The 57,671-nt window shown below is 70.9% G+C and carries 39 protein-coding genes, 1 tRNA gene and 1 pseudogene; 22 read left to right on the top strand and 19 right to left on the bottom strand.

What is annotated here, in order from left to right; all coding sequences use genetic code 11:
- Positions 1-73: 73 nt before the first annotated feature.
- The gene (locus tag FCH28_RS05650; RefSeq protein ID WP_187363763.1) at positions 74-367 is read right to left on the bottom strand and encodes a YiaA/YiaB family inner membrane protein; all 294 of its coding nucleotides are present in this window, start codon (positions 365-367) and stop codon (positions 74-76) included.
- 162 nt (positions 368-529) lie between these two features.
- Here FCH28_RS05650 and FCH28_RS05655 point away from each other — a divergent pair.
- A tRNA-Pro gene (locus FCH28_RS05655) sits at positions 530-603 on the top strand.
- A 254-nt stretch (positions 604-857) separates the two neighbouring features.
- Here FCH28_RS05655 and FCH28_RS05660 read toward each other — a convergent pair.
- Both FCH28_RS05660 and FCH28_RS05665 read right to left on the bottom strand, forming a co-directional pair.
- On the bottom strand, positions 858-1,817 hold the full coding sequence (locus tag FCH28_RS05660) for an endonuclease/exonuclease/phosphatase family protein (RefSeq protein WP_136739124.1): 960 nt from the start codon (positions 1,815-1,817) through the stop codon (positions 858-860).
- A 541-nt stretch (positions 1,818-2,358) separates the two neighbouring features.
- Complete coding sequence (locus FCH28_RS05665) at positions 2,359-3,615, bottom strand: vanadium-dependent haloperoxidase (RefSeq protein ID WP_136738588.1); 1,257 nt, start codon at positions 3,613-3,615, stop codon at positions 2,359-2,361.
- A gap of 588 nt (positions 3,616-4,203) precedes the next feature.
- On the opposite strand from FCH28_RS05665, the gene FCH28_RS37920 reads away from it, so the two are divergent.
- Both FCH28_RS37920 and FCH28_RS05670 read left to right on the top strand, forming a co-directional pair.
- Positions 4,204-4,374: a hypothetical protein gene (locus FCH28_RS37920; RefSeq protein ID WP_169314059.1), complete on the top strand. Its 171-nt coding sequence runs from the start codon at positions 4,204-4,206 to the stop codon at positions 4,372-4,374.
- Positions 4,371-6,731: an arylsulfatase gene (locus FCH28_RS05670; RefSeq protein WP_136738589.1), complete on the top strand. Its 2,361-nt coding sequence runs from the start codon at positions 4,371-4,373 to the stop codon at positions 6,729-6,731. The genes FCH28_RS37920 and FCH28_RS05670 overlap by 4 nt, the downstream gene beginning before the upstream one ends.
- A 421-nt stretch (positions 6,732-7,152) precedes the next feature.
- Here the strand turns inward: FCH28_RS05670 and FCH28_RS05680 are convergent, their stop codons facing one another.
- Positions 7,153-7,536 carry a MerR family transcriptional regulator gene (locus tag FCH28_RS05680; protein ID WP_136738590.1) on the bottom strand — a complete coding sequence of 128 codons (384 nt, stop codon included), beginning with the start codon at positions 7,534-7,536 and terminating at the stop codon, positions 7,153-7,155.
- A 45-nt stretch (positions 7,537-7,581) separates the two neighbouring features.
- Positions 7,582-8,616: an MDR family NADP-dependent oxidoreductase gene (locus FCH28_RS05685; RefSeq protein ID WP_136738591.1), complete on the bottom strand. Its 1,035-nt coding sequence runs from the start codon at positions 8,614-8,616 to the stop codon at positions 7,582-7,584.
- 651 nt (positions 8,617-9,267) lie between these two features.
- Between FCH28_RS05685 and FCH28_RS05690 the strand changes: the two genes are divergently transcribed.
- The 5 genes from FCH28_RS05690 to FCH28_RS40010 all read left to right on the top strand — a co-directional run bounded on the left by FCH28_RS05690 (position 9,268) and on the right by FCH28_RS40010 (position 14,956).
- Positions 9,268-9,783, top strand: coding sequence for a helix-turn-helix domain-containing protein (locus FCH28_RS05690; RefSeq protein ID WP_136738592.1), 516 nt, complete (start codon positions 9,268-9,270; stop codon positions 9,781-9,783).
- Positions 9,773-10,486, top strand: a complete 714-nt coding sequence (locus tag FCH28_RS05695; protein WP_246102439.1) for a hypothetical protein — start codon at positions 9,773-9,775, stop codon at positions 10,484-10,486. Before FCH28_RS05690 ends, FCH28_RS05695 begins: the two co-directional genes overlap by 11 nt.
- Positions 10,479-11,699 (top strand): MAB_1171c family putative transporter, encoded by a 1,221-nt coding sequence (locus tag FCH28_RS05700; protein WP_136738593.1) that lies wholly within the window; start codon positions 10,479-10,481, stop codon positions 11,697-11,699. The genes FCH28_RS05695 and FCH28_RS05700 overlap by 8 nt, the downstream gene beginning before the upstream one ends.
- Positions 11,700-12,017: 318 nt before the next feature.
- Positions 12,018-13,262 (top strand): cytochrome P450 family protein, encoded by a 1,245-nt coding sequence (locus FCH28_RS05705; protein ID WP_136738594.1) that lies wholly within the window; start codon positions 12,018-12,020, stop codon positions 13,260-13,262.
- A 218-nt stretch (positions 13,263-13,480) separates the two neighbouring features.
- The gene (locus FCH28_RS40010) at positions 13,481-14,956 is read left to right on the top strand and encodes a D-alanyl-D-alanine carboxypeptidase family protein (RefSeq protein WP_136738595.1); all 1,476 of its coding nucleotides are present in this window, start codon (positions 13,481-13,483) and stop codon (positions 14,954-14,956) included.
- A 185-nt stretch (positions 14,957-15,141) separates the two neighbouring features.
- On the opposite strand, the gene FCH28_RS05715 is transcribed toward FCH28_RS40010, so the two are convergent.
- From FCH28_RS05715 to FCH28_RS05745, 7 genes are all read right to left on the bottom strand, one after another.
- Positions 15,142-15,681, bottom strand: a complete 540-nt coding sequence (locus FCH28_RS05715; RefSeq protein WP_246102546.1) for a DUF309 domain-containing protein — start codon at positions 15,679-15,681, stop codon at positions 15,142-15,144.
- A gap of 273 nt (positions 15,682-15,954) precedes the next feature.
- Positions 15,955-16,545 carry an SMI1/KNR4 family protein gene (locus FCH28_RS05720; RefSeq protein ID WP_136738596.1) on the bottom strand — a complete coding sequence of 197 codons (591 nt, stop codon included), beginning with the start codon at positions 16,543-16,545 and terminating at the stop codon, positions 15,955-15,957.
- A gap of 60 nt (positions 16,546-16,605) precedes the next feature.
- Positions 16,606-17,685, bottom strand: coding sequence for a TolB-like translocation protein (locus FCH28_RS05725; RefSeq protein WP_136738597.1), 1,080 nt, complete (start codon positions 17,683-17,685; stop codon positions 16,606-16,608).
- Between the two features lie 95 nt (positions 17,686-17,780).
- Positions 17,781-19,139, bottom strand: a complete 1,359-nt coding sequence (locus FCH28_RS05730; RefSeq protein ID WP_136738598.1) for an MFS transporter — start codon at positions 19,137-19,139, stop codon at positions 17,781-17,783.
- A gap of 40 nt (positions 19,140-19,179) precedes the next feature.
- On the bottom strand, positions 19,180-20,172 hold the full coding sequence (locus FCH28_RS05735) for a metallophosphoesterase family protein (protein WP_136738599.1): 993 nt from the start codon (positions 20,170-20,172) through the stop codon (positions 19,180-19,182).
- A 134-nt stretch (positions 20,173-20,306) separates the two neighbouring features.
- On the bottom strand, positions 20,307-20,642 hold the full coding sequence (locus FCH28_RS05740) for a DUF427 domain-containing protein (protein WP_136738600.1): 336 nt from the start codon (positions 20,640-20,642) through the stop codon (positions 20,307-20,309).
- The gene (locus FCH28_RS05745; protein ID WP_136738601.1) at positions 20,639-24,325 is read right to left on the bottom strand and encodes an HD domain-containing protein; all 3,687 of its coding nucleotides are present in this window, start codon (positions 24,323-24,325) and stop codon (positions 20,639-20,641) included. Before FCH28_RS05745 ends, FCH28_RS05740 begins: the two co-directional genes overlap by 4 nt.
- A 467-nt stretch (positions 24,326-24,792) precedes the next feature.
- Here FCH28_RS05745 and FCH28_RS05750 point away from each other — a divergent pair, with 467 nt between their 5' ends.
- The 4 genes from FCH28_RS05750 to FCH28_RS05765 all read left to right on the top strand — a co-directional run bounded on the left by FCH28_RS05750 (position 24,793) and on the right by FCH28_RS05765 (position 30,892).
- On the top strand, positions 24,793-26,856 hold the full coding sequence (locus FCH28_RS05750; RefSeq protein WP_136738602.1) for a SpoIIE family protein phosphatase: 2,064 nt from the start codon (positions 24,793-24,795) through the stop codon (positions 26,854-26,856).
- A 78-nt stretch (positions 26,857-26,934) separates the two neighbouring features.
- Positions 26,935-28,335: a glutamine synthetase family protein gene (locus tag FCH28_RS05755; RefSeq protein WP_136738603.1), complete on the top strand. Its 1,401-nt coding sequence runs from the start codon at positions 26,935-26,937 to the stop codon at positions 28,333-28,335.
- The gene (locus FCH28_RS05760; protein WP_136738604.1) at positions 28,335-29,477 is read left to right on the top strand and encodes an amidohydrolase family protein; all 1,143 of its coding nucleotides are present in this window, start codon (positions 28,335-28,337) and stop codon (positions 29,475-29,477) included. Before FCH28_RS05755 ends, FCH28_RS05760 begins: the two co-directional genes overlap by 1 nt.
- A 116-nt stretch (positions 29,478-29,593) precedes the next feature.
- Positions 29,594-30,892, top strand: a complete 1,299-nt coding sequence (locus FCH28_RS05765) for an MFS transporter (RefSeq protein ID WP_136738605.1) — start codon at positions 29,594-29,596, stop codon at positions 30,890-30,892.
- An 89-nt stretch (positions 30,893-30,981) separates the two neighbouring features.
- Here the strand turns inward: FCH28_RS05765 and FCH28_RS05770 are convergent, their stop codons facing one another.
- Together FCH28_RS05770 and FCH28_RS05775 are read right to left on the bottom strand one after the other, a co-directional pair.
- On the bottom strand, positions 30,982-32,514 hold the full coding sequence (locus tag FCH28_RS05770) for a M81 family metallopeptidase (protein ID WP_136739126.1): 1,533 nt from the start codon (positions 32,512-32,514) through the stop codon (positions 30,982-30,984).
- 124 nt (positions 32,515-32,638) lie between these two features.
- Complete coding sequence (locus tag FCH28_RS05775) at positions 32,639-33,817, bottom strand: ROK family transcriptional regulator (RefSeq protein ID WP_136738606.1); 1,179 nt, start codon at positions 33,815-33,817, stop codon at positions 32,639-32,641.
- Positions 33,818-34,087: 270 nt separating this feature from the next.
- Here FCH28_RS05775 and FCH28_RS05780 point away from each other — a divergent pair, with 270 nt between their 5' ends.
- From FCH28_RS05780 to FCH28_RS05795, 4 genes are read left to right on the top strand one after another with little or no spacing between them, the layout of a single operon-like run.
- Positions 34,088-35,887, top strand: a complete 1,800-nt coding sequence (locus FCH28_RS05780; RefSeq protein WP_246102441.1) for a peptide ABC transporter substrate-binding protein — start codon at positions 34,088-34,090, stop codon at positions 35,885-35,887.
- Positions 35,884-36,834, top strand: a complete 951-nt coding sequence (locus FCH28_RS05785) for an ABC transporter permease (RefSeq protein WP_136738608.1) — start codon at positions 35,884-35,886, stop codon at positions 36,832-36,834. Before FCH28_RS05780 ends, FCH28_RS05785 begins: the two co-directional genes overlap by 4 nt.
- Positions 36,831-37,721 carry an ABC transporter permease gene (locus tag FCH28_RS05790; RefSeq protein WP_136738609.1) on the top strand — a complete coding sequence of 297 codons (891 nt, stop codon included), beginning with the start codon at positions 36,831-36,833 and terminating at the stop codon, positions 37,719-37,721. Before FCH28_RS05785 ends, FCH28_RS05790 begins: the two co-directional genes overlap by 4 nt.
- 54 nt (positions 37,722-37,775) lie before the next feature.
- A complete protein-coding gene (locus tag FCH28_RS05795) occupies positions 37,776-39,899 on the top strand; it encodes a dipeptide ABC transporter ATP-binding protein (protein WP_136738610.1) in 2,124 nt (707 codons plus the stop codon).
- Between the two features lie 78 nt (positions 39,900-39,977).
- On the opposite strand, the gene FCH28_RS05800 is transcribed toward FCH28_RS05795, so the two are convergent.
- On the bottom strand, positions 39,978-40,757 hold the full coding sequence (locus tag FCH28_RS05800; RefSeq protein WP_246102443.1) for a L,D-transpeptidase family protein: 780 nt from the start codon (positions 40,755-40,757) through the stop codon (positions 39,978-39,980).
- A gap of 1,039 nt (positions 40,758-41,796) precedes the next feature.
- Between FCH28_RS05800 and FCH28_RS05810 the strand changes: the two genes are divergently transcribed.
- The gene (locus FCH28_RS05810; protein WP_136738611.1) at positions 41,797-43,194 is read left to right on the top strand and encodes an NADP-dependent succinic semialdehyde dehydrogenase; all 1,398 of its coding nucleotides are present in this window, start codon (positions 41,797-41,799) and stop codon (positions 43,192-43,194) included.
- 302 nt (positions 43,195-43,496) lie between these two features.
- Here FCH28_RS05810 and FCH28_RS05815 read toward each other — a convergent pair whose 3' ends face one another.
- The gene (locus FCH28_RS05815) at positions 43,497-45,689 is read right to left on the bottom strand and encodes a SpoIIE family protein phosphatase (RefSeq protein WP_136738612.1); all 2,193 of its coding nucleotides are present in this window, start codon (positions 45,687-45,689) and stop codon (positions 43,497-43,499) included.
- A 736-nt stretch (positions 45,690-46,425) separates the two neighbouring features.
- Between FCH28_RS05815 and FCH28_RS05820 the strand changes: the two are divergent.
- Positions 46,426-47,988, top strand: a pseudogene (locus tag FCH28_RS05820) (glycoside hydrolase family 30 protein); the annotation flags it as partial.
- Positions 47,989-48,161: 173 nt separating this feature from the next.
- Complete coding sequence (locus tag FCH28_RS05825; protein ID WP_136738614.1) at positions 48,162-49,892, top strand: coagulation factor 5/8 type domain-containing protein; 1,731 nt, start codon at positions 48,162-48,164, stop codon at positions 49,890-49,892.
- An 89-nt stretch (positions 49,893-49,981) separates the two neighbouring features.
- Here the strand turns inward: FCH28_RS05825 and FCH28_RS05830 are convergent, their stop codons facing one another.
- Both FCH28_RS05830 and FCH28_RS05835 read right to left on the bottom strand, forming a co-directional pair.
- On the bottom strand, positions 49,982-51,202 hold the full coding sequence (locus FCH28_RS05830; RefSeq protein ID WP_136738615.1) for a metallophosphoesterase: 1,221 nt from the start codon (positions 51,200-51,202) through the stop codon (positions 49,982-49,984).
- 172 nt (positions 51,203-51,374) lie between these two features.
- On the bottom strand, positions 51,375-51,992 hold the full coding sequence (locus tag FCH28_RS05835; protein WP_136738616.1) for a DUF1990 domain-containing protein: 618 nt from the start codon (positions 51,990-51,992) through the stop codon (positions 51,375-51,377).
- Between the two features lie 65 nt (positions 51,993-52,057).
- Between FCH28_RS05835 and FCH28_RS05840 the strand changes: the two genes are divergently transcribed.
- On the top strand, positions 52,058-52,438 hold the full coding sequence (locus tag FCH28_RS05840) for a GNAT family N-acetyltransferase (protein ID WP_136738617.1): 381 nt from the start codon (positions 52,058-52,060) through the stop codon (positions 52,436-52,438).
- 110 nt (positions 52,439-52,548) lie between these two features.
- On the top strand, positions 52,549-53,916 hold the full coding sequence (locus tag FCH28_RS05845; RefSeq protein WP_169314098.1) for an ABC transporter substrate-binding protein: 1,368 nt from the start codon (positions 52,549-52,551) through the stop codon (positions 53,914-53,916).
- Between the two features lie 1,213 nt (positions 53,917-55,129).
- On the opposite strand, the gene FCH28_RS05855 is transcribed toward FCH28_RS05845, so the two are convergent.
- Positions 55,130-56,563, bottom strand: a complete 1,434-nt coding sequence (locus FCH28_RS05855) for a relaxase/mobilization nuclease domain-containing protein (RefSeq protein ID WP_136738619.1) — start codon at positions 56,561-56,563, stop codon at positions 55,130-55,132.
- Between the two features lie 372 nt (positions 56,564-56,935).
- Here FCH28_RS05855 and FCH28_RS05860 point away from each other — a divergent pair, with 372 nt between their 5' ends.
- Positions 56,936-57,562: a helix-turn-helix transcriptional regulator gene (locus FCH28_RS05860; protein ID WP_136738620.1), complete on the top strand. Its 627-nt coding sequence runs from the start codon at positions 56,936-56,938 to the stop codon at positions 57,560-57,562.
- Positions 57,563-57,671 lie beyond the last annotated feature (109 nt).

Raw genomic sequence — 57,671 nt, forward strand, 5'->3', positions numbered from 1 at the left:
CATGCTTGAGGTCAAGCGGAGGCTGGCAGGTCCCGCGCGGCGCGGACCCGCCGCTCCTCCCAGCCCCCGGAAATCAGAGCTGACCCGGCTTGAACACATCCTGTTCGATGAGGATCTTGTCGATCCGGGCCTTGTCCACCCGGTTCGTCACCTCCGCGACCTCCTGCCGGTCGCGTACGCACTTGGCCAGCGTGAACGCCGAAGACACCACGAAGACCAGCCCGAGCGAGAGAAACCCGCGCTCCCAGGGCCCCACCGGCAGCTTGATGATCCCGATCACCAGCGCCGCCAGCGACAGCCCGAACGAGATCGCGGCCTGCACGAAAAAGGCCGTGGTCGTCGGCCGCTGAATCGATGGAGTAGTCATGCGCGTAGCGTGGCGGCGCCATGACGCAGGCGCATGAGTACGAGTACTCATCTGCGCCGCCCGGCCGCCGCACCGCGCCGGAATATGGCAACGCCCACCCTCTGACATGCGGTATTGTTCTCGTGCGCGGTCAGCCGGGGAACTTCCCGCCGGAACGCGCACCGGGACGTGGCGCAGCTTGGTAGCGCACTTGACTGGGGGTCAAGGGGTCGCAGGTTCAAATCCTGTCGTCCCGACTGGGAGCTTGCTCCATAGTCGTAGGTCAGGGCCTTGTTTCACTTCGGTGAGACAGGGCCCTTGATCGTTTATGTGCTCTCGCCATCCAGGGCAGGGAAGGCGTGGCGCGCCTCGTAGAGACCCGCCCGACGAATCAGTTCGCCCATGGGCCCGCAACCGGCCCTCCTGGGCCCTCTGATGACGTCAGGGACCACGCCGAACGCCCGATGGTGGGGCTCACGAGCGATCACGCGCGATCGGATCCGTCGCGAGGTCAGAACTCGAGCTTGGCAAATACCGGCGCATGGTCGGAGGCCGGCTTGCCTTTCCGCTCCGCCGGATCCTCGTTGATGTCCGGCAAGGGCCCCAAGGCGCCGACAAACACCTTCTTGACGTGCTTCAGGAGCGAGTGGCTGACCAAAATGTGGTCGATCAACTCATGCTGGCCCTTGAAGACACGAGAAGACTGCTTCTTTTCATCGATCAGCGGTGCAAGGTTCCACAACCGCTGGGCGTCATCGTTTTTGTCCGGGCGATTGAACCCGCCGGTTCCGATCTGAGAGCCAGGCGGACCGTAAAGAATCTGCGTGGTGGCTGCAGTCGGCCCGTCATTGAAGTCTCCGAGAACAATGACGTTGTTCGTCCGGCCATTACCGTCAAGCAGTTGATCAGCCAGAGCGCGCAATGCAACTGCTTCGGCTCCCCGCCGGAACAGTGCGTATGCGGTGTAACGAGCCCGTTCCTTTTCGCCGTGGGGGAAATGGCGCTTCGGGGGAGGTGGCGGAAATGTCAACAGCTTGGACTTGAGGTGGCACACAGCGACCTTGACGGTAGGGCCATGAGCAGGCTTCACGCGCACCGCCAGGGCGCCACGGCTCATGGCATCGGCTGTCTCGCCGTCATCCTCAACCTGTACCGGGCCCAAAGGGGCCGGGAAGGCTGTCGGTTCTTCGATAGTGGTCAGCGGCAGACGGCTGATGAACCCGACGCGGATTCCGCGCTGGTCCGGGTGCTTGGACAACGCTTTGTGCCAATTCCCGTCCAGCAGGTCCAGAAGGTCATCCAGCGCATGTGGGTTACCAACCTCCTGGACACCGAGGAGGTCAGGAGCATGCCGGTCAATCGTGTCGGCAAGGCCCTTGAGCTTGGCTTTGTACTCGGCTTCGGTCTCGGGCCCACCCTCTTCGCCAGGCCGAAACAGGTTCTCCAGGTTCCACGTACCAATGACTGTCATGACTCTCCGGTTGATCGTCGACCAGCAGCTTCTGCCAGTCTTTTCGATCACGACGAAGTCGAAGGCCAAGAGAAGCCGGGCTCGCCAAGACAATCACTCGCGCGGCTGCCGATGCGGCTCCGCTTACCCCCGCAGAGGTTCTCCCGTATGGCCCTGCCACTCGTGTGTGGGCCGGTCACGGTTGTGTTGGCCGTCGGGGTGGCAGAAGACCGGGCCGGTGAATGGATCGGCAGTATCGCCGTGCGTACGCGGAGCCGCTCGTGGCCGGTGGCGGAGAGTGGTGGCCCCCTGGGTGAGATGGCGGCCCAGCTGCGGCTGGCCCGGGTCTTGCCTACGGGGGCCGACGCGACCGACTGGCCGACGCGACCGACTGGCCGTCGCGGGCGACAGCGCCGGTGCGAACGGCCGCCGCCGTGATCGCCCTGACGACCAGGTCCGGGGCTCCACGGCGGGCTGATCACACGCGGATGAGCGCCGACGGCCGGTGTGCCGGGGCGCTGCCCCGGCACGCGACGTGGGTGTCACTCGCGACGCCAGACCGTCACAGCCTGCCGAACAGCCGCCCGGAGTGGTCCAGTGCGTACCGGGCCACGTCGCCGCCGAGGACGACACCGGCCTCGTCGGCGGACCGGGTGTGGATGCCGGACCACACGCGGGCGTCGACGTTCTCGGACGTGAGCCGGCGCCAGCTCGTGTAGCTGCGGGTCACGCCGGGCGCCGTTGGGCTGGTCAGCTCGAAGGGGGCGGTCCGCGCGCCGACGAGCGCGGTCAACACCGTCTCGGCCGCCCCGGCGTACGTGGCGTGGCCGCTCGGGTAGTCCGGGTGCGCAGGTGTGATGTGGCGCGGCGTCCACGCGGGGTCGGGGTCGATGGTCCCGGTGCGCAGGGCGGTGACCGGGCGCCAGCGCAGATACGCGTACTTGCTGTCGGAGGTCGCGATCTGAGTGTCCACCAGGGCCGCATGGAACAGCGCCACGAGCCCGGCCCGCCGGTCGGTGGACTGGCCCGAGCGGGCCAGCGCGACGCGCAGCGGCTCGGTGTACAGGGTGAGCGAGGAGCCGAACCAGAAGTCGGCGGTCTCGGACTGCCGGGAGGTGCGGACCGTGCTGTCCGCCGCCCCGTATGCCCGTACCTCGGCCAGGTCGGCCCGGTAGCGGGCGGAGCCGACGGCGGGCGGCGGGCCCAGCCGGAACAGGTCGGCGCGCTCCAGCAGGAAGGGCTTGGCGAGCCGGTTGCCGTACTGGACGGCCGGGGCGTACGCCGGCGGCGTCGGCTGCCAGACGCCAGGCCCTGCGGGCGGCACCGTGAACGGCGCGTTCACCGAGGCCGGGTCGAGGCCGTCGTCCTGCCGGGCCGCCAGCACCTGCGCCGCCTGCCGGGTCCCGGCCGCCACGCCGCGCTCCTCGGCGTACCCGTCCGGGATCGCGTCCAGCGTCCGGTCCAGCGCGGCGTCCAGCGCCTCGGTCCGGGCGGGCGCCAGGGCGACCAGCGCGTCGTGCACGGCCGAGGCGAGCGCCGCGTCCTGGAACGCGCCGCGGTCCACGCCGGCCGGCGCCTGCCGGGTCGCCCTGGCGGCGGCGAGCCAACTGATCGCCCACGTACGGCTGTTGGTGATCTGGGTGGGGGCTCCTGCAGCGGCGACGGTCTCGGCCGTGGTGTCGTACCAGTCCAGGACGACCGAACTGCGGGCCGGTGCGGGCGAGGCGGCAACAGGGGCGGCGGGGGCCGCGGAGGCGACGGTCAGCAGGGCGGCCGCGGAGAGCGTCACCAAGGCCGGCCGGAGGCGGGGCGGGGTCACAGGGGTTCCCTCCAGGGGGATGGGGAGAAGGACGAGCGCACGCCGACATGGCAGCGCCGGCACGGCGGCTCCTACGCGGCCGCCGGAACGTCAGGGACGACAGAGGCCGCTGCTGACGCGGCGCGCATCGACGTTCACCTGCGGGGCGGGGTGCACGAGGCGGAGGGCGGCCGCAGCGGGCGAGGGAACCCGGCTCTCACACATCACCGCTCCCCTCACTGCTTGGCTCGACCAGTCGTGCGCATCTGTCGATCGATAGTCGTCATTGATCGCTCGTCCCGTCAACAGCCCTCTGTTTCGGGCCCATTGCAACCTCGTGTAGCCGGTCGGCCCGCTCGGCTCGGAACAGGAATGCCGGCGCCGGAGCCGAGCGTTGCGGCGTACCTGACTCTCGGAGTTGTTGCCGCAGCATGGCGAGCTCGTGGCGGTCGCGCGAGGTTCCGGACGAGGGCTTCCGCAGTGCCTAGTATCCCCGGCAGGGCCCTGACCTCGTGCGTCGTGCCGCGACCCGGCTGCCGCGACGATGCCGGCGCCGCCCCGTTCCTCGTGCCCCTTCGCCCTCCGCTCTCTGCAAGGACGCGTTCCGCCATGACCGTTTCCCGTGCCACCGGAGTCAGCGAGGCGCAGCCGCGCCTCGGTGAGCTGACCGTGGTTGACGTCCGCACTCCCGGTGATTTCGCGGTCACCCACATCTGCGGCCCGGCCGTGCTGCTCGGCCGGCTGCCGTTCAACCGCCGCGGCCCGGAGGTCTCCGCATGACCGCCCTCCCCAGGGACCCGGCCGCCGCCGGCCCGGCCCGCCGCGACCCGTACGAGGGCTTCGCCGGGCGCGTGGGCCGTACCTTCGCCGAGTCCGAACCGGCCTGGCCACCGCGGCGCACGCCCGGCGGCCAGGGCCGCCGCGCCCCGAACATCGTCGTCGTCCTCGTCGACGACATGGGCTACAGCGACATCGGTCCGTTCGGCTCGGAGATCGCCACCCCGGTGCTCGACGAGCTGGCCGGGCGCGGCCTGCGGCTCGCGAACTACCACACCATGCCGCTGTGCTCCCCGGCGCGGGCGGCACTGCTCACCGGTCTGAACCCGCACCGCGTCGGATACTCGACGGTCGCCAACTTCGACCCGGGCTTCCCCGGTTACGGCATGGAGATCGGCGACGACGTCCCCACCCTCGCCGAAGTGCTGCACGACGCGGGGTACGCCACCTACGCGGTCGGCAAGTGGCACCTGACCCGCGACTCGGCGTCCAACGCCGCCGACGACCGGCGCAACTGGCCGCTGCAGAAGGGCTTCGACCGCTACTACGGCGTCCTGGAGGGCCTGACCAGCCTGTTCCACCCGCACCAGCTGGTCCGCGACAACAGCCCCTTGGACATCGACGAACTGCCCGACGGCTACTACTACACCGACGACATCACCGACGAGGCGATCTCCATGGTGAAGTCGCTACGGGCGCACGACCCCGACAAGCCGTTCTTCCTGTACGTCGCGCACAACGCCGTGCACGGCCCCCTGCAGGCCAGGCCCGAGGACATCGAGCGGCAACGCGGCCGCTACGACGGCGGCTGGGACACGGTGCGGGCCGGCCGCTTCGCCCGCCAGATCGCCGACGGGCTGTTCCCCGCCGGCACCGCGCTCCCGGAGCGCAACTCCGAGGCGGGCTTCGACGTCGGCCCGTGGGGCGAGCTGACACCCGCCCAACAGGCCCGCTACGCCCGCTACATGGAGGTGTACGCGGCCATGGTCGAGAACATCGACCGCAACCTCGGCCGGCTCACCGACACACTGGCCGCGCTCGGCGAACTCGACGACACCATCGTGCTGTTCACCTCCGACAACGGCGGCACCGGCGAGGGCGGTGCCGAAGGCACCCGAAGCTACTTCAGCCGCTTCGTCCACCAGCCCGTCCCCGAGGACTGGGACGGGGACGTGGCACGGGACACCGAGCTCATCGGCGGACCGCGGAGCCTGGTGCACTACCCGCGCGGCTGGGGCATGGCCTCCAACACCCCGTTCCGGCTGTACAAGGGCCAGACCTACGCGGGCGGGGTGCGCGTCCCGTTCGTCCTCTCCTGGCCCGAGGGGCTGCCGCGGGCCGCGGAGGACGCCGGAGTGCGGCACCAGTACCAGTACGTCACCGACGTGACCCCGACCCTGCTGGACCTGGCGGGCGTACCGAGACCCGAGCGGTGGCGCTCGCGCCCCGCCCAGGAACCCGACGGGGCCAGCTTCGTGCCCGTGCTGCGCGACGGGCGGACGGAGAGCGCCCACCGGGAGCAGTACTGCGAGATGTCGGGCAACCGCAGCTTCTACCGCGACGGCTGGAAACTGGTGACCCTGCACCGGCCGGGCACCCCGTACGACGACGGCGAGTGGGCGCTGTACGACCTGCGCACCGATCCGACCGAGACCACCGACGTGGCCGCCGACCACCCGGAGGTGGTGAAGGAGCTGGCCGCGGCCTGGGAAGCGGCGGCCTGGCGCAACGGCGTCTTCCCACTGGGCGACGGCAGCGGCGCGCTGGCCCGGCGGCATCCCGCCGAGGAGCGCTTCCACCGCCCGCTCACGCTGCTGCCGGGCACCCCGGAGCTGGAACGCTACCGCTCCTCCCGCTTGATCTCCTTCCGCTCCTTCGACGTCACGGTCGAGCTCGACGAGCACGCCGCCGACGACCGGGGCGTGCTGGTGTCGCACGGCGACCAGGGCGGCGGCTACAGCCTGTACGTGGAGGACGGGCGGCTGCGCTTCGCCTACAACGAGTACGGGAGGCTGCACGAGGCCGACGCCGGGCCGCTGCCCGCGGGCCGGCGGACCGTCACCCTGTCCGCCACGGCGGTGGAGGGGCTGCGCTGGGAGTTCCGGCTGCTGGTCGACGGCACGGAGACCGGCCGGCTGGGCCGCGGCGTGCACCAGCTCATCGGGATGGCCCCGCTGCAGGGCATCAGCGTCGGCGTGGACCGCAGGTCGCCGGTCTCCTGGCCGGTGTACGAGCGCCACCGGAGCTTCCGCTACACCGGCGGCCTGCGGTCCGTGACGTACACGCCGGGCGCCCAGGCCCCGTACGCCCCCGAGGTGGTGGCCCGCGCGCTGGGCGAGGCCGCCGCCGCGTTCGAGTGAGGGAACGTCCATTACCGGATCCTGGACCGATTCACCCGTCGTCATCACCTCTCCTCGTCACCTGACCTCATCGCCCGTCCTCATCGCCCGTGCTCGGCGGGCCGTCGGGCCCGCCGGGACCTTCCGGGCCGCCCGCCTGGGCGAGCGGCTGCTGCCGCTGCGGCGGCACGAGCGGGCCAGGTGGCCACCGCCGTCGTGCCGCAGCGGCTGCTGATCATGCTGATGGGCGGTGTGGTGTCGGCCCTGGACCGCTCCCGGGGCCGGGGCGCTGACCGTCTGGAACGGCTCCCGGAGGCCATCGGCCCGGACGAGCTGCTGATCACCACGATCACGCATGCCCACGCACTCCCACGCCGACGGGGTGCGCTCCTACCGGCTGTCGCCGAGCAGTGGCAGCGCCGCCGAGCGTGCGCGCCGGGCGTCAACCGGCCACGGGGGACGCCCGCCGGGCGAGTTCCTCGCGCTGCCGGGTGAGCCGGGCGATCTCCTCGTCGAGGGCGGCGATGCGGCGGTCGACCACGGGAGCGAAGCCGTCGCCGGAGCTGCCGGAGCCGCCGGATCCGCAGGGCGGCGGCGGGTCCTGCGCGAGCAGCGGGAGCCGGTCGGCCCGGGTCCGCAGGTCCTCGATGGTCAGGCCGAGGGCGAGCAGCTCCCGGATCACCCGGACCAGGGCGACGTCCGCGGCGCCGTACTGCCGCTGTCCGGTCGGGGTCCGGGCGGGCGGGGGCAGCAGGCCGCGCTGTTCGTAGAAGCGCAGGGCCCGTGCCGTGGTCCCGGCCGCTGCCGCCGCGTCGCCGATTCGCACCGTCCGCCCCCCGTCCCTTGCCGCCGCCGTCGTCCGCTGCCGTGGCTACAACCGCACGACCACCGCCCCGAAATGGCGTCCGGCGATCAGTTCGGGCAACGCCCGCGCGGCCCGGTCGATTCCCTCGACCGTCGAATACGGGAAGCGGATCGCGCCGGAGCGCAGCCAGCCGCCGAACCGCTCGAGCCACTCGGCCCCCACGCCCGGGTGGTCGGTGCCGAGGTATCCGCCCAGCGAGACACCGCGGACCAGCAGCCGGAAGGTGTCGATCTCCACGGGCGCGGTGCCGCCGCCCCGGTCCGCGTCCAGCTGCCCGGCCAGCGCGCCGACGACGGCGACTCGCGCGCCCTGCCGGGCGGCTCCCAGTGCGGCGGCGAGCTGCTCGCCTCCCACGCTGTCGAGGACCACGTCCACTCCGTCGGGGGCGGCGGCGCGCAACTGCTCGGCGAAGGGCGGGTACTCCGGGCCACACAACAGGACGTGGTCGTAGCCGAGTTCGCGGACGAGCCGGTCGGCTTTGTGCGGCGAGCCGGTGCTGCCGATCACCCGGGCCGCGCCCAGCAGCCGGGCGATCTGCCCGGCCAGCGTGCCGACCGCGCCGGCGGCCCCGGTGACCAGGACGACGTCGCCGGTGCGGACGGGAGCCACCCGGGTCAGCGCGCCGTACGGGGCGGAGCCCTGGGCGAGGTGTGCGACCGGCGTCGGCAGGGCCGGGTCGACGGGGGTCACGTCGGCGGCGGGGAGCAGGGCGTGGTCCCGCCAGCCGGCCATGTGGACCACCCGGTCCCCGGGCCGGAACGGGCCGTCCCCGGGCGCGGCGAGGACCTCGCCCACGGCGGGGCCGAAGAGGGTGTCCCCGGACGCCAGGGCGGGCAGCGGCAGCCCCTCGGTCTCGCCGCCGATCAGGGTGCGCAGCCCAGGGAAGACCAGGAAGTGTTCATTCCGCACCAGCACACGGCCGGGTACCGGATCGGTCAGGGGTCTCCGGACGACGGCGAAATGCCGGGGTTCGGGAAGGCCGTCGGGGCGAGCGGCGAGACGGACCTCGCGCGCAGTGCGGGGCAGGGCTGCGGTCGCCATGGGCGGCCTCCTACGGATAGTCATCTACCGGATAGTCATCTACGAAAAGTCATCGCGTCGGGACGGCGGGGACGCTAACCCCTGACCCGCGGGTCAGGGTCAAGCCGCGGCGTGATCCGGAAGAGACGGACACGCCCTGGCCGCGCTCCGGCAGCGCCGGGGCGGGCCCGGCTCGCCTGACGCGTATGAATGCGCCCCAGGCGCGATTTCCGGTCACTGTTGTCCTTGGCCGGATTGGCCTCGCCAACCGTTTCGACTGGCGGGCGGCCGTGGTGGCAATGGCGCGTTTGCCATGCGTCGGCGGCTGTTGCGGCCGCTCTGCCGGGGTCTCGCGGCTCAGCGAGCGCCGCTCAACTCCCGGTTAAGTCGGTCGGCCTTCACTGTCCGTATGTGGACTGGTGCGGCGTGTTCCCTGCATGGAAGTATGGTGGTTGCGGCTCGGGTGACCTTAACTGCTCGTTGGGGACGGTCGATTGAGCGGCTATGCGGTAGCGGAACGCGTGGGGGGCGTGGCGCGGTGGTGTATTCCCCCGGCAGCGAATGCCGAGGTTCCACGGCGGTCGCGGGGAATAGCGGTGCTGCCGCGCTGGTTTGCATGGTCGGGATCAGGCGCAGGCCCTTGCGGTCTGTGGGAGTTCAAGGGGCGGTGGCATGACAGCGGGGGACGACGGTCGGTCCAAGGGGGCGGGCAGTGTGCTCGCGGAGCGGCTGAATCATCTCTTCGCCAACATGCATCCGCCGGGGGCTCCGTACACCAACGCCTTTGTGGCCGACGAGATCAGCGGTGGGGCGGCGGAGTACGGCGGGGCCAAGGTCACCGAGCAGTATCTGTCGATGCTGCGCAACGGCCGGCGCACCAACCCGAGTCCGGAGCTGCTGCGCGCGCTGGCCAAGTTCTTTGGCGTACCGGTCGGTTATCTGCTGGGCGACCTCTCGCAGCCGCAGGCCGCGCGGGTGGAGGAAGAGGTCCGCTTTCTCGCCGCCATGCGCGATCAGCGGGTGCGCGCCATCGCGCTGCGCTCCGTCGGGCTGCCGCCGGAGGTGCAGGACAGCCTGACGACGATCATCTCCCAGTTCCGGCAGCAGATGAATCTGCCGGCGGATCCGCCAGGCCAGGGCAGTCACGGCGATCACCGCGGTCAGGGCGGTGATCGGCATGGCCAGTGACCTCTTACCGACAGCGGAACGCGACCGGATCTTCTACACCTGGCGGCCGGGCGGAGCCGAGGACGGGACGAGCATGCGAGTGGGGCAGATACGCAGGCGGTGCAAGCGGCTCATCAAGGAGCTGGCGCTGCCCGCCGCAATAGATCTGCGGGAGTTGTGCGACATCGTTGCCACGCGTGTGGGCCGGCCTGTCCACATGGTGCCGATGAGCCTGGGCGGTGTGGTCTCGGGCATGACCGCCGCCACCGACGACGGCTACTGGGTCTTCTTCGAGCTCAAGACCTCGCCCTGGCATCAGGCGCATATCGTGCTGCACGAGCTGAGCCACCTGCTGCTGGGACACGGTCAGGATCCGGCCATCACCGAGGACGCGCTGCGGATGTGGACCCCGTCGGTCGACGTCGCCACCGCGATGCGTCGGATGGGCCTGACCATGGGCTTCGCCCGGCACCACGGCTACGACAACCTCGCCGAGCGGGAAACCGAGGTGCTGGGCACGCTGCTGATGGAGCGGGTGGTGCCATCGGCAGGGGAACGCGAACTGCCGCTGGAGGGCCAGGCGGCCGAACTGGCGGCGGCCCTCGGGCCCGCGCTGCAGCACATCCGGCGCCAGCAGGAGGGCCCGGACGCCGACGCCGACGGGATGGGCAGGACCGGCGGGGTCGACGGACCGGCCGGCGTAGGCGGGGGGCCGCGTGTTTGACCTCATCTACCTGTGCTTCGCGGCCGCCGCCTGGACGCTCGTCGGATACAAGGCCGTCGCCTGGTTCCGCGACCGCGGCAATGCGGACCTCGGGCTCGCCTGCGTGATGACCGGCGGTGTGGCGACTGTTTTCCTCTTCTCGGCGCCCAGCCTCTACCGCGCCTTCGACCGGCTGGTCGGCGTGGCCAACCTGGCCATGGTTTTCCTCTACTCCTCGGTCGTGGTGTTCGCCGCCGGCGCGCTGGTGCTGCTGCTGCGGTGGACGGCAGGCGAGGGCGATGCCGCGCGGGCCCGCGCCCGGGGCAAGGCCCGCACCGCGGTCGGAAGCGTGGCCGCGCTGTGGGCGGTGGCGATAACCGGCTTCGCCGTCGGCCGCCCGGACGCCGTCGAGCACCCCCGCGACTTCAGCACCGCCTATACGGACTCTCCCGGAGTCATGCTGTTCCTGGTGCTGTATTTGGCCATCTTCGGATCGAGCCTCGCCGGCCTCGGCACGCTCTGCCCCCGCTACGCGGCACGACTCGGCCGGTCATGGCTGGCGCGCGGGCTCCGGGTGCTGGCGGCGGGCTGCTGGCTCGGCCTGGTCTACTGCGCCTGCAAGGTGATCGGCTTCGTCCTGTCCTGGGCGGGCCACGAAGCGCTCTGGCTCTCCAACGGCGTTGCCCCGCTCAGCGCCTCCGTCGCGGCGATCCTCGTCCTGACCGGATTCGCGCTCCCGGCCGCCGGTCCACGGGCCGCCGCCTGGCGCCGGCTGCGCCGTCTCTCCCCGCTCTGGCAGACCGTCACCGAGCAGACCCCCGAGGTCACGATGGAAAGCCCGACATGGTCCGTACGGTGGCCGTTCGCCGACCTGGAGTGGCGCGCCAACCGGCAGATGGCGGAGATACGCGACGTACAGCGCGGCATCCGCCGCCATGTGGAGTCCGACGCCGTCGACATCGCACGGGAACGGGCCCGCGCCGTCTCGCTCGACGACCGGCAGCTGGCGGCCGTCGCCGAGGCGGCCGCGCTCCGCCGCGGGCTGGAGAACCGCGCGGTGGGCCATGTGCCCGCCCACGGCGCCGACAGCGTGGTGGTCGCCACGGGCGCCGATCCGGCCGAACTCACGCAGGAATACGAGCACTTGGCGCTCGTCGCGGATGTCTACCACTCGTCGCTGGTCGAGACCGTGCTCACCGAGCTGAGGCAGCGCAGCTCGGTGTCCCGCGGCTGAGCGGCGACCACCCAGACGGGGTGGCCCGGCACGGGGGTCCGGGCTGCCCGCGCCGTAGGGGCGGCATCGGTCCAATACGGGCCGATGCCGCCCGCGTACGGCCTACAGGAAAGCCGGACCGTTCGGAGCCGGTAGCCGGACTGTCCGGAGCCGGTAGCCGGACTGTCCGGAGCCGGCGGCCGGAGCGTCCGGAGTCGACGGCGGATCGGCCGGCTTCGACGGCCGGACCATCCAGCCGACGGCGCTGAGGCTGACAGGCCATCGGCCCCGAGGCCCGCCTGACAGGCCGTCCGATCCGCTCGTCTAGAGTCGGGATCCATGCAGAACACCGCCGAGACCGGCCCCGATGCCCCCATCGATGTGACCCCCCTCCTCGACGATCCCTACGCCGCCTACGCCGCCCTGCGCGAGGCCGGCCCCGTACACCGGATCGCCGGCACGGACGGCAACCCCGCCTGGCTGGTCACCCGCTACGACGACGTCCGCCGCGCGCTCGCCGATCCGCGGCTCTCCCTGGACAAGCGGCATGCCACGCCCGGCGGTTACCGAGGTTTCTCGCTGCCACCCGCGCTGGACGCCAACCTGCTCAACATGGACCCGCCGGACCACACCCGGATCCGCCGCCTGGTCGTCAAAGCCTTCACCCCGGGGCGGGTCGACGCGCTGCGCGAGCCCGTACGGCGGGTCGCGGACGACCTGCTGGACGCCATGGCGGACAAGGGCCGCGCCGACCTGATCGCCGACTACGCCGGACCGCTGCCGATCACCGTCATCTGTGATCTCCTCGGCATCCCGCAGAACGACCGCCGGGACTTCCTGGCCTGGTCGGACGCTCTCATCACGCCCGATCCCAGCCGTCCGCACCTGATGAAGGAGGCGATCGGGTCGATGCTGGAGTTCTACACCGGTCTGATCGCGACCAAGCGCGCCGAGCCGGGCGACGACCTGCTGTCGGACCTGATCGCGGTACGGGACGATCCGCAGTCGGGCGATGACGTCTCCGGTACGGGGCCGGGGGGCGACCGGCTCACCGAGGACGAGCTGACCTCGCTCGCCTTCCTGATCCTCTTCGCCGGCTACGAGAACACCGTCCACCTCATCGGCAATGCCGTGCTCGCCCTGCTCGACCACCCGGAGCAGCTCGACGAGTTGCGGCGCAATCCGGCCGAACTGCGCCCCGCGGTGGACGAGTTCCTCCGGTTCGACGGCCCTGCTCCGCTGGCGATCCGTCGCTTCCCCAAAGAGGACATCGAGATCGGCGGCGTACGGATCCCGGCGGGGGAGAGCGTGCTGCTGTCGATCGCGTCCGCGAACCGTGATCCCGGCCGGTTCCCCGACCCGGACACGCTGGACCGCGGCCGCGACCTCTCCGGGCACCTCGCGCTGGGCCACGGCATCCACTACTGCCTCGGCGCCCCACTGGCCCGCTTGGAGGCCGAGACCGCGCTCGGCGCTCTCATCAGCCGCTTTCCGGGACTCCGGCTCGATATCCCGCGCGGTGAATTGCGGCATCGACGGGCACTGCGTGCACGTGGCCTGATTTCGCTCCCCGTGACCTGGTAATCGGCAAACGAACAAGTTTTTGAGGCGTAACCGTCCTCGGATGCGGTAGAAAGGTCTTGAGACCCGCCCGGTGTGCATCCCCCGTCGCACCGGGCGGGTCCTTCTTTGCAGATGCGACATGCCGGAGCAGCTGCGACATGCCGAGCGCGCGGCGGCTTCCTTGGGCCGACTGGCGCACCCGCGCTGCGGGCCGAATTGCCCCTACTTAGCGTGACGGCATGGCAATTGACGCTCTTTCGCCCAAGAAGGCCACCAAGAAGGCCGGTGCCGTGGCGGTGGCCGCCGCGGCCGGCGTCTCCATGATGGCCATGCCGGCCGCGGCACACCCCGACGGGCCGGCAGGCACCCGGTCCGCGCCGACCGGAGTACGGAAGGCTGCCGCGCCCCACGCGCCGCAGCTGCCCAAGGGCCTGTCCGCGCTCTCCTGGACGGTGGCCGACGCGGAGACCGGGGACATCCTCGCCGCCAAGAACCCACACCGCAGGCTCGCGCCGGCCAGCACCCTCAAGACGCTGTTCGCGATCACCGTCCTGCCGAAGTTCTCGGCCGGCGCCGTCCGCAGGGTCAGCGCCGCCGACCTCGAAGGCATCGGCGTCGGCAGCAGTCTCGTCGGCATCCAGCAGGGCCGCCGGTACAGCGTCGGCGACCTGTGGCGCGGCGTCTTCCTGCGCTCGGGAAACGACGCGGTGCATGTGCTGGCCTCGATGAACGGCGGCTGGAAGACCACCACGCGAGAGATGCAGAAGACCGCCCGCAAGCTCGGGGCGCGCGACACGACGGTGAAGTCCCCGGACGGCTACGACACGCCCGGCCAGTCCTCGTCCGCGTACGACCTGACCGTCTTCGCGCGCGCCGGGCTCGCCAACGACGACTTCGCGCGCTACTGCCGCACCGCGCGCGCACGGTTCCCCAGCAACGGCGGAGCCGAGATCGAGAACACCAACCGCCTCATCACCGGCGCGAACGGCGTCCCCCGCTACCCCGGCATCATCGGCGTCAAAACCGGCTACACCACCCAGGCCGGCAACACGCTGATCGCCGCCGCGCGGCAGGGCGGCCGCACCCTGCTGGTCACCGTGATGAACCCGCAGTCAGGAGAGGCCAACGGCGTCTTCAAGGAAGCCAGTTCCCTGCTGAACTGGGGCTTCCGGAACGCGGGGAAGACCGAGCCGGTCGACACACTGCCGGAGATGCAGACGGCGCCGGCCAGACATGATCAGGCGCCGGGAGACGCACGCGGGGCGGCGGAGGCGCGCGGTGGTGCGCACAAGCGTGGCGGTACGCACGGGCGGGACGGTGCGCACACGCGTGGTGGTGCGCATGGGTGGGACGGTGCGCGGGAGCGGGAGGGTGTGCACGAGCGGGGTGGTGCGCACGAGCCGGGTCTGCACGACTGGGAGGGCATGTTTGAGTCCGACGGTGCGTATGACTGGGGTGGTATGTACGGCCTCGCCCGTGCGTATGCAGGCGACGATGCCTTGTATGCCGGTGGGGCGATGCCCCGCAGAGTGGTCGCTCGGATCCCCGGGGCTGCCGAAACGACCGCTCGGGCGGGTGAGGCCGGCTCGCACCACCGGCCCGCCATCGCCGCCTGCACCGGTATCGGCTCCGCCCTGCTGGGAGCGGGCGGCGGCATGCTCGCCTGGCGGCTTCGCAGCCGCCGCCGGGAGTGCCGGGAGGCGGAGGCTTCATGAGGAACAGGGGAGCCATGTGCCAGGTGCCGGCGGACAGCTCCCCGGATCAACGCACCGGGAGATAGGAGAAACTCCCACGCCCTGATCCCCGGCGCCGCGCAAAGGCGGCGCGGGCTCGCGGTCCCTGCCGGCCCGGCCCCTGCCGGCCCGGCCCTCCGGCGCACGGAGGGACGGGGCGTACCCCTCTAGCCGCCGGCAGCCCGCAGCCGGGGCGCTGTCTCGGCCGCGGGCACCGGGCCATTCGGGGGTTCGTTCAGTCGACCCGTCAGTTGCCGGGCCCAGTCCGTCAGTCCGGAAATGTCGATGCCGTACGGGGCCGCGTTCGCGTACGGAGCGATGGCGGCCGAGCCCCGGTCCAGCAGCGCCGCCGCGCCGGACGCGTTACCGCGTGCGGCGTGGGTGAGGCCCACGGCGAGCTGGGCGAGCCCGCGCCACAGTTCGCGCTCCGGCTCCGGCGCCGCCTTCCAGGCGTCCTCCAGCACCTCGTGCGCATGGAACGGCATCCCGGCGTCGAGCAGCCGCTGCGCCTCGGCCAGCGACTCCGCCGGCGTACGGGGCACGCCCTCCGGCTGCCGCGCCACGCCCGGGGAGCCGTACGGCAGCGGGCGGCCGAGCCCGTCGCGTGGCCGGGCGCTGCGGGCCCGGCCCTGCTCGTCGCGGTCCCGGCGGAGCGCGGGGCGGTCGGGAGCGGGCGGCTGCCTGGACGCCTCCGGTGCCGTGGGCAACTGTGCGGTGTCCGCCCCGGCGCCGCAGTACTCGCATACGTCGCTGCCGGGCCGTTCACGGATCCGACCGCAGGCGTCACACACCTGGTCCAGCCAGCAGGCCGGATCGCCACCCTGGTCGCCGATGGCGCCCGAGTTCCGCTCGTCGGACCTGTCGTTCGTTTCCTCCGCATCGCTCACCCTTCGATTGTGCGCTGTGTGGGGCGTACGCGTCGCAGCGGGGCGGGCGGGCGAAGGGGGACGGGGACGACTGGGCGACGAGGCGGCCGGTCCCTAGAGGATCTCCCAGTCCAGTTCTCCCTCCGGCGTGACGACGCGCTCGTAGTAGTCCAGGACTTCGCCGGTCTCCATCGCGGTGGCCGACAGGTCGAAGAGCACCGGCAGCGACGCCCACATGCTGTGCCGCTCGAAGAAGCAGCCCTGTTCGTGGTCGGCGCTGCCGACCCTGCCGCGGCGGGTGGTCGGGCGCTGGTCCAGCACCAGTTCGTCCCCGCACCCGTCAGCGGCGAAGGGTATCCACTGCCGGTGCCACCACGGCCCGAAGTCCGCCTCAGGATCCTCGTCTTCGTGGTCCGGCGGCTCCGGATCCGATCCATGGATCTTGGTCCGGATACGCCAGGTGTCCACCATGCGCTGGGTGCTCAGCAGCATCCAGAACGGCGGCAGCAGCACGCGATGCCCCGTACCGTCGTGCCGGAGGACGGATTCCACCAGTGGATCCGGTATGGACAGGCCCATTGCCTCCTCGGCCGCGGCGATCGCGGCACGCTCCGCGGGAGGTGCCAGCGCGGCGGCCGTGGCAGGTGCGTACGCGGCGAGCCATCGCTCGATGCGGATCCAGGACTCGGTGATGGACGGCGTCATGCGATCGATGGTGCCACCCGCCACTGACAATCCCGCCGGGACGCCGAGACGCCCTCTTCCCTACGGGATGCGGGCGGGTGAGGAGGCATTTGGTACGCGGAGGGACGGCGAGCCGCCGCCGTTCGCCGGGACGGTCCAGATGTCACTCTGACGGCCGTCGTGCCCCGGCAGGGCGTAGGCGAGGGTGTCGTCGTCCAGCCAGGCGGCCTGGTCGTCCACACTGTGTGTCTCCGCGAGCGGGTGTTCGCGCAGGGTGCGCAGGTCCAGGACGTACAGCCGCCAGGGGGCGTCGGCCCCGTCGCGGACCCGCTTCTTGAAGGCGAGACGGGTGTTGTCGGGGGAGAGGGACGGGCATTCGACGTTCTCGCGGAGGGTGTGTGCGGCCCACTTCCGCATATCGCCCGCCACGAGATAGGTCTTCCCCTTCGTCGAGACGGTCGCGTAGAAGCGATTGTCGTCGCGGGCGAAGGTGACGCCCCAGTAGTTGACGTCCGGGGAGTGATAGCGGCGGCCGCCGAGGGTGAGCGGGATTTCCTCCATGTTCTTGATCAGGTAGCCGGTGCGGGTGTCCAGGATCGAGGTGCGCGTGGAGAACGACGTGGTGGCGTACGAGTCCCCGGTGGCGAACATCGTCCAGGACAGCATCCGCCCGGAGGCCGAGACCCGGGCACGGTTGGGGATGCCGGTGAGTGCGATACGCCGCTTCTCGTGTAGCCGGCGGTCCAGGACGACGGCGTACGACCGGGGCGGGATGCCGGGGCGGCGCTGCAGGCAGAGGCCGGTGCCGGCGGCCGCGTAGAAGCGCTCGCAGCTGGGGCCGCCGGTGGTGCGGTGGTCCGGCCCGGGGGCGCGGGCCGATGTGTGGGCTGCCGCTCCCGACCGGGCCGCCGGTGCGGGCAGCCTGGCCACCCGGCCGGCCCCGGCGCCGGTGCTGCGGAAGTACAGGAGGCCGTGGTCGAGGCCGAAGGCCGAGTGGGCGTCGGCCGGTTCGGCGCGCCGGGCGGCGCCCACGGTGTAGACGACGGCGACGGTGGCGAGCACCGCGGCGGCGACCGCCACGGCGACGATCCGGGCGCGGAAGGACAGCGGGGCGAGTGGGGCAAGTGAGGAGAGTGGGGATGGGCGGCTCGGGGCGGGCATGTCCTGGTGCTCTGTCGACGGCGTCGACGGCATCGACGGCGTCGGGGGAGCCGCCGGAGTCGGGGGCGTCGGGGGCGTGTCAGGCGTCGCGTGCGTCATAGGTGGGACGGCTCCGTTCCCGGGCGGTTCGGTCGGGCTGGGCGGTCCGGGTGGTCAGGGTGGTCCGGGCGCTCAGGGCGCTCAGGGCGGTCCGGGCGGTCCGGGCGGTGGTCCGGGCGGTCCGTGCGCGGAAGCAGGACGACGGCCGCCGCCAGCGCGACCGCCAGTGCGATGACGGCGGCGATCAGGGCCGGCCGGGTGCCCCACAGCGTCCAGGCCGCTCCGAAACCGGCGGCCGCCAGCAGCCGGCACAGTGCCTGCCCCGTCTGCAGCAGTGCCATCCCGCTCGCCCGCCGCGCGGCAGGCAGGACGGGCCCCGCGAGCGCCATCAGTACGCCGTCGGTGGCGCCGTAGAACACGCCGAGCAGCAGAAGCACGCCCACCAGCAGAACCGCCCCCGCGTCCGTCGTCAGCAGCAGGACATAGCCGCCGAGCAACGCCGCATGCCCGCACAGGAACGGGATGCGGCGGCCGATGCGGTCGCCGAGCCGCCCTGCCGGTACCGCGAGCAGCAGATAGACCGCGGCGGAGCCCAGCGGCAGCAGCGGGAACCAGCTCACCGCGAAGTCCAGCCGGCGCTGCAACAGCAGATAGAGGAACGAGTCGCCGATGGTCGCCGCGCCCAGCAGTGCCGCCGCCGCGAAGATGCGCCGAAAGGCGGGATCGCGTAGAGGGGAGAGGGGCCGTGCGCGCGGCCGGGTGCCGGCGGCCGGTGCCGGGTGGTGCGTGGGCAGGGCTGCTCGTCCCGGTACGAAGGCGACCATCAGCAGTACGCCGAGCAGGCCGAAGCAGAAGCTGACGACGAAGACGGCGTCGTAGGCGTCGGCGGTGGCCCACAGCAGCGCGAACGCGGCGAGCGGGCCCAGGAGGGCGCCGGTGGTGTCCATCGCCCGGTGCACGCCGAAGGCCCGGCCGAGCGCGTCCGGCGGGGCGCTGAGCGAGATCAGCGCATCGCGCGGTGCGGTGCGCACGCCCTTGCCGATGCGGTCGGCGGCGAGCGACGCGCCGATGCCGGCGGTGCCGCCGCCCGCGAGCAGCAGCCCGAGGCGGGACAGCGCGGACAGCGCATAGCCGGATCCGGCGACGAGCTTGTGCCGTCCGCCGCGGTCGGCGGCATGGCCGCCCAGCAGCCGGACGACCGCTGTAACGCCGTTATAGAGGCCGTCGAGAAAGCCGAACTGGAGTGGTGACAGCCCGAGTTGGAGGACGAAGTAGAGGGGCAGCACGGCGGTGACCATCTCCGAGGAGATGTCGGTGACAAGGCTGACCGCGCCGAGGGCGAGGACCGGCCCGCCGACGCGGCCGCGCGTCACCTTTGTCGCCGTGGCGGCCGCGTCCGTGGTCGCGAGATACATCAGTCAGACTGCCACATCCCGAATCCCGGTAGCCCGGGGCTCAGTGGCACTCGTAGGACGGGCTGCTGTCCTTCGTGTTGCCGTCCGTGTCGACCAGGTCCCAGGAGAAACCGGTGTCGGTGAAGTTCAGCTTCACCACACCGAAGGTGTCGGTCAGCCGCTTCTCGCTGTTCGGCTGGACTTCCTCGATCTTGTACGGGTTGGCGCCGCCGACACCGGCGAGCAGTTCGACCAGCCCGTTCTTGTCGGCCTTGCCGTCCGGGTCCTGCGCGGCGAAGCGCTCGTAGTGGTGGTCGTGGCCGTTGAGGACCAGTTCGGCCTTGGCGTCGTAGAGCAGTTTCCAGACCGGCCGGCTGACCGGGTCGTTTCCGTGCTCGCCGGAGGAGAAGAGCGGATGGTGCCAGTAGGCGGCCACGCACTTCTTGGAGTTGGCGGCGAGGTCGGACTTGAGCCAGTCGAGCTGGCTGGAGTCCAGGCTGTTGGAGTCCAGCGCGATGAAGTGCCAGTTGTCCTGGTCGAAGCTGTAGTAGCTCTTGCCGTCGGGATAGGCGACGGACCCGAAGTAGGCCTTGTAGCCCGCCAGTTCACCGTCGGGATCGTAGGTCTCGTGGTTTCCGGCGACGGGGTGCGTCTTGTCCTTGAAGGTGCCCCAGCTCTTGTCGTAGTAGTTCTGGAAATCCTTGAGCCGGGCGTCGTCGTACTGGTTGTCACCCATGGTGAGGACGAACGCGGGGTTGAGCTGCTTCATCAGCGCCGCGGTCTTGGGGTGTTCGCAGCCGCGGTTGCTCGCGGTGCACTGTTCGGCGATATCGCCCGCGGCGGCGACGGTGAACCCGGCGGCCTGCGCACCGGGCGCGCGGTCGGGGGTGGCGTCCGCGCGGCCCGCGGTCGACCAGAGCGCGACACCGCCGACGAGCGCGAGCGCGGCGCCCGCGGCGGGTATCGCCAGGCGGGGGTTGCCGAGCAGCGGCTTCGTGAGCTGCTGGGCCGTCTTGGCCTTGTGGGCCTTCTCGGCGCGAGGGGTGGAGGTCATATCCGTCTCCTGAATCGGCGTGGGGGAGCCGTCCCGAGGAATCCTGGCGCTCGAACATGTACGCGTCAAGGAGGCGGAGGGATTATTGTTAGGAAACTTTCCTACTGAGGTGTGCTCGGTCCTGGGCCGCGGTGCTACTCGGCCAACTCGACCTCGTAGAAGCAGAGATGGTCCTTGATCTGCGCGACCTCGGGGCGCGGCTCAGGGTAGGCCCAGACGATGTCCTCCGGGCCACCGGCAAGTGACCAGTAGGAGGCGGTTCCCTTGAACGGGCAGACGGTATGCGTCTCGGACGGCGTCAGCAGCTCGGTCCGTACGTCCTCGGGCGGCAGGTAGTAGCGCACCGGATAGCCCGTCTCGAAGAGGAGGAGAGGACGACGGCTGTCGGCGAGAAGCCGGCCGTTGTGGACGACACGGACGTGGTCCGTGCCTTCTTTGATCTCGATGTGGTGGCCCTTGGTGGCGGTCACGGTCGTCGCTTCCTGTCGGGGGAGATGAAGGATGCTCTGCTGCCAGGGTCGCACCCGTTGGGGGTGGAGCGGCGTTCCGGAACGGGCTCGGCGAGTGGCACTCGGGTAAGCGCGGTCCGCAGGGTCTCGCCGATGTCGGGGACGGGGATACCCAGCTGGGTGAGCCAGGAGGCGACCTGGGCCAGCCGCTCGGGCTCGCAGAAGGACAGGTCCAGCAGCCTCCGCAGGGACACCTCCGACTCGGCATTCAGGAGCTCGCCGCTGTAGGCGCCGGTGGTGAGCAGTTCCAACGCGTCGCCGTACGACAAGCCCTCCGGCAGGTCACGGCACGAGGTCCGGACCCCGAGGGACGCCAGCCGCTCGGCGAGCTCCCGCGGACTGGTGTGCAGATCTCGCGCCGCGCCGATGAGGTGGGCGAACGGCAGCGCATCGGCCGTGGTCACACCGGACCACTGGCACGGGCCCAAGGGCCGGAACAGCTCCTCGTCCAGCGGTGTGAGCGGATCCGGTAGCCGGAGCGGGATCTCGAAGCCGTACGCGCGCAGTCGCGCCACGACCACGTCCAGAGGGCGGCGCAGCCGGTGTGCGGACAGGAGCAGGTGCTGGTAGGGGACCGGTCCGGGCGGCCGGAGAAACCCGGCCCGTTTGTCGTCGTGCAGAAGCGGCAGATCGTCGATATGAGCGTCGAGGGGGAAGACGGCAGGTGTCCTGAATCCGTCGGCGACCAACTTCCGGATGGCTCGCTCCGGACCGATATCCAGTTCTTTCGCGGTCGCGAGCACTTCACCCGGCGGAACGACTTCGCCCGGCGGAACGACCGCTGGGCGGGACGACCGGGGTTCCGTACCGTCCGCGCTCACCGGTGCCGGCGCCCCGGAGCCGGATACCTGCGGCCGTGTGAGGCCGAGTCGGGCGGCACGTTCTCTCGCGGCTCTCAGCGGAATTCCCATCCGGGCTCCGGCCTTGGCGATGTGGTGTGCCAACCGGGATCCGGTGTCGTCGGTCCACTGCCAGAAACCGGCTGCGTCCTGGTGGGTCAGCAGAAGCTGGTCGGAAGGCAGCGCCGGGAGCACCGGGCCGACGGTGCCGAGTTCGGGGCAGAACGCGATCAGTGCGTCGAGTTTCGCATTGGGGCGGTGGGCGAGCAGTCGCCACAGGTAGATGTGATCGGGCGGACCGTCGAACAACATCATCCAGGGCGATGTGGGTCCGGTGCGGAAGGCGGCGGACGCGTCCCCCGGATCCAGAAGGGCCACATCCGCGGGCAGGCATCCCGTGCGCGGGCTGTCGAAACTCACCGTGCCGAACGTCAGCCGCCGGCCCGCCGCCATGGTCTCCGCCGCGAGGACATCCGCCAGCTGCGCGCCGTACTCGGCCACCCTGGTGATCCACGCGAAAGAGGGCAGCGGCCCCTCGGCCGCCAGCAGGTCGGTCGCCGCCCGCTCCAGCAACTTCCGGATCCGGCCGGAGACATCGTCGAGAATCTCGGTCCGGTCGGCGGACAGCCGCTCGGGCGCGTACGCACCGGAGAGGTTCACCACGGCCCCTGTGAGGCCGGAATCGGCCGTCGACAGCACTCCGCGCCGAACCGAAGGGCGGACGAGGAGACCGTCGACGAGCAGGGCACCGCCCTCCTCGCACCAGATCACCTGCACCCCGGGTGGCGCGCCACGCCAAGTGACCGTCTTCCGATGGGCGTTGAGGCCGAACCGCTCTCCCTCGAAGCCCTCCCTGGTCTTCAACTCGCCGGCCGGCCAGTCGCTCCTCCGGGACTCGTCGCGCGCAACGGTCGGAAACTCCGCGATCCCCAGCACCCGTTCGAGCACATCCACGCACGACCAGTCAGGCGACCTCTCATCCCCCTCCCGCAAATACAGCCGCACGCGCGTGCCCGCTTCGTCGCCCCGCTCCGCGACCTCGACAATCCTGAACAGGTGGCCGGGCCCGAAGATCGAGACCTCCAGCAGCGGCCCCGGCAGGCCGTCCGGCCCCATCCGGCAAGTCGTCAACCGGATCTCGTCGGCCAGCATGAAGTAGCTCAACACGCCAATTCCGAAACGGGAGTTGGGGAAGAACTCGACAGGCGGATCGAGCTGTCGCCAAGCCGACTGCTCCAGCTTGAAGTCGGGCTGCTCGGCGAAGCGGGCGCCCGCGCTGGCGAAGACCCCGCGCAGCTCCGCGTCACCCATGCCGATGCCGTTGTCGCGGCATTCGACGTACTCCCGGCCGTCGTCGTCCCTGCCCTGCTCGAAGGCGATGCCGCCTTCGTAGGCGTACGAGGCCGCTTCCGTCCTCCGGTCCAGATACTCGGTACGGGCACGGCGATAGCGGCAGGCGTCCAGCGCGTTCTGATACAGCTCGCGGATGGCCAGATCGCGGTCCTTGTAGAGCTGGACGCCCATCAGGAGGTCCCGGACCCGGCGCTCGTCGAGGCGGAAGCTCGCCCAGCCCTTGAGGACGCCCTCGGCGGGGACCACACCGTCCGCCGAGAGACGGGTCGGCAGGGGCGGCATGGGCTCGGTGATGCGTTCGCGGACCGTGCGGTGCACCGCGTGGAGGAGTTCGTCCACGCGGGTCGTGTAGCTGCGCAGGGCCTCGATGACGGCCTCGTGGTGGCAGTCCGTCCGGAGCACGGGCAGGTCGGGGGAGCCGCCCCAGCCGGAACCGTCGAGGGTGTGGCGCAGTGCGGGCAGATCGACCGGGTGCGGGATGCCCAGGTGCTCCACCACGATGTCGGGCAGGGCCGTCATCTCGATGGCGGTGCCATGGGCGAGGGCGAGGAGGAGGGCGAGACGGCGGTCCCTGACGCGCTGGTGGCCGGGCCCGCGGAGGCGGTCGTCGGCGGGCAGCTGGTCGAGGAATTCCGGGTTGCAGACGCCCGGCCCGCGGCGCAGCCCGTGCAGGAGCCGGCTCACCCTGAGCGGGGTGAGGGTGTCGCGCAGCGCCGCGGTCGTCTCAGGGATGAGGGCCAGGAGCCGTCCGACCGCGGCCGGGGCCGCGAACTCCGTGCGCTGGGCGAGCCAGCGGTGGAAGAGCCACCAGCCGATCGGCGCGGCCGCGTCGGGACGTAACCGCGCGCGTTTGACGAGGAGTTCGTATTCCTCGGCGAAGGCGTGGAAGGCGTGGAAGGCGTGGAAGGGGTGCGAGGAGCGGAAGGAACGGCGGGGCGTGTCCGTGGGGTCCGGCGAACGGCCGAGGGTCTCGGGGCGGACCGAGGCGCTCTCGACCGTCAGGTGCAGCGAGTGCACGCGGTAGAGGAACGGGACGAGGGTCAGCAGCGCGGCCTCGGCTGGGTAGAGGCCGAGGCTCGTGCCCTGGCCCGGCTCGCCGCAGAGCCACTCGATGCGATCGAGGAATCGGGCGGGGTGGCCGGGGTCCTGCCATGGGTCGGCGGTCAGCAGCCGCTCCGCCTCGTCCCGGGCCTGTGCCAGCAGCCGTACCGCAGTGGCGACATGCTGCCGGTGGAGGGCGGCGTCGCGGTCCGCAGGGACGTGCTGCCAGATCGTGGAGTCGGCGGTCAGCCGTACCCAATGATCCTCCGGGAGCACACCGGGCCCGGCCGGCTCCGGGGTCGTCTGATGGATCGATACGTGGTCGATGCGCCCCGCCTGCACCACCGGGCCCGCCACCCAACCGCCGGACGACGTGTTCAGCGTGTTCCTGGTCTCGCCTTGCTGCTGCATCGCGCCCTTCCCCCAGCCTCGTGGAGCCAGCCTAGGAGGGCGGGGGATGCGGGGCGGGCGGTCGCCTGCGGTACGAGTACGGCCGCGGTGCGATCCGGCGGGCGATCCAGCGGGCGATGCGGCGGGCGAACCCGCGACGGCTCCAACCGAGGCCGTCGATCACCTGGCGAACACGTTCCGTGACATTCCTAGCGTCATGGGTGACCGACCCGCAGGGTGCAGAAGCCAGTGCTGCGGGCAAGCGACCAGACAACTGACCAGACAAGTGACCAGACAACTGGCCAGGTGATTGACCAGGCACCGGACCAGGCACCGGACCAGGCTGTTGACCAGGCGATTGACCAGGTCGTCGACCAGACGATCGGCCGGCAGCGGCCGCGCAAACCACCGGACCAGGGCACTGGATCAAGCCACCGGATCCAGCACTGGACACGCCGCAATCCGGGTGAATGTGGCAAAGTGACGACATGGCTGACCGGGCGGCACAGCAGCCCACCGTGTCGGTGCCGGACGACTGGCCCGCGCACCCGGACGTGACCCTTGCCCTCAACGGCATGGGCGGCTTCGACTGGGACCTCGACAGCGGCCTGATGCACATGGACCCGCACGCCCTCGAGGTCTTCGACATGCTGCCGGGCGAGTACAACGACCGCCCGGAAACCCTCAGCGACCGCGTACCGTCCACCGAGGCCGCCCGCCTGGACGCGCTGGTCGCCCGCGCCCTCAAGGACGGCAGCCACTCCTACGGCGCCTACTTCCGGGTCCGGCTCAGGGACGGTGCGCTCCGCTGGACCCACGCCCAGGGCAGCATCCGCCGCGACGAAACCGGCCGGCCGCGCCGCATCATCGGCGTGGTCCGCGACGCCAGCGACGAATACGCCCAGGCGGCCGAACGGCTCGCGGTCGACGAGGAGCGCCGCCGGCACACCAGCGTCGTCGAGCGCACCACCGCCGCCCTCGCTCACGCCAGAACCGTCGGCGAGGTGATCGCCGTCCTCGCCGACGAGCAGGGCCTGAGCCGGCTCGGCGCCGAGAACGTCATCCTCGGCCTGGTCGAGGCCGGCCGCATCCGGCTGGTCTCCGAAGGCAAGGCCGGCAGCTTTGTGCCCGACCTGGAATACACTCGGGTCGGCGACGAATTCCCGATGAGCGAGGTCGTCCGCACCCTCGCCCCGCGCTACGTCCGCACCCGCGCCGAGTTCCGGCACGGCTGGCCCCGGCTCTGGCCGGCCATCGAACCGCTGAACATCGGCTCCGCCGCGTACCTGCCGCTGATCGCCCAGGGCCGCCCCATCGGCGTGATCGGCCTGTTCTTCCAGCGCGAGAGCGACTTCCGCGACCAGGAGCGCAACGTCCTGGTCGCGCTCGGCAGCAGCATCGCGCAGAGCCTGGCCCGCGCCATGCTCTACGACCAGGAGCACGACCTGGCCGCCGGCCTCCAGCAGGCCATGCTGCCGCGCCGCATCCCCGGTGTCGCCGGCGCCCAGGTCGCGGTCCGCTACCGCTCCGGGCGAATGGGCCGGGACATCGGCGGCGACTGGTACGACGTGATTCCGCTGCCCGACGGCCGGGTCGCCGCCGTCATAGGCGACGTCCAGGGCCATGACACCCAGGCCGCGGCCCTCATGGGCCAGCTGCGGATCGTCCTGCGCGCCTACGCCGCCGAAGGGCACGCGCCCGCCACCGTCATGGGCCGGGCCTCCGCCTTCCTCAACGAACTCGAAACCGACCGCTTCGCCACCTGCGTCTACGTCGACGCCGACCTGAGCACCGGCGCCGCCCGATTCGTCCGCGCCGGGCACATCGACCCACTCCTCCGGCACGCCGAGGGACTCTGCCGCCGCCTCCCGGTGGCCGGCGGGCTGCCGCTCGGCATCTCCTCCGAGTTCCGCCGCCTCGACTACCCCGTCACCACCGTCCACCTCGCCCCCGGCGACACCCTGCTGCTCTGCACCGACGGCTTCGTCGAGCAGCCCGGCATCGACCTCGACGAAGGCATGCGGGAGTTGGCCCGCGAAGTCCGCGACGGCCCGCAGGACGTCCAGCAACTCGCCGACGTCCTCTGCGAATCGGCCGGCGGCCGGATCGGCGAGGACGACATGGCACTGCTCCTGCTGCGCCGCCTCGGCGTCCCGGAGCACGACACCATCGGACGGTTCCGGCAGCACATCGCCCCCGCCGACCCCGAAGCGCTGTCCGCCGCCCGGCATATGATCCGGGCCGCGGTACGCGCCTGGGGAGCACGGGAGCGCTCCGAGGAGATCGAGCTGGTCGCCGACGAGCTGATCACCAACGCCCTGCTGCACACCGACGGCGAGGCGGTGGTCAACATCCGCATGCCGCACAGCGCCGAACGGCGCCTGCGACTGGAGGTCGAGGACCAGAACAGCAGCCTGCCGCGACGCCGCGAACCGGGCGAGGCCGGAGTCTCAGGGCGCGGGCTGCTGCTGGTGGACCGGCTCGCGGATGTCTGGGGTGTGGAACCTCGCGGCGGAGGAAAGTGCGTATGGTGCGAGTTCAACTGCTCGTGACCGGCGGGGCCCTGGGCCGCACCGGCGACGGCGGCATCGGGCGCCGAGGAATCGGCACGGCCAAGTGAGGACGGCTCTATGGGATCGCGGGCTGCGGAACAGCGCGTGGACGCCCGCCAGTTGGCGGCGGGAATGGACGCGGAAGGCGTCCGGAATGTGGCACTGACCTGGGTGGACAACGCGGGCATCACACGCGTCAAGGCCATACCGGTACAGCGCCTGGCGGCCGCCGCCGAACGAGGCGTCGGAATGTCACCAGTCTTCGACGTCTTCACCTCCGACGACGCCATCACCCAGTCCGACGACCTCGGCGGCCCCGACGGCGATCTGCGGCTCTTCCCCGACCTCGACCGGCTCACCACGCTCGCCGCACAACCCGGCTGGGCCTGGGCCCCCGTGGACCGCTACGACCAGCTGGGGCAACCGCACCCCGCCTGCCAGCGGCTGTTCGCCCGCAAAATGACCGAACGGGCCACCGCCGCCGGCCTCGACCTGCGGATGGGCTTCGAAACCGAGTGGGTGGTCACCCGCGCGCCCGCGAGCCTCACCCCGGCCCCCGAGGACGAGTTCGAGGTCCTCGACTACCCCTGCGCCGGCCCCGCCTACGGCATGACCCGCATCGTCGAACTCTCCGACTACCTCCGGGACGTCACCGAAGCACTCACCCTCCAGGGCATCGAGGTCCTCCAGGTCCACCCCGAATACGCGCCGGGCCAGTTCGAGGTCACCACCGCACCGGCCGACCCGGTACGCGCCGCCGACGACGCGGTACTCGTCCGCGAAACCGTCCGCGCCGTCTCCGCCCGGCACGGCCTGCGCGCCTCCTTCGCCCCCTCGGTCGTCGCCGGACAGGTCGGCAACGGCTGCCACCTGCACCTCAGCCTCCATCGCGACGGCACGAGCCTGCACCGCACCCCCGACGCCGAATGGGGCCTGGCCCCCGACGCGGTGTCCTTCCTCGGCGGCATCCTCGGCGCCCTGCCCGCCCTCCTCGCCATCGGCTGCCCCTCACCCGCCAGCTACCTGCGGCTACAGCCCTCCCGCTGGGCCGGCGTCTACCAGTGCTGGGGCCTGGAGAACCGCGAAGCCGCGCTACGACTGATCACCGGCGCCCCCGACGACCCGGACGGCGGCCAGGCCGAGGTCAAGACCTTCGACGCCGCCGCCAACCCCTACCTCGCCGTCGGCGCGGTCATCGCCGCAGGCCTCCACGGCATCGAGCACGGCACCCAGCTGCCCGCCCCGGAACGCGGCGACCCGGGCGTCCTCGGCGTCCGCGAGCGCGCCCGCCGCGGCATCATCCGCCTGCCGTCCACCCTGACCGAGGCCACCGACCGGCTGGAGAAGTCGGCCCCGCTGCACGAGGCGATGGGCAAGGTCCTGCACGGCGCGGTACTCGCCGTCCGACGCGCCGAAGAGGACCACTTCGCCGAGAGCGACCCCGACGAGATCGCCGCCGCCACCCGCTGGCGCTGGTGATGACCGCGAACGCCCCGGGGCCCGGCACCGGCACCGACGACGGCCTCCCGCCGCTGGTCGACCACCACTGCCACGGCATCATCCGGCACCAACCGGACCCCGGGACGTTCGCCGCCTACCTCACCGAATCCGACCGCCCGCCCGCCGCCGGCACCACCTTCTTCGACACCCAGACCGGCTTCGCGGTCCGCCGCTGGTGCCCGCCACTGCTCGACCTGCCCGCACACTGCCCGCCCGACGCCTACCTGGCCCGCCGCCGCGACCTCGGCCCCGACGAGACCCGGCGCCGCCTCCTGGGCGCCACCGGCATCGGCGCCTACCTCCTGGACACCGGCCTCCCCGGCGACCTCACCGGACCCGCCGAGACCGCCGAAGCAGGCGGCGGCACCGGATACGAGGTCATCCGACTGGAAACCCTCGCCGAACGCGTCGCGGCCGGCTCGCACGACGCCGAGGACTTCACCGACACCCTCGACCACGCCGTACGGAACGCCGCCCACACCGCCGTCGCCTTCAAAACCGTCGCCGCCTACCGGCACGGACTCGCCCTCGACCCCCAGCCGCCCACCTCCGAAGCGGTCCACACCGCCGCCCGCGACTGGCTGGCCGCCGGACCGCCCCGCCTCACCGACCCCGTACTGCTGCGCCACCTCATCTGGCTCGCCGTCGCCACCGGCCGCCCCCTCCAGCTGCACACCGGCTTCGGCGACCCCGACCTCCGCCTCGACCACGCCGACCCGACGCTCCTCACCGGCCTCGCCCGAGCCACCGCCGACACCGGCACCGACCTGGTACTGCTGCACTGCTACCCGTACCACCGCCAGGCCGCCTACCTGGCCGCCGTCTTCCCACACATCTACGCCGACGTCGGCCTGACCCTGACCCACACCGGCCCACGCGCCACCGCCGTCCTCGCCGAATTCCTGGAACTCGCCCCCTTCGGCAAACTCCTCTTCTCCACCGACGCCTACGGCCTCCCCGAGCTGTACACCGTCGGCAGCGCCCTCTTCCGCACCGCACTGACCTCCGTACTCGGCGACTGGACCGCCTCCGGGGCCTGGTCGGCGGAGGACGCCGGGCGGGTCGGCGCCATGATCGCGGCGGAGAACGCACGGCGGGTGTACCAGCTGCCGGCCCGCTGACCCGCGGCCCACAAGGGACAGAACACAAAGGGTGATCCGGTAAGGGGCGAGCCACCCGAGCGCCACTTCCGGACCTCCCGCCCGCCCCACCCGCCCGCCGTGCTTTACTGCGCCGCGTGGCACCTACAACGACCTCCGACGCGGCCTCCGACGCACCCTCCGAAAAGGGCGAAACACCCCTGCGCTCCCGGATATTCGCCGATCTGACCCCGCTGCGCAGCTCACCGGACTACCGCCGCCTGTGGTGCGGCAACACCATCTCCTGGATGGGCCAGCAGATGACCGCCCTCGCGGTCTCGCTCCAGGTCTACGCCATCACCAAGTCCACCTTCTCCGTCGGCCTGGTCGGCCTCTGCTCCCTCGTCCCACTGATCGTCTTCGGCCTCTACGGCGGCGCCATCGCCGACACCGTCGACCGCCGCAAACTGGGCCTCTTCAGCGCCATGGGCGCCACCGTCATGTCCGTCGTGCTGGCCACCGCGGCACTGGCCGGCTACCACCACGTCTGGCTGCTCTACACCGTCGTCGCCCTCCAGGCCGTCTGCTTCGCTATGAACGCCCCGGCCCGCTCGTCGATGATCCCGCGACTGCTGCCCACCGAGCAGCTGCCCGCCGCCAACGCCCTCAGCTCCCTCACCACCAACCTCGGCCTCATGGGCGGCCCGATGCTGGGCGGCGTCATCGTCGGCCTCTGGGGCTACCAGGCCGCCTACCTCATCGACGTGGCGGCCTTCAGCGCCGCCCTCTACGCCATGTGGCGACTGCCCGCCATGCGCCCCGAACAGGGCGACGGGCCGCGCCGCCGGGCCTCCGTCCTCGACGGACTGCGCTTCCTCGCCACCCGCCCCAACCTCCGGATGACGTTCTTCTCCGACCTGGCCGCCATGGTCCTCGCCCAGCCCCGGGCGCTCTTCCCCGCGATCGCCGTGCTCTGGTTCGCCGGCGACGCCAAGACCGTCGGCCTCCTGGTCGCCGCGCCCGCGGTCGGCGCCGTACTCGGCGGACTGTTCTCCGGCTGGCTCGGCGGCATCCGCCGGCACGGCCTGGCCATCCTCCTCGCCGTGGCCTGCTGGGGCGCCGCCATCGCCTCCTTCGGCCTGTCCCGCCACCTCTGGCTCGGCCTGTTCTTCCTCGCCGTCGCCGGCTGCGCCGACACCGTCTCGATGGTCTTCCGCCACACCATGCTCCAGGCCGCGGCACCCGACAACATGCGCGGCCGCCTCCAGGGCGTCTTCATCGTGGTGGTCGCCGGCGGCCCACGCCTCGGCGACTTCCTCGCCGGCTCGGCGGCCGACCTGACCTCCCCGGCCGTCGCCGTGGTCGGCGGCGGCGTGGCCTGCATCCTGGTGGTGACCGCCCTCGGACTCGGCCGGCGGGCGTTCGCCCGGTACGACGCGCGGGATCCGCAGGCGTGAGGACGGGGCGTCCGGGCATCGGGGCACCTTCACCGGGGCGCCCCACTGGGCCACCGGGGCGTTCTACCGGAGACCTTTGCCGGCGTTCTCTACAACACCACCGCCCTCAGATCCGCCTCCTCGAACCCCTCGTCGTCGAACGGGTAGAGCGGCCGCCGCACCTTGTGATGGCCCAGCCGCAGCAGGTCCTGATCCACCCCGCCCGGCGTGAGCGCCAGCAGCCAGTCCGCCGCCATCGCGTACAGCTCCGGTTCCAGATAGCCGATCTTGACGACGACCAGGTCGTACGAGAGCGGGTCCAGCGTCCCGAAGTCCGCGCGGGTGTGGAACGGCTTGCGGCGCTCGGTGAGCACCACCGTCACCCCGCCCGAGGTGACGGCCGCGGACCGGCCACCGGCGTCATAGGCCGGATTGCCCCGTGAGGCGTCGGAGCCGGAGCCGGAGCTGGAAGAGCCTTCCAGGGCGGTCACGGTGCCGGTCAGCTCGTACGGCTCGGCATGCCGGCCGGTACCCGCGCTGACCTGGCCACCCACACTGAGCTTCACCTCGGCGCCCACCCCCGCGTCGAAACAGGCGGCGACGGCCTTCGGGTCGGTGACGCCCGGATGCAGCGCCGTCACCCGGCCGCTCGCCAGCTCCTCGTGTGCCAGCAGCCGGCCCAGCATGTACGCCAGGTCGCCGGCCCCGCCCGCGGTCGGATTGTCGCCGGAGTCGCTGATCAGGAACGGGCGGGCGGCGGAGCCGACGGCCCGCGCGATACAGGTGTCCGCGTCGCCGGTCGGGCCGACGAAGACGAAGTCGCGCCGGGCCTCCCAGTACTCCCGGGCCAGCAACTCCGCCTGAGATACGGCGAGTTCGGGATCATCCGCGGTGACCACGACGGCCGCCCGGCAGCGCTCCTCATCGGCCCAGGCGTAACCCACCCACATCGCCGCGTCCACGACCCCGTCGAGCGCCTCGACCGAGGCCAGCCGCCCGTACAGCGACCTGGCCGGTTCCAGCCGGGTGCTGGTCTTCTCACCGGGCAGAAGGACCGGGATCTGCACCCAGGCGCGGTACGGCCGGCCCCTGCCCGACACCAGCCGCTCGACGAGCTTGCGCGCGGCCCGCTCCCGGGTCTCCCAGGCATCCTCATGCGGGGCCAGACGGTGCGCGGTGAGCAGGTCCAGGCGGTCGGCGAACCGGCGCGACACATTCCCGTGCAGGTCCATCGCGGCCGAGATGAGCGTTCCGGGGCCGGTCGCCGCCCGCACCGCGTCGTTCAGATCGGCCTCCGCGTCATCCATGCCGACGACGCTCATCGCACCATGGATGTCGTACACCAGGCCGTCCAGCGGCCCCGACTCCCTTACCCGCACGGTCAGTTCGGCCTTGATCCGGTCATACGTGGCGCGCTCGACGGGGCCACCGGGCAGCGCGACGGCATGCACCAGCGGCACCCATTCGACGAGCTCCGCCAGATCCCCGTCCGACCGGGTCCAGGTGTAGCGGGCGAGCAGTGCCTCATCCCGGGTGACACGGAAGTCGTCGTACGTCGAGCGGTGCGGGCAGAACTGGCTGGACTCGATGGCCATACCGCCGATGCCGATGCGAAGGCGGCGGGGCGGGGGAGAGCTGGTCATCCGGGTGGTCATGGGGCCTCGCTTTCCCTGGGGGCGAGTGGCCGGCAGGCGGCCGGGGAGTGGTCAGGAGTGGTCAGGCACAGTGGTCAGGAGAGGAGTGGTCAGGAGTGGTCGGGCACAGTGGTCAGGTGCGACCCGCGGCGCGGCTCCGCAGCCCGTCCGCCGGTGCCGGCTCGCGCAGCGCCGCATGCCCCGCGCCGAGCAGCCCCGCATCCGGACCGCACGTCGCGGCGTCAATGGTGAGCTCGCGGGTCGCCATCGGCAGACAGCGCTCGTACAGCACCCCGCGCACCGCGGCGACCAGCGGCTCCGCGCCGGACAGCGCGCCACCCAGGATCACCGCCTCGGGGTTGAAGAAGTTCACGACGACGGCCAGCACCGCACCGATGTCCCGGCCGGCCTGCCGTACGAGGGTGGTGGCATGCGGTTCACCGTTCTCCACGAGGCGGAGGATGTCGGTGGTGGAGTCCGCGGCGATGCCCCGGCCGCGCAGCGCGGCGGCGATCGCGGCGCCGCTCGCCACCGTCTCCAGGCAGCCTATGTTGCCGCAGGAGCAGGGGCGTTCGGCGGCCGCGTCCACCCGGACATGGCTGATGTCACCGGCCGAGCCGCCGGCCCCGCGGTAGAGCCGGCCGCCGCTGATGACGCCGGAGCCGATACCGCGGCCCGCCTTGACGACGACGAGATGCCGCAGCGTCGGATGCGCGGCACGTTGCTCGCCCAGTGCCAGCACATTGGCGTCGTTGTCGAGCAGCACCGGCAGGCCGAGGCGGTCGGCAAGCCGGTCGCGCAGCTCGTAGAGATGCCAGCCGGGCATCCGCGACGGGGCGATGATCCGCCCGCCGTCGGTGTCCACCGGGCCGGGGAAACCGACGCCGACACCGCGGACGGTACGACCGGCCGCGTGCTGCCGCTCGGCCAGCGCCGTCAGCCGTTCGGCGAGCACGTCCAGGGCGGGTTCGGGCCCGGCGGTCAGATCGAAGGTGTACTCGTCGATGTCGAACGGGGCGCCGGTCAGCCCGACGGCCCCGGTACGGATGTGATGGCTGCCCAGGTCGGCGGCGAGCGCCACGGCCCCCTGGGCCACGACCCGCAGCAGCCGCGGCCGCCGGCCGCCGCGCGACGCACCCTCGCCGGACTCGGTCAGCAGCCCGGCGTCGACCAGCTCCTGCACGCGCGTGGAGACGGTGGAGGCGGCCAGCCCCAGTTCCCGCACGAGGTCCGCGCGGGAGGTGGCGGAGCCGCTGGCGACGAGTTCGAGGACATGCGCGGCGGAACCGGGCAGCTCGTCCGAGGGGGGCATGGGGGCCATTCGGCACGGGGCCTTTCGGCTCGGGACCTTTCGGCTCGGGGTGGCGATCACTTACTTCGGCGATCGAAGTAAGTGTGTGGCTCAACTCCCTTACAGTAGAGCTCAGTTCGCGTCGCCTCACCAGATCCCGCCAGATCTCGACACCTGCTCCGTCAAGCCCTTGACTTCCTTTCACGGCCGTCCGTACTTTGCTCGCATTCTTCGACCGGCAGACCTCTCGGAGGCAGCATGGGCCTGCGCAGCACACGGATACGCGGGCCCGTGGAACGCATTCTGGTCGCGGCCCTGCTCGGCATCGTCGTACTCGCCGGCTGCGGCCCGCGTGGCAACGTTGTCACCGATGTCGGGCCCACCGGCGGCACCCGCATCGAAGGCGGCACCGCCACCATGGCCCTGCCGCCCGCCTCCACCCCCAACTGGATCTTCCCCATCGGCGCCCCCGGCTATCTGGCCTCGCACAACAGCGCCATCCAGAACCTCCTCTTCCTGCCGCTGTTCCAACCCGTGCAAAAGGGCGCGGCGCTGACCATGGACTCCCCCCGCGGTCTCGCCGAACAACCCCACTACAGCGACGGCAACGACACCGTCAGCATCACCCTGAAAAAGGGCTACGAGTGGTCCGACGGCACACCCGTCACCACCCGCGACGTGAAATTCTGGTTCGACCTGATCAAGCACAACAAGAAGGAATGGGCCGGCTATTCACCCAAACTCATGCCGGACGACGTCAAGGCATTCGAGATCGTCGACGACCGCACCTTCCGGCTCCGGCTCGACCGCCCCTACAACCCGACATGGTTCACCGCCAACGAACTCCAGGACTTCGTCGCCCTCCCCGCCCACGCCTGGAACCCCGACCACCAGGACCCGAAACACGCCTTCGCCCGGCTGATGCGACACGCCAAAAAGCTCTCCACCTTCGACAGCGACCCGCTCTGGAAGACCGTCAACGGGCCCTGGCGCATCGAAAAGTGGAGCACCTCGGGACAGGTGTCCCTGGTACCCAACAAGAAATACCGGGGACCGGACAAGCCCCACCTCGACCGGGTGATCCTCAAACCCTTCACCACCGCCGACGCCGAATTCAATGTGCTGCGCGCCGGCGGCGTCGACTACGGCTACATCCCGCCCTCCGTCATGGCACAGTCCGCCAAGTTCAAAGAAATGGGCTACCGCATCGACCCATGGGAAGGCTGGGCGATCACCTACATCGTCCTCAACTTCCACCACCCCACAGCCGGCCCACTGCTGCACCAGGCCTACCTGCGCCAAGCCCTCCAGCACCTCATCGACCAGCCCACCATCTCCAAGGTCATCTGGCACGGCAGCGCCGCGCCCACCCTCGGCCCGGTCCCCGCCGGCCTCCTCGACGGCAACCCCTACCCGTACGACCCCAAGAAAGCCAAGGCGCTGCTCGCCGCCCACGGCTGGGCCGACCATAGCGGACAACTCCGCTGCGTACGGCCGGGAAACAGCACCAGGCAATGCGGCGCGGGCATCAAAAACGGCCAGGAACTACGGCTCTCGCTGCTCTCCCAATCCGGCTCGACCGAGACCTCCAACACCATGCAGGCCATCAAATCCGAATTCGGCAAGGCCGGCATCACCCTCGACATCCGGCAGCAGCCACTCAACACCGTCCTGGGAACCACCGTCCCCTGCAAGAAGTCCGAACCCATCTGCTCCGAATGGCAGCTCGGCTTCTTCGGCACCCAGGGCAGCTGGTACTTCCCGCCCGACCCCAGCGGAGAAAAAATCTTCGCCACCAACGCCCCCTCCAACATGGGCAATTGGTCCGAGCCACGCACCGACCGGCTGATCCGGAAAACCGAATACTCCGACGCCCCGACCGCCATGCGCGATTACGGCCGCGAGGTCGCCCGCCAACTCCCGGTCCTATGGACCCCCAACCCCGCCTACCAGGTCTCCGCCATCCGAAACGACCTGCGCGGCATCGACCAGAACCCGACGCTCAGCCTCGCACCCCAGTACTGGTATTTCGTAAAGAAAACGAAGAACGGGGCGCGGAGCGGGGAGGGCAAGGGGGGAGCCGGCAAATGATCCGCTTCCTGACCAAGCGCATCGCGCAGGCCGCCACAGTCCTGCTGCTCGTCTCCGTCATCGTCTTCGTCCTGCTGCACATGCTCCCCGGCGGCCCGGCCCGCGCCATCCTCGGCGTCCAGGCCACCCCCGAAGCCATCGCCCACTTCAATCACCAACAGGGATACGACCGCTCACTGCCCCAGCAGTACGTCATGTACCTCGGACGGCTGCTCTCCGGCGACCTCGGCGAGTCATACAAACTCAACCAGACAGTCGCCTCCCTGCTCGGCGAACGACTGCCCAAGACCGCCCTGCTCGCAGGCCTGGCCCTCACACTCGCCGCACTCCTCGCCGTCCCGCTCGGCATCCTCCAGGCCGTACGCCGCGGCAAAGCCGCCGACTACCTCCTGACCGGCGCGGCCTTCCTCGCCTACGCCACCCCGGTCTTCTTCCTCGGCCTCGTCCTCATCCTCGTCTTCAGCCAGCAACTCCAGCTGCTCCCCGCCGAGGCACCCCAGGCCGACACCCTCGGCGGCATCCTCACCGACCTGCCCGCCCTCGTACTCCCCGTCGTCACAGCAGCGCTCGGCATCATCGCCGCCTTCAGCCGCTACACACGCTCCGCCGTCCTCGACAACCTCAGCGAGGAATACGTCCGCACCGCCCGCGCCAAAGGCCAGTCCAACGCCCGCATCATGGCCCGCCACGTCCTCCGCAACGCCCTCATCCCCCTGGCCACCCTCCTCGGCCTCCACCTCCCCACCCTCTTCAGCGGCACCCTCGTCGTCGAGTCGATGTTCAACTACCCGGGAATGGGGCTGCTGTTCTGGAACGCCGCCCAGGGCTCCGACTTCCCGGTCCTGCTCGGCGTCACCCTCGTCGCCGGCGTCGCCACCGTCCTCGGCTCCCTCCTCACCGACATCGCCTACGCCGTCCTCGATCCGCGCATCAGGAGCGTGACATGACCGCCACCGATGCCCCCGTCTCCGAGACGGCCCCCGCCACCCCCGGACCGGCCCGCCGCACCCTCGCCGTCTTCACCCGCAACAAGCTCGCCCTGACCGGCGCACTGGTGCTGCTCGGCCTGCTCACCTTCTGCTTCCTCGGACCACTGATCCACCCCACCGACCAGATCCACACCGACCTCTCCCAGGCCGGCCTCGCCCCCGGCGGCAACCACCCCCTCGGCACCACCGACCTCGGCTACGACCTGCTCGGCCGCCTCATGTACGGCGGCCGCACATCCCTCGAAGTCGGCCTGGCAGCAGGACTGTTGGCCACCCTCCTCGGCACGGTCTACGGCGCGGTCGCGGGCTACCTCGGCGGCTGGGCCGACGCCGCCATGATGCGCATCACGGACGCCGCGCTCGCCATCCCGGCCCTCTTCCTGCTCGTCGTGGTCGCCGCCATCGTCACACCCAGCAAACCCGTACTCATCCTGATCATCGCCTCCGTCGCCTGGCTCTCCCCGGCCCGACTGATCCGCGGCGAGGCGCTCGCCCTGCGCAGCCGCGACTACCTCCACGCGATGCGGCTGATGGGCGGCGGCGGAAGCCGTGCGGTATTCCGGCACATCCTCCCCAACGCCATCGGCACCGTCATCGTCAACGCCACCTTCCAGATCGCCGACGCCATCCTCTACGTCGCCTACCTGTCCTTCCTGGGCCTGTCCATCCCGCCACCCGCCGCCGACTGGGGCTCGATGCTCTCCGCCGGCATCACCTACACCCAGGTCGGCCACTGGTGGCTGATCTTCCCGCCGGGCATCGCGATCGTGCTGGTCGTGGCCGCGTTCAACTTCATCGGCGACGGGCTGCGGGACGCGTTCGACGTACGACTCGAGAAGAGCTGACGTGCACGTCCGGACATCATGCGCACGACTCCAGAAGAGCCGAGGCAACCGACCATGACCGACAAGCTCCTCACCATCGAGGACCTGCACGTCGACATCACCGGCCGCCGCGGCCGCACCATCCATGCCCTCGACGGCGTCGACCTCGACCTCGCCCCCGGCGAAGCGCTCGGCATCGTCGGCGAATCCGGCTGCGGCAAGACGATGACCGCACTGTCCGTCCTCCGCCTGCTCCCCAACGGCGGCAAAGTCACCGGAGGCCGGATCCTCTTCGACGGTACGGACCTGGCCACCACACCGGAAACCGCCCTGCGAGACATCCGCGGCAACACCATCGGCATGGTCTTCCAGGACCCACTGACCTCCCTCAACCCCACCCTCACCATCGGCGCCCAGGTCGCCGAACCCCTCCTGCTCCACACCGAGTTGACGAAAACCGAAGCCTGGGCGAAAGCCGAGGAAACGCTGCGGCTGGTCGGCATGCCCCGCCCCACCGAGCGGATGAGGAACTATCCGCACCAGCTCAGCGGCGGTATGCGGCAGCGCGTCGCGATCGCCATGGCACTGGTCTGCGAACCCCGCCTGCTGATCGCCGACGAGCCCACCACCGCCCTCGACGTCACCACCCAGCACCAGATCCTGGAACTCATCGACGAGCTGCGCGAACGCCTCGGCATGGCGATGATCCTGGTCACCCACGACCTCGGCGTGATCGCCCGCCGGGTCGACCGAGTGGCGGTGATGTACGGCGGCCGGATCGCCGAACGAGCCCCCGTACGCCCCCTGTTCGCCACCCCGCGACACCGCTACACCCAAGCCCTGTTCGCGGCGCTCCCCGAACGCACCACGGACGGCGCCCGCACGTTGCTCACCATCCCCGGGCTGCCGCCGTCCCTCGCCACCCGCCCCGTGGGCTGCCGCTTCGCACCACGCTGCGGCTTCGCCACAGAGATCTGCCGCACTGCCGAGCCGGAGCCGACCTGCGACAGTGGCACCGGGCATGCCGTCGCCTGCTTCCATCCGGGCGGCCCGGAAGCCGGCGCCGCCGCCTCGGTCGACGTGATCGACGTGGCTGTCGGGGGTACCGAGACCACCGAGACCACCGCGACCACCGAAGCGGCTGAGGTCCGCCCGCGCCCGGAGCAGCCCGCGCCCGCCGCGCCCCCGGAACGCACCGAGGAAACGCTGCTGCGGCTCGTCGGCGTCACCAAGTCCTATCCACTGCACGGCGGCCCCTTCGTCCGCAGAAGAACCGCCGCGTCGCAGGTCAGCGCCGTAGCCGGGATCTCGCTCACGGTGCGGCGCGGCGAGACCTTCGGCATCGTGGGGGAATCCGGCTGCGGCAAGTCCACCCTCGGCCGGATGGTCGTCGGCCTGGAGGCACCCACCAGCGGCACCATTCGTTTCGCCGACCGCGACATCACCACCCTGACCAAGCGGGAGCTCCGCGCGCACCGACGCGAGGTGCAGCTGATGTTCCAGGACTCCTACGCGGCCATGGACCCCCGGATGCGGGTGGGGGCCATACTGCGCGAACCCCTGGCCATCCAGCGCATCGGCGACTCGGCCGAGCAACGGCGCCGGATCGCCGGACTGCTGGACGACGTCGGGCTGCCGCGCGGCTCGGTGAACCGCTACCCGCACGAGTTCTCCGGCGGCCAGCGCCAGCGCCTCGGCCTGGCCCGCGCCCTCGCACTGGCACCGTCCCTCGTCGTCGCCGACGAACCGGTCTCCGCGCTCGACGTGTCCGTCCAGGCCCAGATCCTGAACCTGATGCGCGACCTGCAGCGCGAGAAGGGACTCAGCTACCTCTTCATCTCCCACGACCTGGCGGTGGTGCGGCACCTCGCGGACTCGGTCGGCGTCATGTACCTCGGCAAACTGGTCGAGACCGGCCCCGCCGAGCGGGTCTTCGCCCGCCCGCTGCACCCGTACACCCGAGGGCTGCTCGACACGGTCAACGCCCCGGACCCGGACGCCACCCCCGCCGGCACCCCACTCGCCGGCGAAACCCCCTCGGCCGCCGCCCCACCCTCCGGGTGCCGCTTCCGCACCCGCTGCCCGTCCGCCACCGAACTGTGCGCCACCACGGAACCACCACCCGCCGAGCCCGAGACACCGGGCCACCGAGTGGCTTGCCACTTTCCGCTGAGCGGGGGAGCGGTCGGCGGCAGGTGACGTCAGGTGGTTGGGGCTACTGGCACTGACCAGTGACCACTGACCTCCGACCACTGGCCAGTAGCCACTGGTCAGAGGTCAGTAGCGGGTGATGGCCGTCTGCCCGTGCGCCGTGCCGATGGCGATATGGGGGTGCGCGGACGGCCGTACCCACGACAGGATCTGCGCCATCGCCCCGGCAGGTACGGACACACAGCCCGCCGTCGCGCCCTTCCCATTGACATGGAGGAAGATCCCGGCGCCGCGGCCGTGCACCGGACGGTGGTAGTTGAACCCGGTGACCAGGGCCCGGCTGTACTGCACCGGATAGTCCGCCAGCCGCTCGGACTCGGCGGCCGCGCAGTCCCGCGGCAGTGGCTCCACCCAGCGGTTGTAGGAGGTGGAGGCGTTGTCCTCGCACCACCAGGAATCCGGGCCGACACGACGGTACGGGGTGGTGGTGCCGTCCGGCGCCGGAGCGATCCCGAAGGCGAACGGCAGGTCGTACAGCCCGGTCGGCGTGGTGGAGGTGCCCTGCTCACGGGTGCTGCCCTCGGTCAGCCCGCGGGACCCGAAGCGCGCCGGCGCCGAACCGGCCTGCCGCCAGCGGCCCTTGTGCCACTGCCACCACGTCACGGTCCCCGTGGTGGAACCCGTCCCGGGCGCGACGGCGGTGATGAGCTGATCACCACCGCCCGTGTCGGCCATCAGATAGGGGAGCGGGACACGGCCGGCGGGCGCGGCCGCTACGGCCGCCGGGACGGTGGTGGCGCCACCGATCACCACCGACAGGGTCGCGACGATCGCCGCGATCCTGCCGCGCGTCCCGCTCCTCCTGCCGCTTCGATTCCTGGTCGTACGCGTACGCGTCATCGGCATGCCCGCAATGTAGAGCGCGGGAGCCCCGCCGGTCGCCGCCCAAACAGGTCACATGCGCGGGCTACGGGGGGCGGGGTCGCTCCGGGCCGGGGCGGCGCGGGCGGCCACTCCGAAGGGTGGTGCGGGCCCCACTCCAAATCCTGCCCGAACCGGCCCCTGATCCCGCCCGACCCATCCCTGATCAGACCCGGACCTCACCCTGACCTCACCCCCGATCCCATCCCTGATCCCATCCCTGACCCCGCCCCTGACCCCGCCCCCGATCTCGTCTCTGGCCTCGTCCCCTGCCCTCACCCCGACCTCGCCCGATTCCCGCCAGCCCCCAATTCCCCCCGCCCCCGGTTCCTCTCCCGCCCCTTCCTAACCCCCGCCGGATGCCCCCACCCCACGCCGCACGGATCCCGCCCAGCTCCCGCTCCCGGCCCTACGGCCCCGGCCCCGCCGTGATCCTGGCCGGCCCGCCCCTAACCCGTACGGCCCCCCGCCCCCACTCCGGACCCGCCCGGCCACGTCCCGCCCCCGGCCGCCCCGCCCGGCACCCGTACGGCCCCACCCCACCCACCAAATCCACCGTGCGTCGTGGCCATGGACGGGCCAGACTCGGGTACGGGGGCTTATGTCCCATGTGCTCAGCCGTCCCACCCTGGAGGCCCGCAGTGCAGCGGCAACCGCTTACCCGCAGTGACCGCGCCCTCGAACGCGATCCTCAGCCCGTTCCGCCTCCGGACCCCGGAGGCCCCGGTCCCGGCCCCGCCCCGGAGCCGCTCCCCGGTCCGCCCCCCGTACCCGGACCGCCCGGCCCCGGAGAACCGGAACCGTCCCCGATACCGCGTCCGCCCGGACCCGACCCGGACCCGGTCCCCGAGCCGTCCCCCGCCCCCTCTCCGCTCTCCTAGAGCCACGACTCCCACACGTCAGACACCTGCCCCTTACACCAGCCCCAGGGCGAGCCAGGAGCGACTTCACTCAGAAGCGACTCGACTCAGGAGAGACCCAGGGGCACCAAGGAGCCGTCCGCCCACCGAAGGAGGTGCAGACCATGGCCATCGCCACGGTCAACCCGGCCACCGGCGAGACCCTCAAAACCTTCGACGCGCTCAACGCGGGCGAGATCGAAGACCACCTGATCCGGGCCGAGCAGGCCTTCCAGCAGTACCGCGACACATCCTTCGCCCATCGAGCCGACCTGCTGCTCAAGGCCGCCGACCTGCTCGACGCCGACCAGGACACCATCGCCCGCACCATGACCACCGAGATGGGGAAGACGCTGGTCGCGGCGCGCGCGGAGGCCGCCAAATGCGCCAAAACCATGCGCTGGTACGCAACCCACGCCGAGGAACTCCTCGCCGACGAACAGCCCGACCCCGCCGACGTCCAGGACTCCGGCGCGGTGCGCGCCGTCGTGCGCTACCGCCCGCTGGGCACCGTCCTCGCGGTGATGCCGTGGAACTTCCCGCTCTGGCAGGTCGTACGGTTCGCCGCACCCGCCCTGATGGCGGGCAACACCGGACTGCTCAAGCACGCGTCGAACGTCCCGCAGACCGCGCTCTACCTCGACGAACTCTTCCGCAGAGCCGGCTTCCCCGAGGGCTGCTTCCAGACCCTGCTGGTCGGCTCCGGCGCCGTCGAGGACATCCTGCGCGACCCGCGGGTCGCCGCCGCGACCCTGACCGGCAGCGAGGTCGCCGGCCGCTCCGTCGCCTCCATCGCCGGTGACGAGGTCAAGAAGACCGTCCTCGAACTCGGCGGCAGCGACCCCTTCCTCGTACTGCCGTCGGCCGACCTCGACAAGGCGGCCCGCACCGCCGTCACCGCACGGGTCCAGAACAACGGACAGTCCTGCATCGCGGCCAAACGGTTCATCGTCCACACCGACGTCTACGACGCGTTCGCCGAACGCTTCGTCGCCGGGATGGCCGCGCTGACCGTCGGCGACCCGATGGAGGAGGACACCGACGTCGGGCCGCTCTCCAGCGAGCAGGGCCGCTCCGACCTGGAAGAACTGGTCGATGACGCGGTGCACCGTGGCGCCCGGGCACTCTGCGGCGGCCGCCGCCCGCCGGACCACCACAGCGGCTGGTTCTACGAGCCGACGGTGCTCGACGGCATCACCGCCGAGATGCGCATCCACCACGAGGAGGCGTTCGGCCCGGTCGCCACGCTCTACCGCGTGGAGGACCTCGACGAGGCGGTGACGGTCGCCAACGACACCACATTCGGCCTCAGTTCCAACGCCTGGACCCGGGACGCCGATGAACAGACCCGACTCGCACGGGACTTGCAAGCAGGCGGCGTGTTCTTCAACGGCATGACCGCCTCCCACCCCGGCCTGCCCTTCGGCGGCGCCAAGCGCTCCGGCTACGGACGCGAGCTGTCCGGGCACGGCATCCGCGAGTTCTGCAACATGACGACGGTGTGGTACGGCCCCGAGGAGTGAGACGGGGGAGTAGGCCCCGATGGGTAGGAGCCCGAGGAGCAGGAGCCTGACGGGTGAGGAGCGTGAGGAGTGCGGGGTGAGTGCCATCTCACCCCGCACCGCCCCCAAGTGCCTCCCCGCACCGGTTCCCGCACCCACCCCCGAGGTGTACGTTCCCGTCAGGTCGAGCCGGCCTACGGCCAGGTTGGTCGGCTCGGCCCCAGCGCCCCCTGACCGAATCCGCGGACACGCCGACCCGAATCCGCGGACGCGGTGATGCGCGCTGCGGCGCCCCGACTCCGCCCACCCCCTGGCCCTGCCCCTCACGCGTCCCCCAACTCCCTCCCCTCACCATCACCTGACTCCCGCGACTCCCGCCCATCCGCCACCACGAACTCGCACCACAGCGCCTTGCCCGAGCCCCGCGGCTCCGCGCCCCAGCGGTCCGCGAGTGCCTCCACCAGCAACAGGCCCCGCCCGGACGTGGCGGTCTCGCCGGGGCGCCGGCGACGCGGCCACTGGCTGGACCGGTCCTCGACCTCCAGCCGGATCATCCGCCGCTCCCGCCGCTCCGTGCCGGGCACCAGCTCCACGGTGACCAGGGCACCGCTCTCGGTGTGCGTCAGCGCGTTGGCGATCAGCTCGGACGCGGCGACCTCGACGTTGTGCGAGACCTCGCCCGCCCGCCACTGGTCCAGCGTCCGGCGCAGCGCCGAACGCACCTCCGCGGTGCCCGCCGGATCGGCCTGATGGACATGCAGCCGCATCCGGGGCGTGATGGCGGCACGGTGATCGGTCAGCCGGTGCAGCAGCAGGAGCGCCATATCGTCCTCCGAGCCCGGCTCGGCCCACAGATGATCCGACAACTGGTCGGCGAGCGCGTCCAGCTCAGGCGGCCCGGCCCGAACCGCCGCGGACAGCGCGTCGATGCCCACAGAGATGTCCCGGCCGGGATGCTCCACCAGGCCGTCGGTGCACAGCAGCAGAGTCGACCCCGGTTCCAGGAACAACTGCGTCTCCGGAAAGTGGTCGTGCCCGAAGCCGGTGGCCAGGCCCAGCGGCAGCCCGCCGCGGATTTCGGGCCAGTCGATATGCCCGGAACCGTCGCTGATCAGCGGGCCGAGATGGCCGGCCCGAGCCACATGCAGCGCCCCCGACTCCAGGTCCGCCTGGATGTACGTGCAGGTCGCGAACCGCTCGGTCTCCAGCTCGGCCAGGAACCGCGAGGCCCGCACCAGCACGGTCTCCGGCGAGTGCCCCTCACTGGCGTACGCGCGCAGGGCGATCCGCAACTGGCCCATGACGGCGGCCGCATGGGTGTCATGACCCTGCACATCGCCCACCACGAGCCCGGTCCGCCCCTGAGGCAGCGGAACCACGTCGTACCAGTCGCCACCGACGTCCCTGCCGACGCTCGCCGGGTGATAGCGGACGGCGACCTCGCCGCCGGTGATCGCCGGCACCCGGCGCGGCAGCATCGTCGCCTGCAGCCCCGTCGCGAACTCCCGCTCCTGGTCGAAGAGAGTGGCCCGCTGCACCGACTGCGCGACGACACCGGCCAGCGCCAGCGCCAGGTTCTTCGCCTCCGCCGACTGCACCGACGGCTCGGCGTTGAACAGCCCCAGCGCCCCGATGACGGTGTCCTGCGCGATCAGCGGCAGAAAGGCCGCACTGCCCGTCGGGAGGACATCACTGTAGGGACGCAGCCGCGGATAGCGGGCGATCAGTTCGCCCCGGGTGCCCAGGAAACAGGGCCGCCGGGAGATCGCCGCGTCCGACAGCGGCAGCGTGTCGTCCAGACGCGAGTTCATCATGTCCTCGGGCACCTCGCCCTCCAGCCCCGCGGCCGCGATGACCTCGAACCGTCCGCCCTCGACCAGCCCCAGCACCAGCCCATCCGCGCCGAACCGCCGCGCGCCCCCGGGACCGGTCAGCACCCGCGTCACATCCGCCACCGACAGCGCGCGGGCCAGCTCGGCGGTGATCTGCTGCACCATCACCGTCTGCCGCTGCCGCTCCTGCTGGAGCGAGCGCAGCAGCGCCGAGTCCGCCAGCTCGCTGGAAGCCTCCCGGACGATGCCGATGATCCGGTACGGCAGCCCGCCGTCGTCATGCAGGATGCGCCCCTGGGAGTGCGTCCAGCGCATGGTCCCGTCGCGGCACTGGATGCGGAAGTACGCGCCGTAGGAAGAGCTGCCGTCCTGCAGGGCCTGGGACAGCGCCGAGTCCAGCCGCATGCCCTCCTCGTCCGGCACCCGTGAGACCAGGGACAGCGGCGCGCCGTCGTATTCCTCCGCGCGCAGGTCGAACACGTCCAGCGCACCGGGGTCCAGCTTCATGGACCCGGTGTCCAGGTCCCAGTCGAACGTGCCCATCCGGTTGAGCGCGAGACGCTCCCGCAGGCCGATGGGCTCGTGGTGCGACACCCCGGGCACTTCCTCCTCGACCCGGCGCGGCTCCCGGTCGGCGCGGGGGTCGTAGCCCTGGTCGTCCGGCGGTCCGGTCTGCCTGGTCACGCGTTCGGTCCGGTCTGACTGGTCACGCGTTCTGTCTCCGCCTCACGCGCTCTGCCTCCGCCTTGTGCGCTTGGCCTCCGCCTCGGTGCCCTTGCCTCGCGACGCCTCCTTTATCCGGCAACAATTACGCAGCGTAATTCATTCCCGGACTCTCAGTGAGCGGGGCCGTCAGGGCAATCGGTCCCCAGGGGGCGACCTCCCGGGGTCCGACCGGGGCCGATATCCACCGGAACGCGGCCATGCGCTCACCTTAGGCGCGCCCTCGAAACCCCGCATTTCAGGTGCTCCGGCCGCCGGTGGACGTTACGGAGGACGGGTGAGGGCGGGCGGGGGAGAAGGGGCGGGGGAGGAGGTGAGAGTGTGGCTCGCGTTCCGGGGGGTGAAGAGGCGCGGGGGCGGCTGGCGAGGGGGAGGGGGAAGGGTACGAGTCACGCCCGCCGGGAGACCGCGGCCTCCACGTGCACGTGCCTCTACGCACACCCGGGCCCTACCTGACCCCACCCCCCTCCCCATCTCCATAAGTTGAATGCAATACGCGGCTTTGCCTAGACCAACTTCCGTATCGTGCATGACTCTTGACGGCACATGTTCAACTACCGAACCATGTGGCCGAGCGGTCGGCCGTCCCCACAGCGGCCGGAAGCAGTAGCCGGGCCGTGATCGCGGCGGCCCGGTGGGCAGAAGCGGGTGTACGCGAGCTTGCTCTGCCCTTTGCCACAGAAAGGCAACCCCCCACATGAGATCGCGCCCCCCATCGCGCCTCCGCATGACATCGCGCAGAGTCCGCCGGGCCCTGAGCGGCATGGCCGGCGCGGCCGCGGCCGCCCTCGTACCTTTCTGGTCGGTGGTAACCGGACCACCGACCACACCAGATACCACCCCCCACCAACAGGTCCAGGTCCACCTGACGACCACGTCCGACCCCGGCGGCCGACATGTCGTCAAGGGACTGGAAAAGCAGCACCCCGTCCGCTTCCGGCCGGGCGGCGGAGGCAATATCACCGTCGACGAGTCGAAGACGTACCAGAGGTTCGACGGCGGTGGCGCGGCCTTCACCGACACCGCCGGCTGGCTGATGAACAGCAGCGGCACGCTGAGCGATGCCACCCGCGACGCCACCATGCGGAAGCTCTTCGACCCCGACAAAGGCATCGGCCTCAGCTTCATCCGCAACCCCATAGGCGCCTCCGACCTCGCCCGTTTCGGCTACACCTACGACGACATGCCCGCCGGGCGGACCGACCCGCGCCTCGAGCACTTCTCCATCCGGCACGACCTCGCCGACGTCCTGCCGCTGACCGCACACGCCCGCCGCCTCAACCCGGACGTCAAGGTGATGGCCTCGCCGTGGACCGCGCCGGCCTGGATGAAGGACAACGACAGCCTCGATCAGGGCCGGCTCCGGGCGAAGTACTACGGCACCTACGCCCGCTACCTCGTGAAATACCTGCGGGCGTACAAGGCCAGGGGCGTGCCCGTCGACTACGTCACCGCCCAGAACGAGCCCAACTGCTGTGCCGGCTACCCGTCCATGCAGTGGAACGGCTCCGGCCTGGCCTACTTCACCAGGAACGACCTGCTGCCCGCCCTGAAGAAGGCCGGCCTGACCACCAAGGTCCTCGCACTCGACTGGAACTGGGACAGGTACCGCGACCTCGCCGCGCCCACCGTCGACGACCCGGCCATCCGCCGCCACCCCAACTTCGGCGGCCTGGCCTGGCACGGCTACAGCGGCGATGTCACCGAGCAGACCCGGGTGCACGACAAGTACCCGGAACTGGTCACCTACGACACCGAGCACTCCGGCGGCTGGTGGATCACCAACCAGCAGAAGGAGGACATGCACAACCTCATTGACTACACCCGCAATTGGGGCAGTAGCTGGCTCAAGTGGTCCCTCGCCGTCGACCAGAACGGCGGTCCGCACCACGGCGGTTGTGACGGCTGCACCGGCCTGGTCACCGTGCACAACGGCGACGGGAAACACGGCACCGTCGGCTACACCGTCGAGTACTACACGATGGGCCACCTCACCAAGTTCGTACGGCCCGGAGCCCGCCGGATCGGCTCCACGGGCTCCACCGTCGTCCCCAACGTCGCCTGGAAGAACCCCAACGGCTCCAAGGCGCTGATCGTCTACAACGACACCGGCAGCACCCGGAAGGCCGACATCAACTGGGGTGGCGAGCACGCCTCCTACGACCTGCCGACCGGCGCCTCGGCCACCTTCACCTGGGACGGGAAACCCACCGACGGCCCACGGGCCGCCGCGCACGGCCCCGTCCTCGCCGCCGTCTGTCAGCGAGAGCACGTCCATCACCGAAGGCAGGAGTGAACGCGATGCGCATACGCATACACATACGCAAAAGGCCACCGACGGCCGTAAGAACCTCTGCAAGAAACACCCCAACAACCGGGTCGCATTCCGGGGCGGCTTCCGGCCGCCCGCCCACCGGGACCGACCGCGCCCCGATGCGGGTGCCGCGCCGCGCCACCGTCCTCGCCGTCCTCATGGCGGCCTGCGCCGCCACTTTCACCCTCCCGCACGCCGACGCCGCCGCGGCCGATCCCGACCTCGGCCCCAACGTGCGGATCTTCGACCCCTCGACGCCCAAGGACCAGATCCAGGGCGCCGTGAACGACGTCTTCAAGGAACAGGAGACCAACCAGTTCGGCGCGGCCCGGCAGGCGCTGCTGTTCAAGCCGGGATCGTACGACGTGGACGCCAACATCGGCTTCTACACCCAGATCGCCGGCCTCGGGCTCTCGCCGGACGACACCACCATCAACGGCGCCGTGCACGCCGAGGCCGACTGGTTCGACGGCAACGCGACGCAGAACTTCTGGCGGTCCGCGGAGAACCTGGCCGTCAACCCGGCCGGTGGCGCGGACCGTTGGGCGGTGTCGCAGGCGGCGCCGTACCGCCGGATGCACCTCAAGGGGGATCTCCAGCTGGACGACGGCGGCTGGTCCAGCGGCGGGCTGCTGGCCGACACCAAGGTCGACGGTCAGGTGCGCTCCGGCTCCCAGCAGCAGTGGCTGTCCCGCAACACCGAATGGGGCGGCTGGAGCGGCGCCAACTGGAACATGGTCTTCGTGGGCGCGGCGAACGCCCCCGCCGGGAACTTCCCCGATCCGCCCTACACCCGCGTCGACCACACCCCGGTCTCCCGCGAGAAGCCGTTCCTGTACGTGGACGACGCCGGTGCCTACAAGGTGTTCGTACCGGCCGTCCGCAAGGACTCCCAGGGCACCAGCTGGTCCTCGGGCAGCCCGCAGGGCAGCTCACTGCCGCTGAGCGACTTCTTCATCGTGAAACCGGGCGCGACCGCTGCGCAGATCAACACGGCACTGGACGCTGGTAAACACCTATTGGTCACACCCGGTGTCTACCACCTTGACCAGACATTGAAGATCACCAAACCGGACACCGTGGTACTCGGCCTGGGATTGGCCACCCTCATTCCCGACAACGGCATCACCGCTGTCTCCGTGGCCGACGTGGACGGGGTGAAGCTCGCCGGACTGCTCCTCGACGCCGGGACGCAGAGCTCCCCGTCCCTCATGGAGGTCGGCCCGCAGGACTCCGACGCCGGCCACGCCGACGACCCGACCTCGCTGCACGACGTCTTCTTCCGCGTCGGTGGCGCCGGAGCTGGTAAAGCCGCCAAGAGCCTGGTCGTCAACAGCTCACATGTCATCGGTGACCACCTGTGGATCTGGCGCGCGGACCATGGCGACGGCGTCGGCTGGAACACCAACACCGCGGCCAACGGCCTCACCGTCAACGGCGACGACGTCACCATGTACGGCCTGTTCGTCGAGCACTACCAGCAGTACCAGACGATCTGGAACGGCGAGCGCGGCCGGACGTACTTCTACCAGAACGAGATGCCCTACGACCCGCCGGACCAGGGCTCCTGGATGAACGGCGACACCCGCGGATACGCCGCCTACAAGGTCGCCGACCACGTCAGGAACCACGAGGCGTGGGGGCTCGGCAGCTACTGCTTCTTCAACGCCAACCGCGACGTCGCCGCCGAGCACGCCTTCGAGGTCCCCGACACGCCCGGCGTCCGCTTCCACGACATGGTGACCGTCTCCCTCGGCGGCACCGGCACCATCCACCACATCATCAACGGGACCGGAGGCCCCTCGAACGCGAACAGCAATGTCGCCAATCTGGTGAGCTATCCGCAGTGAGGTGAGCGGGGTGAGCCGTCCTGGGTGTGAGCGCCACGCAGGGACGGCTCACCCGCTTCAGGTGTCACCCGCTTCAGGTGCCACCCGCCTCAGGCGTAGGACCGCGCCGCCGCGACCGGCGCGGTCTGCCGCGTCCGGTGCCGCAGAGTCGCCTTCCGGGTCGCGACATCGACCGTGTACGCCTCGATGGTCAGCCGGGCACCGGACACCTTCAGCACCATGAACCCGTTGTCGGAGAAGTTCTGCCAGGCGGCCGGATGGTTGAAGTGCGCCTTGCCGTCCTCCGTCTTGGCCGACGCCCCGCACACCACCTGACGGGTGCCGCCGGTACGCGCCGTCGGCTCCAGGATCTGCAGCGTGTGGTCGTGACCGGACAGGATCAGGTCAGCCCGCCCGCATACCACCTGCTCGTACATCTCCTTGAGGTGGATACCGCTGGTGTAGTTGCCGATCTCGAAACCGTCGTACGAACCGGCGCTGCCGTGCTTGCCGTTGTTGAGATACGGATGATGGCCGATGACCACCTTCCAGCGCGCCCGCGACGCCTTCAGCGCACCATCCAGCCAGCTCCGCTGCTCGCGCATGTACGGCCCGTCCCACCGGTAGTAAGGGTCGAGCTGCGCGACGTACGAGGACCACGGAATGGTGTCGATCGCGAAGAACTCCACCAGCGGATCGGCGGCCGGCAGCGGCACGCTGTAGTAGCGGCTCGGCATGTACCAGCGCTTCGAAGTCTTGGCGTACGCGACCTCGCGGTCACCACGGGACGGGTCGCCGCCGCTGCCCGGTATCAGCCCCGAGCAGTCGTGATTGCCCAGGACCATCAGCCACGGCACATCGATGCCGTTGTTGGGCTTCTCGAACTTGTCCTGGAACTCCGAGTCGTCGTCGGACTCCGGGCCGTTCTCATAGATGTTGTCGCCGAGACCGACCGCGAGGCCTATGCCCTCGGCGCGGCAGAGGTCCCGGGCGGCGGCCGCCACCGCGTACTGCGCCTCGTCACCGGTCCCCGCGTCACCGGTGATCAGAACGCTGAACTCCCCGTTGCCATTGGGGTGTTCGGGGAACGGAAAGGCTCCCGGAGCGCCGGGACGGGATGCCGCGGACGCGGGCGCCTGCGTCTGCGAAGGCAGCACGGCGAGCGCCGCACCGGCCATCGCGCCGCCCAGCAGCGTCCGCCGGTTCACAAACTGCGGTACACGCCCCGTGGTGCGCATCGGCGGCCCCCCGGCCGTCGTCTCCGAGCCGGTCCGCAGCCAGTCCTGCTCGGTCATGTCCGCCTGCGGCGGGATCAGTTCGTCGTCGCACATGCCTGGTTTCTCTCATGGCCGCCAGGGGAGATGGTGACGATTCAATGAACGACAAGTGGACGTATGGAGATCAGGTGCGTGCCGGCTACGCGTCGGTAACAAAGTGTTTCCGGAGGTCAGCAGGGTGTGAGGGAAGAGCCCTCCCCATCGGGCGAGAGGCTGCCGCGGAGACCTACGAGGATCGCGAGGGCGGTGCCGGCGCGACCCGGTTCGTCAGCCGTCGTAGCGTCCGGCCGCAGTGGCGGGCGTACCAGCGCTGGAAGACGGGCACCAGCGGCCCGCCGAGGCGGGTGGTGAGCCGGGCGGGGCGGCTGAAGGCGGTGACGGTGAACCAGACCGAGTCGTCCGCGCGCCGTTCCACCACGAACGCTTCCTCGCCGCACTCGGGATGACCGTCCAGGGTGCCGTACGCGAAGCCGACACGGTCCTCCTCGGCCACGACCCACACCACCCGGCAGGGTGCGCGCAGCCGTAGCGGGCCGATGCCGAGGGAGACCTCGACGCTCATGCCCGGTGCGGCGCGCCGGCCCCCGGCCCGGATGCCGACGCCCGCCGCGCGGTGCATACGGAAGGTGGTGACCGCCTCGCCGGCCGCCGCCAGCGCCGCGCGGCCGTGCCCGATCAGCACCTCCTGGCGCAGGTGGCTGTAGCCCGGCGGCAGCGGGGTGCGCCGGGTGCCGCCTTCTTCGGGGTAGGTGAGGTCGGGTCGGTCGAGGTCGGATGGGTTGAGGTCCCGTTGGCTGTCGGGGTCCCGTTGGTTGTCGGGGTCGGGGTGGGTGGGCTCGTTCATCACGCCGCCTTCCGTGATCGTCCCGGCGTTCCGCGGCCGACAGTACGCCCGCTAGCGTGGCGATCATGGTGGACTGGGGTCTCCGGCCGGCATCTGTGTCGGACGTCGCGGCAGTGGCAGAGCTGCGTGCCGTGGTGTTGCGGGCGGATCTGGAACGGCTCGGGCGGTACGACGAGGAGCGGGTGCGGCAGCGGCTCCGGGACGGGTTCGAACCGGCGCACACCTGGGTCATCGAGGTGAGCGGCGCTTTGGCCGGCTGTGTGGCGCTGCGTCGGGCCGAGGACGCGCACTGGCTGGAGCACTTCTACCTGGCCCCGCATCTTCAGGGCAGCGGCATCGGTTCGGGCGTGCTGCGCGAGCTGCTGGCGCGGTGCGACCGCAGCGGCGTCCCGGTCCGTTTGAACGATCCCAGCCGGCTCCACAACCGTGTGTTAAGTCCCTGTTGAGTGGAGCGTAAGAGCCATCCGGATCTTTGTGGCCCGAGACGCCTTGTGGGCCGCGGCGTCACCCGTGCCTGAGAGCAGCGTGGATGGAGCACATGCCGGTGCGTACGAACATGCGATTCATGAGCGCGGGGCGCCGTGTCGCCGTCCCGCTCACCGCACTCCTGACCGCCGCCGTCCTGCTGTTTTTGGCCGGCTGGCCCGGAGCGGGTGACGGCGACAGGGGCGGGAAGTCGGTGAACGTGCTCATGGTGAACAACCCTCAGATGCTCGATCTGCAGAAGCTGACGAAGGAGCATTTCACCAAGCGGACCGGCATCAAAGTCAATTACACCGTTCTGCCCGAAAACGATGTACGCGACAAGATAAGGCGGGAGTTCTCCAGCCAGGCCGGCACCTATGACGTGGCATCACTCAGCAACTTCGAGGCGCCCCTTTACGGAAAGTACGGCTGGCTGGCCCCGCTGGACCACACCGTCGCCCGGGCCCCGTCCTTCGACCAGAACGACATCCTCACCCCGATCCAGGTGGGTCTGATCGGGGACGACGGCAATCTCTACGCTGAGCCTTTCTACGGCGAGTCGTCATTCTTGATGTACCGCAAGGACGTCTTCGAGGCCAAAGGGCTGCGCATGCCCGACCATCCGACCTGGAAGCAGGTTGCCGGTCTGGCGGCCGAGGCGGACGGCGCCCGGCCGGGTATGAAGGGCATCTGCCTGCGTGGCCTGCCCGGCTGGGGTCAGGTCATCGCCCCGCTGACCACGGTGGTCAACACCTTCGGCGGCACTTGGTTCACCAAGGACTGGAAAGCGCAGGTCAACGGCCCCGGCTTCACCGAGGCGGCCAAGTTGTATGTCGACCTTGTGCGCGCTCATGGTGAGCCCGGTGCCGCGAAGGCCGGATTCGCCGAATGCCTGGCCAACTTCCAGCAGGGCAGGACCGCCATGTGGTACGACGCCACCTCGGCTGCCGGACCCCTGGAGTCCAGGGACTCGCCCATCGCCGGCAAGGTCGGCTACGCCATGGCCCCGGTCAGCAAGACCAAGAGCTCGGGGTGGCTGTACTCGTGGGCCTGGGGCATCCAGAAGGCGAGCCCGCGCCAGGACGCTGCGGCGCGGTTCATCGCCTGGGCCTCCGGCAAGCAGTACGAGGAACTGGTCGGGGACCAGCTCGGCTGGGCGAGGGTGCCGGCCGGCAAGCGCGCCTCGACCTTTGCCAACCCCGACTACCGCAAGAGCGCCGCCGCCTTCTACACGGCCACCAAGGAGGCCATCAACAGCGCCGCCCCCCACAACCCCGGGCTGCAGGCACGTCCGACCGTTGGCGTCCAGTTCGTGGACATCCCCGAGTTCCCGGACCTGGCGACCAAGGTCTCCCACGAGATCGCCTCAGCCATCGCCGGCCACACATCGGTGACCTCCGCTCTGGACAAGGGGCAGAAACTCGCTTCCGATGTGGCCGCGAGATACCGCAAGGATTGACCGCCCGACCGCCCGACCGCCGGACGGACTACCACGCCGTCGTTCCACCCCCCTTTGTCGCTGGTGATGGGACAAGGGTCGCGAGTGCGGCCCCACCTCGTGGCGGCCGCGCAGGTACCAGGTCTTCCCAGCGGACGACCTGCACCAGCCGCCTCCGGAGCCCCGTCCTCGCTGACCTTCGGCGACGGAGTGGGCGCGGCCGTGGTCGGCCCCGGCGAGGAACCCGGGATCGCCCCGGTGGTGTGGGGCTGTCCGGGTCGGCCGGTCCGGACCGGCCAACCCGTCAGGCAGGTCGGCGCCGTCGGTAGTAGGCCCAGGCCAGGGCCAGTACGATCGGCCCCACAGCATCGCCGGGGTGATGCACACCCGGGCCAGGGCCGTCCACCATCCGTTGCTGAACCCCGCCTCGGGCAAGATGCCCACCCAGGCGAGTGGGTAGAGGTCGAACATCGCCACCAGGGCCAGGCAGCCCAGGACCGCCGGGATCACCGCGGCGAGCGGCGCAACCCGCCGGCCACCGACGAACGGTATCCAGCGCGGCACCACTTCGCCCCACCCGCTCACCAAGCCGGTGGTGAGCAGGGCGAGTGCCTCGGTGAGCACGCTGAGCCCGACGACGCAGAACGGAGTCCACCAGGGAGCTTCCGCCGGGTCCGCCGGGTCGAGCATGCCCATGGGGAAGTCGACGGCGAACGGCAACCGCCACAGGCAGTGCGGCAGCACGACGAACGGGAGGGCCTTGGCGAGCCTGAGGGCCCAGACCGGGACGGGACGCTCGGTGTCGCCGAGTGGCAGCGCGAGACGGGTGATCGGCATGCCCCCTGCCGTCGCCGAACCTCGACGACACCGCGTCGGCCACCCGCACGATCAGGATCCGCCACGAGAGCTACCCCTGGATCGTTCTGGCGGCCGACCGTCGGCGGAACCCGGGCGGCCAGCTCGGAGGTCAGTTATGGGACGGCTCTCGGCCGGCCGAGTACGGGAGCTGAGCCGTAGGTGAAGAAGGGGAGCGGTCAAGCTGTTCGAAGGACTCAGCTGACTGCGCCTGGGCGGTGGTCTTTCGCAGCGGCGCGTACCGAGAGTGGTCGGGCAGCTGGTCGGGCAGCGGTCGGCCAGGGCGGAGACGGAAAGATGTTCCCGCGCCGTGAAGCCGAACCCGCTGAGAGCGCCGTACTCATCACAGAGGCGACACGCCGAACGCCGTTGATAATGGCTACGGGGTCGGCCATTGGGGATCCCGGCATGCACGATCGGGCGGCGCGGCCAGGTCTGCTCCTGGCGCGCCGGTGGTGCTGCGGACCTGGGCGGCCAGTGCCTGTGCGCTGGGGGCGGGGCGGTGGGCGAGGCGGTGGATGCGCCAGATGAGGACGTGTGCCGGAGACCGGACGCCAGCCAAGTCGCAGTGGCGGGCGGCCTGTTGAAGGAGACGGGCCGGCTGGTGGCCCACGGCTTCGGCCTCCGCGAGAACGGCGAACAACGCGCCCCATGCCGGGTCGAACAGGACCTGCTGCGCGTGCTCGGGCACGGCGGCGCGCAGGAGCTGCGCGTAGCGCGTGGGGGTCTCCGTCGTCGGCATACGCAGGGCGAGGGCGGCCAGGGGCTTGGCGGCGGCCAGATCGTAGGCGTCCTGCAGATGCTGCAAGGTCCGGCGGGCGGCGATGACCTGAGCGTCGTGATCGCGGAGCTGATGCCAGCGGATGGCGGCGATGACGGTGAGGACGGCTGAGCCGAGGAACATCGCGAGCGCCGCCGCATGCCCCTTCACCGGCTCGCGGCTCATGGCACGGACGGCGCTCCGCAGTGCGCGGGCGTGGTGGTGGTCGGCGCGGATGCGGGAGCGGGGCCGGGTCACCCGCTCGAAGGCGAGGGCCGCCAGCTGGAGTTGGGGTCCGATGCTCTGGGGAGAGAGGGACGGAAGGGCGGCGAGTGCGGCGCCGAAGGCGGCGAGGTGGGCCTGGGCTGCTGCGTCGTCGTCGCGGTCGAGGAGCGTGGGTATGCGTTCGACGGCGGCGGTGGCCTGGTGCCAGGGGTTGGGTTTGGGCCGGCCCGGGTGCGGGCTGATGAACTGCGGGTCGATGGCCTCGAGATGTTCTCGGAAGGTCGGCTGATGGTCGGCGTGGTGGGCCCTTTTGTGCTCGGCGCCGACGGCCTGGTGCAAGCCGTACTCGCGCTCGATGAGGGCGAGTTCCCGGTCGGCAGCCTGGTGATCGTTCTGGTGCCGGGCGGGCCGGAGGTCTCCTCGTACGGTGGTGGCGAGGATATGGATGTGGTCGTCGGCATGGCGGACGGCGACCCACCGGCAGCCGGCGCCGCCTTCGGGGGCGATACCGGTGGCATGCACGAGGCGGCGGGCGATGGCCGCCCAGTCCTCGTCGGGGAGGCTGCGGTCCTCGGGTGCGGCGTGGACGGAGCAGTGCCACACGTGCCGTACGGGTGCGCGGTCGCCGGCCTGCTCGACCCTCAGGTTCAGCGCCGCGATGAGCCGGTCCTGGGCGCGTGGAAAATCTGCGGAGCGGCCGGGGTCGGGCGCGGAGTTGTGCCATGAGGCGACCAGGTGGGGGTCGGTGTGCTCGTTGGCGAGGCCGGGTCCGTAGAAGTGGGTGATCAGGTCGTGGGTGTTCTTGGCGTGGGTGATGTCGGCGATCAATCCGGCCGCCTTCTTCCTGCTTCTTCCTGAACGCCGTGCGGTGCGCGCAGGCGTCGACGGGGGCGAGTGTGCCCGGAACGTGGCCGCCATTGTTGTGGCGGGTCAGAAGTGCCGTAACGGCCCACGAGGCGGCGGTTCGGGAACTGTTCGTTCCCGATGGGGCGTCGCGGCCCCACCGACGGCTGTACGCCGCGCTTCTCTGGGTCGACGGCGCTGGCCGTGACCAGCGAGATCGGCTGCCGCCCTGGAGTGAGGGCGGTGCGACAACCGCGCGTTAAGTCCGTGTTAAGCGGTCGCCCAGCGCGACGAGGACGCTTGTCCTCCGAGACGCCGCATGACCGGCGGCGTCCCTGTGCCTGACGAGGAGCATGGATGGACCGCATTCCCGTGTGTATCCACGCGGACGATCCGATCTCACAGCTCGGAGTGACCGCGGAGCTCAGGCCGCGGCCGGAGGTGCGGGTGCTCGGAACCGATGAGACGGACGAGGCGAGGGTCGCCGTGGTCGTCACCGGCGCGGTGACCGAGGAAACCCCACAGGTCCTGCGGTCGGTCACCGCCCGGATGAGCGAGGCTCGACTGGTGCTGGTCACCCCGGAGATCGAGGAGTCGGACCTGGTGCCCGTGGTGGAGGCGGGTGTGGTGGGGGTGGTCCGCCGCAGGGATGCCACCGCGGAACGGCTGGTCACGGTGCTCCGATCGGCCGCGGCGGGGGAGGGAGCCGTACCACCGGATCTGTTGGGCCGGCTGCTCGACCAGGTCGGCCGTGTGCAGCGTCAGGTGCTGGCGCCACGCGGCCTCAACTTCAACAACCTCACGGAACGGGAGATCCAGGTGCTACGGCTCGCCGCGGAAGGGCTCGACACCGCTGAGATCGCGGCTGCGGTCGCCTACTCCGCACGGACGGTGAAGCAGGTCCTCCACGACTTCCAGATGCGCTTTCAACTCCGGAACCGCTGCCATGCCGTGGCATATGCCACGCGGAACGGCCTGATCTGAAGGACGCCCGGACGACGCTGGTTCCCGGGCAACGACGACGACCGCTGGTTCCCGGGCAACGACACGACTTCCCCATGGTGCCGGGACGTCTCCCCATGGGGCGGCTTTC

Origin of the sequence: Streptomyces piniterrae, from assembly GCF_005048155.1 — a bacterium.
In the GTDB taxonomy this organism is placed as follows: Bacteria; Actinomycetota; Actinomycetes; order Streptomycetales; family Streptomycetaceae; genus Streptomyces; species Streptomyces piniterrae.

What these genes read in the sequence shown, in the direction of transcription:
- FCH28_RS05705 (WP_136738594.1), top strand. Translation starts at nt 12,018, where the DNA reads ATGCAGAACACCGCCGAGACCGGCCCCGATGCCCCCATCGATGTGACC.
- FCH28_RS05785 (WP_136738608.1), top strand. Translation starts at nt 35,884, where the DNA reads ATGATCCGCTTCCTGACCAAGCGCATCGCGCAGGCCGCCACAGTCCTG.
- FCH28_RS05685 (WP_136738591.1), bottom strand. Translation starts at nt 8,616, where the DNA reads ATGGCGACCGCAGCCCTGCCCCGCACTGCGCGCGAGGTCCGTCTCGCC.
- FCH28_RS05810 (WP_136738611.1), top strand. Translation starts at nt 41,797, where the DNA reads ATGGCCATCGCCACGGTCAACCCGGCCACCGGCGAGACCCTCAAAACC.
- FCH28_RS05790 (WP_136738609.1), top strand. Translation starts at nt 36,831, where the DNA reads ATGACCGCCACCGATGCCCCCGTCTCCGAGACGGCCCCCGCCACCCCC.
- FCH28_RS05725 (WP_136738597.1), bottom strand. Translation starts at nt 17,685, where the DNA reads ATGCCCGCCCCGAGCCGCCCATCCCCACTCTCCTCACTTGCCCCACTC.
- FCH28_RS05720 (WP_136738596.1), bottom strand. Translation starts at nt 16,545, where the DNA reads ATGACGCCGTCCATCACCGAGTCCTGGATCCGCATCGAGCGATGGCTC.
- FCH28_RS05845 (WP_169314098.1), top strand. Translation starts at nt 52,549, where the DNA reads ATGCGATTCATGAGCGCGGGGCGCCGTGTCGCCGTCCCGCTCACCGCA.
- FCH28_RS05650 (WP_187363763.1), bottom strand. Translation starts at nt 367, where the DNA reads ATGACTACTCCATCGATTCAGCGGCCGACGACCACGGCCTTTTTCGTG.
- FCH28_RS05745 (WP_136738601.1), bottom strand. Translation starts at nt 24,325, where the DNA reads ATGCAGCAGCAAGGCGAGACCAGGAACACGCTGAACACGTCGTCCGGC.
- FCH28_RS05670 (WP_136738589.1), top strand. Translation starts at nt 4,371, where the DNA reads ATGACCGCCCTCCCCAGGGACCCGGCCGCCGCCGGCCCGGCCCGCCGC.
- FCH28_RS05750 (WP_136738602.1), top strand. Translation starts at nt 24,793, where the DNA reads ATGGCTGACCGGGCGGCACAGCAGCCCACCGTGTCGGTGCCGGACGAC.
- FCH28_RS40010 (WP_136738595.1), top strand. Translation starts at nt 13,481, where the DNA reads ATGGCAATTGACGCTCTTTCGCCCAAGAAGGCCACCAAGAAGGCCGGT.
- FCH28_RS37920 (WP_169314059.1), top strand. Translation starts at nt 4,204, where the DNA reads ATGACCGTTTCCCGTGCCACCGGAGTCAGCGAGGCGCAGCCGCGCCTC.
- FCH28_RS05775 (WP_136738606.1), bottom strand. Translation starts at nt 33,817, where the DNA reads ATGCCCCCCTCGGACGAGCTGCCCGGTTCCGCCGCGCATGTCCTCGAA.
- FCH28_RS05770 (WP_136739126.1), bottom strand. Translation starts at nt 32,514, where the DNA reads ATGACCAGCTCTCCCCCGCCCCGCCGCCTTCGCATCGGCATCGGCGGT.
- FCH28_RS05760 (WP_136738604.1), top strand. Translation starts at nt 28,335, where the DNA reads ATGACCGCGAACGCCCCGGGGCCCGGCACCGGCACCGACGACGGCCTC.
- FCH28_RS05795 (WP_136738610.1), top strand. Translation starts at nt 37,776, where the DNA reads ATGACCGACAAGCTCCTCACCATCGAGGACCTGCACGTCGACATCACC.
- FCH28_RS05755 (WP_136738603.1), top strand. Translation starts at nt 26,935, where the DNA reads ATGGGATCGCGGGCTGCGGAACAGCGCGTGGACGCCCGCCAGTTGGCG.
- FCH28_RS05800 (WP_246102443.1), bottom strand. Translation starts at nt 40,757, where the DNA reads ATGCCGATGACGCGTACGCGTACGACCAGGAATCGAAGCGGCAGGAGG.
- FCH28_RS05825 (WP_136738614.1), top strand. Translation starts at nt 48,162, where the DNA reads ATGCGGGTGCCGCGCCGCGCCACCGTCCTCGCCGTCCTCATGGCGGCC.
- FCH28_RS05835 (WP_136738616.1), bottom strand. Translation starts at nt 51,992, where the DNA reads ATGAACGAGCCCACCCACCCCGACCCCGACAACCAACGGGACCCCGAC.
- FCH28_RS05735 (WP_136738599.1), bottom strand. Translation starts at nt 20,172, where the DNA reads ATGACCTCCACCCCTCGCGCCGAGAAGGCCCACAAGGCCAAGACGGCC.
- FCH28_RS05860 (WP_136738620.1), top strand. Translation starts at nt 56,936, where the DNA reads ATGGACCGCATTCCCGTGTGTATCCACGCGGACGATCCGATCTCACAG.
- FCH28_RS05690 (WP_136738592.1), top strand. Translation starts at nt 9,268, where the DNA reads ATGACAGCGGGGGACGACGGTCGGTCCAAGGGGGCGGGCAGTGTGCTC.
- FCH28_RS05660 (WP_136739124.1), bottom strand. Translation starts at nt 1,817, where the DNA reads ATGACAGTCATTGGTACGTGGAACCTGGAGAACCTGTTTCGGCCTGGC.
- FCH28_RS05830 (WP_136738615.1), bottom strand. Translation starts at nt 51,202, where the DNA reads ATGTGCGACGACGAACTGATCCCGCCGCAGGCGGACATGACCGAGCAG.
- FCH28_RS05730 (WP_136738598.1), bottom strand. Translation starts at nt 19,139, where the DNA reads ATGTATCTCGCGACCACGGACGCGGCCGCCACGGCGACAAAGGTGACG.
- FCH28_RS05840 (WP_136738617.1), top strand. Translation starts at nt 52,058, where the DNA reads ATGGTGGACTGGGGTCTCCGGCCGGCATCTGTGTCGGACGTCGCGGCA.
- FCH28_RS05695 (WP_246102439.1), top strand. Translation starts at nt 9,773, where the DNA reads ATGGCCAGTGACCTCTTACCGACAGCGGAACGCGACCGGATCTTCTAC.